The sequence below is a fragment of the Bacteroides sp. HF-4919 genome, assembly GCF_018860125.1.
In genome coordinates this window covers 57,672-115,342 of record NZ_JAHKNF010000014.1, presented here as the reverse complement: position 1 = coordinate 115,342, position 57,671 = coordinate 57,672, and the positions used below count along the sequence as shown (strand labels likewise).

At 42.6% G+C, this 57,671-nt stretch carries 59 protein-coding genes and 1 tRNA gene (2 of these 60 cut by a window edge); 11 read left to right on the top strand and 49 right to left on the bottom strand.

Annotated elements, in window-relative coordinates; all coding sequences use genetic code 11:
* The 5 genes in view from KO473_RS20225 to KO473_RS20205 are tightly spaced (at most 50 nt apart) and all read left to right on the top strand, a layout consistent with a single transcriptional unit that may run on beyond the window.
* Positions 1-1,491, top strand: the 3' portion of a protein-coding gene (locus KO473_RS20225) for a transglycosylase domain-containing protein (RefSeq protein WP_122130629.1). The gene continues 843 nt to the left of window position 1, outside the view; only the last 1,491 of its 2,334 coding nucleotides appear in the window; its start codon lies off the left edge, out of view; the stop codon is at positions 1,489-1,491.
* A gap of 11 nt (positions 1,492-1,502) precedes the next feature.
* Positions 1,503-1,871 carry a 2-amino-4-hydroxy-6-hydroxymethyldihydropteridine diphosphokinase gene (locus KO473_RS20220; protein WP_005805998.1) on the top strand — a complete coding sequence of 123 codons (369 nt, stop codon included), beginning with the start codon at positions 1,503-1,505 and terminating at the stop codon, positions 1,869-1,871.
* A 29-nt stretch (positions 1,872-1,900) separates the two neighbouring features.
* Positions 1,901-2,659, top strand: coding sequence for a 3-deoxy-manno-octulosonate cytidylyltransferase (kdsB, locus tag KO473_RS20215; RefSeq protein WP_005777647.1), 759 nt, complete (start codon positions 1,901-1,903; stop codon positions 2,657-2,659).
* Complete coding sequence (locus KO473_RS20210; RefSeq protein WP_122130628.1) at positions 2,656-3,942, top strand: pitrilysin family protein; 1,287 nt, start codon at positions 2,656-2,658, stop codon at positions 3,940-3,942. The genes kdsB and KO473_RS20210 overlap by 4 nt, the downstream gene beginning before the upstream one ends.
* A 50-nt stretch (positions 3,943-3,992) precedes the next feature.
* Positions 3,993-5,156, top strand: a complete 1,164-nt coding sequence (locus tag KO473_RS20205; protein WP_005777650.1) for a phosphatidylinositol-4-phosphate 5-kinase — start codon at positions 3,993-3,995, stop codon at positions 5,154-5,156.
* Between the two features lie 80 nt (positions 5,157-5,236).
* On the opposite strand, the gene KO473_RS20200 is transcribed toward KO473_RS20205, so the two are convergent.
* Positions 5,237-6,175, bottom strand: a complete 939-nt coding sequence (locus KO473_RS20200; protein WP_005777652.1) for a ribose-phosphate pyrophosphokinase — start codon at positions 6,173-6,175, stop codon at positions 5,237-5,239.
* Positions 6,176-6,306: 131 nt separating this feature from the next.
* On the opposite strand from KO473_RS20200, the gene KO473_RS20195 reads away from it, so the two are divergent.
* The 5 genes from KO473_RS20195 to KO473_RS20175 all read left to right on the top strand — a co-directional run bounded on the left by KO473_RS20195 (position 6,307) and on the right by KO473_RS20175 (position 14,491).
* Positions 6,307-10,782 (top strand): DUF5113 domain-containing protein, encoded by a 4,476-nt coding sequence (locus tag KO473_RS20195; protein WP_005820202.1) that lies wholly within the window; start codon positions 6,307-6,309, stop codon positions 10,780-10,782.
* Between the two features lie 26 nt (positions 10,783-10,808).
* On the top strand, positions 10,809-11,537 hold the full coding sequence (locus KO473_RS20190; RefSeq protein WP_122130627.1) for a DUF5932 domain-containing protein: 729 nt from the start codon (positions 10,809-10,811) through the stop codon (positions 11,535-11,537).
* Positions 11,527-12,981, top strand: a complete 1,455-nt coding sequence (locus KO473_RS20185) for an AbgT family transporter (protein ID WP_216035145.1) — start codon at positions 11,527-11,529, stop codon at positions 12,979-12,981. The genes KO473_RS20190 and KO473_RS20185 overlap by 11 nt, the downstream gene beginning before the upstream one ends.
* A 90-nt stretch (positions 12,982-13,071) precedes the next feature.
* Positions 13,072-13,145: transfer RNA gene (locus KO473_RS20180), tRNA-Arg, on the top strand.
* A gap of 179 nt (positions 13,146-13,324) precedes the next feature.
* Entirely contained in the window at positions 13,325-14,491 is a 1,167-nt protein-coding gene (locus KO473_RS20175; RefSeq protein ID WP_122130625.1) for a site-specific integrase, read from the top strand.
* Positions 14,492-14,586: 95 nt separating this feature from the next.
* On the opposite strand, the gene KO473_RS20170 is transcribed toward KO473_RS20175, so the two are convergent.
* The 17 genes from KO473_RS20170 to KO473_RS20095 all read right to left on the bottom strand — a co-directional run bounded on the left by KO473_RS20170 (position 14,587) and on the right by KO473_RS20095 (position 33,330).
* Positions 14,587-14,988 carry a structural protein P5 gene (locus KO473_RS20170; RefSeq protein ID WP_122130624.1) on the bottom strand — a complete coding sequence of 134 codons (402 nt, stop codon included), beginning with the start codon at positions 14,986-14,988 and terminating at the stop codon, positions 14,587-14,589.
* Positions 14,989-15,079: 91 nt separating this feature from the next.
* Complete coding sequence (locus KO473_RS20165; RefSeq protein WP_181996053.1) at positions 15,080-18,871, bottom strand: Ig domain-containing protein; 3,792 nt, start codon at positions 18,869-18,871, stop codon at positions 15,080-15,082.
* Position 18,872: 1 nt separating this feature from the next.
* The gene (locus KO473_RS20160) at positions 18,873-19,088 is read right to left on the bottom strand and encodes a hypothetical protein (protein WP_122130622.1); all 216 of its coding nucleotides are present in this window, start codon (positions 19,086-19,088) and stop codon (positions 18,873-18,875) included.
* Complete coding sequence (locus KO473_RS20155; protein WP_122130621.1) at positions 19,088-19,366, bottom strand: hypothetical protein; 279 nt, start codon at positions 19,364-19,366, stop codon at positions 19,088-19,090. The genes KO473_RS20160 and KO473_RS20155 overlap by 1 nt, the downstream gene beginning before the upstream one ends.
* A gap of 18 nt (positions 19,367-19,384) precedes the next feature.
* On the bottom strand, positions 19,385-21,901 hold the full coding sequence (locus KO473_RS20150) for a hypothetical protein (protein ID WP_122130620.1): 2,517 nt from the start codon (positions 21,899-21,901) through the stop codon (positions 19,385-19,387).
* A 1-nt stretch (position 21,902) separates the two neighbouring features.
* On the bottom strand, positions 21,903-23,033 hold the full coding sequence (locus tag KO473_RS20145) for a hypothetical protein (protein WP_122130619.1): 1,131 nt from the start codon (positions 23,031-23,033) through the stop codon (positions 21,903-21,905).
* On the bottom strand, positions 23,030-23,254 hold the full coding sequence (locus tag KO473_RS20140; RefSeq protein WP_005818996.1) for a hypothetical protein: 225 nt from the start codon (positions 23,252-23,254) through the stop codon (positions 23,030-23,032). The genes KO473_RS20145 and KO473_RS20140 overlap by 4 nt, the downstream gene beginning before the upstream one ends.
* A 41-nt stretch (positions 23,255-23,295) precedes the next feature.
* The gene (locus KO473_RS20135; protein ID WP_122130618.1) at positions 23,296-25,494 is read right to left on the bottom strand and encodes a hypothetical protein; all 2,199 of its coding nucleotides are present in this window, start codon (positions 25,492-25,494) and stop codon (positions 23,296-23,298) included.
* 3 nt (positions 25,495-25,497) lie between these two features.
* Entirely contained in the window at positions 25,498-29,220 is a 3,723-nt protein-coding gene (locus KO473_RS20130) for a phage tail tape measure protein (RefSeq protein ID WP_122130617.1), read from the bottom strand.
* A gap of 1 nt (position 29,221) precedes the next feature.
* Positions 29,222-29,842 carry a hypothetical protein gene (locus tag KO473_RS20125; RefSeq protein WP_122130616.1) on the bottom strand — a complete coding sequence of 207 codons (621 nt, stop codon included), beginning with the start codon at positions 29,840-29,842 and terminating at the stop codon, positions 29,222-29,224.
* A gap of 2 nt (positions 29,843-29,844) precedes the next feature.
* Positions 29,845-30,330 carry a hypothetical protein gene (locus KO473_RS20120; protein WP_005795469.1) on the bottom strand — a complete coding sequence of 162 codons (486 nt, stop codon included), beginning with the start codon at positions 30,328-30,330 and terminating at the stop codon, positions 29,845-29,847.
* A gap of 71 nt (positions 30,331-30,401) precedes the next feature.
* A complete protein-coding gene (locus KO473_RS23720) occupies positions 30,402-30,524 on the bottom strand; it encodes a hypothetical protein (protein ID WP_005795468.1) in 123 nt (40 codons plus the stop codon).
* 97 nt (positions 30,525-30,621) lie between these two features.
* Positions 30,622-30,870, bottom strand: a complete 249-nt coding sequence (locus KO473_RS20115) for a hypothetical protein (protein WP_122130615.1) — start codon at positions 30,868-30,870, stop codon at positions 30,622-30,624.
* A complete protein-coding gene (locus tag KO473_RS20110) occupies positions 30,867-31,112 on the bottom strand; it encodes a hypothetical protein (protein WP_122130614.1) in 246 nt (81 codons plus the stop codon). Before KO473_RS20110 ends, KO473_RS20115 begins: the two co-directional genes overlap by 4 nt.
* 333 nt (positions 31,113-31,445) lie before the next feature.
* Entirely contained in the window at positions 31,446-31,796 is a 351-nt protein-coding gene (locus KO473_RS20105) for a hypothetical protein (RefSeq protein ID WP_010992950.1), read from the bottom strand.
* 263 nt (positions 31,797-32,059) lie between these two features.
* Positions 32,060-32,626, bottom strand: a complete 567-nt coding sequence (locus KO473_RS20100; protein WP_065849872.1) for a hypothetical protein — start codon at positions 32,624-32,626, stop codon at positions 32,060-32,062.
* Positions 32,627-32,829: 203 nt separating this feature from the next.
* Complete coding sequence (locus KO473_RS20095) at positions 32,830-33,330, bottom strand: hypothetical protein (RefSeq protein ID WP_122130613.1); 501 nt, start codon at positions 33,328-33,330, stop codon at positions 32,830-32,832.
* 129 nt (positions 33,331-33,459) lie between these two features.
* Between KO473_RS20095 and KO473_RS20090 the strand changes: the two genes are divergently transcribed.
* The gene (locus tag KO473_RS20090) at positions 33,460-34,050 is read left to right on the top strand and encodes a hypothetical protein (protein ID WP_010992953.1); all 591 of its coding nucleotides are present in this window, start codon (positions 33,460-33,462) and stop codon (positions 34,048-34,050) included.
* Between the two features lie 372 nt (positions 34,051-34,422).
* On the opposite strand, the gene KO473_RS20085 is transcribed toward KO473_RS20090, so the two are convergent.
* From KO473_RS20085 to KO473_RS19940, 31 genes are all read right to left on the bottom strand, one after another.
* Positions 34,423-35,067: a hypothetical protein gene (locus KO473_RS20085; RefSeq protein ID WP_042985890.1), complete on the bottom strand. Its 645-nt coding sequence runs from the start codon at positions 35,065-35,067 to the stop codon at positions 34,423-34,425.
* Positions 35,068-35,439: 372 nt separating this feature from the next.
* On the bottom strand, positions 35,440-35,907 hold the full coding sequence (locus tag KO473_RS20080; RefSeq protein WP_005795452.1) for a hypothetical protein: 468 nt from the start codon (positions 35,905-35,907) through the stop codon (positions 35,440-35,442).
* Positions 35,908-35,987: 80 nt separating this feature from the next.
* A complete protein-coding gene (locus tag KO473_RS20075) occupies positions 35,988-36,323 on the bottom strand; it encodes a hypothetical protein (protein WP_032542659.1) in 336 nt (111 codons plus the stop codon).
* A 94-nt stretch (positions 36,324-36,417) separates the two neighbouring features.
* Entirely contained in the window at positions 36,418-37,269 is an 852-nt protein-coding gene (locus KO473_RS20070; RefSeq protein WP_122130612.1) for a hypothetical protein, read from the bottom strand.
* Positions 37,270-37,273: 4 nt separating this feature from the next.
* Positions 37,274-38,212 carry a DUF6712 family protein gene (locus tag KO473_RS20065; protein ID WP_216035144.1) on the bottom strand — a complete coding sequence of 313 codons (939 nt, stop codon included), beginning with the start codon at positions 38,210-38,212 and terminating at the stop codon, positions 37,274-37,276.
* The gene (locus KO473_RS20060) at positions 38,209-39,633 is read right to left on the bottom strand and encodes a hypothetical protein (protein WP_122130610.1); all 1,425 of its coding nucleotides are present in this window, start codon (positions 39,631-39,633) and stop codon (positions 38,209-38,211) included. Before KO473_RS20060 ends, KO473_RS20065 begins: the two co-directional genes overlap by 4 nt.
* Positions 39,633-39,845 (bottom strand): hypothetical protein, encoded by a 213-nt coding sequence (locus KO473_RS20055; RefSeq protein ID WP_005795444.1) that lies wholly within the window; start codon positions 39,843-39,845, stop codon positions 39,633-39,635. Before KO473_RS20055 ends, KO473_RS20060 begins: the two co-directional genes overlap by 1 nt.
* 13 nt (positions 39,846-39,858) lie before the next feature.
* Complete coding sequence (locus KO473_RS20050) at positions 39,859-40,392, bottom strand: hypothetical protein (RefSeq protein ID WP_032535123.1); 534 nt, start codon at positions 40,390-40,392, stop codon at positions 39,859-39,861.
* Entirely contained in the window at positions 40,389-40,733 is a 345-nt protein-coding gene (locus KO473_RS20045) for a hypothetical protein (RefSeq protein WP_005795440.1), read from the bottom strand. The genes KO473_RS20050 and KO473_RS20045 overlap by 4 nt, the downstream gene beginning before the upstream one ends.
* 321 nt (positions 40,734-41,054) lie before the next feature.
* On the bottom strand, positions 41,055-41,177 hold the full coding sequence (locus KO473_RS23715; protein WP_256444601.1) for a hypothetical protein: 123 nt from the start codon (positions 41,175-41,177) through the stop codon (positions 41,055-41,057).
* A 24-nt stretch (positions 41,178-41,201) separates the two neighbouring features.
* The gene (locus KO473_RS20040; RefSeq protein ID WP_122130609.1) at positions 41,202-41,678 is read right to left on the bottom strand and encodes a hypothetical protein; all 477 of its coding nucleotides are present in this window, start codon (positions 41,676-41,678) and stop codon (positions 41,202-41,204) included.
* A complete protein-coding gene (locus KO473_RS20035) occupies positions 41,675-41,866 on the bottom strand; it encodes a hypothetical protein (protein WP_122130608.1) in 192 nt (63 codons plus the stop codon). Before KO473_RS20035 ends, KO473_RS20040 begins: the two co-directional genes overlap by 4 nt.
* Entirely contained in the window at positions 41,854-42,108 is a 255-nt protein-coding gene (locus tag KO473_RS20030) for a hypothetical protein (protein ID WP_122130634.1), read from the bottom strand. The genes KO473_RS20035 and KO473_RS20030 overlap by 13 nt, the downstream gene beginning before the upstream one ends.
* Before the next feature lie 591 nt (positions 42,109-42,699).
* The gene (locus tag KO473_RS20025; protein WP_122130607.1) at positions 42,700-43,104 is read right to left on the bottom strand and encodes a DUF5053 domain-containing protein; all 405 of its coding nucleotides are present in this window, start codon (positions 43,102-43,104) and stop codon (positions 42,700-42,702) included.
* A gap of 58 nt (positions 43,105-43,162) precedes the next feature.
* Entirely contained in the window at positions 43,163-43,336 is a 174-nt protein-coding gene (locus KO473_RS20020; RefSeq protein WP_216035143.1) for a hypothetical protein, read from the bottom strand.
* A gap of 86 nt (positions 43,337-43,422) precedes the next feature.
* Entirely contained in the window at positions 43,423-45,144 is a 1,722-nt protein-coding gene (locus tag KO473_RS20015) for a hypothetical protein (protein ID WP_122130606.1), read from the bottom strand.
* Positions 45,141-45,746, bottom strand: coding sequence for a hypothetical protein (locus KO473_RS20010; protein WP_122130605.1), 606 nt, complete (start codon positions 45,744-45,746; stop codon positions 45,141-45,143). Before KO473_RS20010 ends, KO473_RS20015 begins: the two co-directional genes overlap by 4 nt.
* 47 nt (positions 45,747-45,793) lie before the next feature.
* Positions 45,794-46,189 carry a hypothetical protein gene (locus tag KO473_RS20005; RefSeq protein ID WP_122130604.1) on the bottom strand — a complete coding sequence of 132 codons (396 nt, stop codon included), beginning with the start codon at positions 46,187-46,189 and terminating at the stop codon, positions 45,794-45,796.
* Positions 46,190-46,542: 353 nt separating this feature from the next.
* The gene (locus KO473_RS20000) at positions 46,543-47,499 is read right to left on the bottom strand and encodes a hypothetical protein (protein WP_032542663.1); all 957 of its coding nucleotides are present in this window, start codon (positions 47,497-47,499) and stop codon (positions 46,543-46,545) included.
* Positions 47,500-47,516: 17 nt separating this feature from the next.
* Positions 47,517-48,236: a hypothetical protein gene (locus KO473_RS19995; RefSeq protein WP_005795420.1), complete on the bottom strand. Its 720-nt coding sequence runs from the start codon at positions 48,234-48,236 to the stop codon at positions 47,517-47,519.
* Positions 48,237-48,294: 58 nt separating this feature from the next.
* Complete coding sequence (locus KO473_RS19990; RefSeq protein WP_005795418.1) at positions 48,295-49,563, bottom strand: carboxypeptidase-like regulatory domain-containing protein; 1,269 nt, start codon at positions 49,561-49,563, stop codon at positions 48,295-48,297.
* Positions 49,564-49,598: 35 nt separating this feature from the next.
* On the bottom strand, positions 49,599-50,576 hold the full coding sequence (locus KO473_RS19985; protein ID WP_216035142.1) for a hypothetical protein: 978 nt from the start codon (positions 50,574-50,576) through the stop codon (positions 49,599-49,601).
* A gap of 53 nt (positions 50,577-50,629) precedes the next feature.
* Positions 50,630-51,085, bottom strand: coding sequence for a hypothetical protein (locus tag KO473_RS19980; RefSeq protein WP_216035141.1), 456 nt, complete (start codon positions 51,083-51,085; stop codon positions 50,630-50,632).
* A gap of 93 nt (positions 51,086-51,178) precedes the next feature.
* Complete coding sequence (locus KO473_RS19975) at positions 51,179-51,649, bottom strand: hypothetical protein (RefSeq protein WP_005795408.1); 471 nt, start codon at positions 51,647-51,649, stop codon at positions 51,179-51,181.
* Positions 51,650-52,196: 547 nt separating this feature from the next.
* Positions 52,197-52,526, bottom strand: a complete 330-nt coding sequence (locus tag KO473_RS19970; protein ID WP_005819043.1) for a hypothetical protein — start codon at positions 52,524-52,526, stop codon at positions 52,197-52,199.
* Positions 52,527-52,592: 66 nt separating this feature from the next.
* The gene (locus KO473_RS19965) at positions 52,593-52,922 is read right to left on the bottom strand and encodes a hypothetical protein (RefSeq protein ID WP_005819044.1); all 330 of its coding nucleotides are present in this window, start codon (positions 52,920-52,922) and stop codon (positions 52,593-52,595) included.
* Between the two features lie 11 nt (positions 52,923-52,933).
* Positions 52,934-53,323 carry a single-stranded DNA-binding protein gene (locus KO473_RS19960; RefSeq protein WP_005819045.1) on the bottom strand — a complete coding sequence of 130 codons (390 nt, stop codon included), beginning with the start codon at positions 53,321-53,323 and terminating at the stop codon, positions 52,934-52,936.
* Positions 53,324-53,339: 16 nt separating this feature from the next.
* A complete protein-coding gene (locus KO473_RS19955) occupies positions 53,340-56,393 on the bottom strand; it encodes a CHC2 zinc finger domain-containing protein (RefSeq protein WP_122130602.1) in 3,054 nt (1,017 codons plus the stop codon).
* Positions 56,394-56,480: 87 nt separating this feature from the next.
* Entirely contained in the window at positions 56,481-56,681 is a 201-nt protein-coding gene (locus KO473_RS19950) for a hypothetical protein (protein ID WP_041926226.1), read from the bottom strand.
* Positions 56,682-57,377: 696 nt separating this feature from the next.
* A complete protein-coding gene (locus tag KO473_RS19945) occupies positions 57,378-57,569 on the bottom strand; it encodes a hypothetical protein (RefSeq protein WP_122130600.1) in 192 nt (63 codons plus the stop codon).
* Between the two features lie 57 nt (positions 57,570-57,626).
* On the bottom strand, positions 57,627-57,671 hold the 3' end of the coding sequence (locus KO473_RS19940) for a hypothetical protein (RefSeq protein WP_181996052.1). It continues 108 nt past the right edge of the window; the window shows 45 of its 153 coding nt (coding positions 109-153); the start codon falls outside the window, past its right edge — the gene reads right to left on this strand; its stop codon occupies positions 57,627-57,629.

Here is a 57,671-nt window from a genome sequence, read left to right as displayed (position 1 = left end):
GTGATGACTGCTTCTAAACCGGTCCGCAGTAATTATCGTGGCTGGCAAATGCAGAAGTTTTATGAAGATTCGATCGACTGGGAAATGAATCCGTTGTATGGTTGGTGTGAGAAGAATAAGAAAAAGGACGGTTCAAACTATAACATCTATACGGACGGGCTGAAAATTTATACAACTATCAACTCACACATGCAGCGCTATGCCGAGGAAGCAGTAGAAGAACATATTGGGGAGCATTTGCAACCTCTGTTCTTTAAAGAGAAAAAAGGACGCAAAAAGGCACCATACAGTAATCAACTGACTCAAGAGGAAATTGACCGCATCCTGGACAGAGCTGTAAAACAGACCAGTCGTTATCAGAGTATGAAAGCAGCCGGAGCTTCGGAATCGGAGATCAAGAAGGCATTCGACAAACCGGAGCCGATGTCAGTCTTTACATGGCATGGTGAAAAAGATACCATTATGACTCCAATGGATTCCATCCGTTATTATAAACACTTCCTGCGTGTCGGATTTATGTCGATGGACCCGATAAACGGACAAGTGAAGGCGTATGTAGGTGGTCCGAACTATACTTATTTTCAATATGACATGGCAATGGTGGGACGTCGTCAAGTGGGATCTACCATTAAACCGTATCTGTATGCATTGGCTATGGAAAACGGATTCTCACCTTGTGATGAGACACGTAATGTAGAAATCACTCTAATTGATGAAAATGGAAAACCTTGGTCACCCAAAAACACTTCAAAAGGACATTATGGTGAAATGGTGACTTTGAAATGGGGACTTGCAAACTCAAATAACTGGATTTCGGCATATCTGATGAGTAAGCTGAATCCGTATGCTCTGGCACGTTTGATCCACACTTTCGGTGTACGCAATAAAGACATTCAACCTACAGTATCTCTCTGCCTCGGTCCGTGTGAAATTTCGGTGGGAGAGATGGTAAGTGCATATACGGCATTTGCCAATAAAGGAATCCGGGTGGCTCCATTGTTTGTGACTAAAATAGAGGATAGCGAAGGTAATATATTGGCCACCTTCTCGCCACAGATGGAAGAGGTTATCAGTGCATCGAGTGCTTATAAGATGCTGGTAATGCTGCGTGCCGTAATCAATGAAGGTACAGGAGGACGTGTCCGCAGGTATGGAATAACAGCCGATATGGGTGGTAAGACCGGAACGACTAACCGCAACTCGGACGGATGGTTTATGGGATTCACTCCTTCGCTGGTATCCGGATGCTGGGTAGGCGGTGAAGAACGTGATATCCATTTCGACTTGATGAGAGATGGGCAAGGGGCTGCGCTGGCATTACCTATTTGGACAAAATACATGCATAAGGTGTTTGCAGACCAGACATTGGGATATGATCCGAAAGAGACTTTTAAACTGCCTGACGGATTTGATCCATGCAAAGATTTCAGTATTTCGGGAGACAGCATCATAGATGAACCGGCATCGGGACTGGACGATTTATTCAATTAACGTAGTCAGTGATGCACTCCTGTCTGATTTGTATAGGAAGCAATTATAACCGGAAGGAGAATCTCCTTCTTGCCCGTAGGAGGCTGACGGCTCTGTTTCCCTCCATCCGCTTTACGGGTGAGCAGGAAACAAGGCCGTTATTCTTTCGTAATCCGGCGTTGTTCTCTAACCAAGTGGCTCGCTTCTATACTGATGCGGACGCCGAACGGGTGGTGAAAGAGTTGAAAACAATCGAAAAGGAGGCTGGAAGAGAGAAGGAAGACAAAAAGAGGGAAAAGGTTTGTCTGGATATCGACTTACTCGTTTTTGATAACCGGGTATTGAAACCGGAAGACTTGAAAAGAGACTATATTCTCAAAGGACTTGAAGAACTGAAGTAGCCTATGGCTCGCAACTAAATATAAGAAATATGAAATTTTTAGGAATAATTCCCGCACGTTATGCTTCTACCCGCTTCCCGGCAAAACCATTGGCTATGCTGGGAGGAAAAACGGTGATACAACGTGTATATGAACAAGTGGCCGGTGTGCTTGATGATGCCTATGTAGCCACGGATGACGAACGGATCGAAGCTGCTGTAAAAGCATTTGGCGGCAAGGTAATAATGACTTCTGTTAACCATAAAAGTGGAACAGACCGCTGTTATGAAGCTTGTACAAAGATAGGCGGGGACTTTGATGTAGTGGTTAACATACAGGGAGATGAACCTTTTATTCAGCCTTCGCAGCTGAAAGCTGTAAAAGCCTGCTTTGAAGATGTGTCTACACAGATTGCTACTTTAGTGAAACCCTTTCCGGCAGATGACGAGCTTGCCGTGCTGGAAAATGTGAATTCTCCGAAGGTAGTACTGAATAAAAACATGAATGCATTGTATTTCAGCCGGTCTGTGATCCCGTACCAACGTAACGCGGATAAAAAAGATTGGTTGAAAAATCACACTTATTATAAACATATCGGACTATATGCATACAGAACAGAAGTACTGAAAGAGATAACTTCACTCCCACAGTCTTCGTTGGAGCTGGCTGAATCATTGGAACAACTTCGCTGGCTGGAAAACGGGTATACCATTAAAGTCGGAATCAGTGAAGTAGAGACAATCGGGATCGATACACCTCAGGACCTGGAAGAGGCAGAGAAGTTTTTACAGAAAAATAATTTATTATGAACCGGACACTTCAACCCGAAATTCAGGAATTAGTTCAGTTCAACATCCTTCCTCCGGAACGTACGGTAATGCCGAACGGAGTACCGTTGACGGTTATCAATGCCGGCGAACAGGATGTGGTACGCGTTGACATTTTGTTTGGTGGCGGACGTTGGCAACAGTCGAAAAAACTACAGGCATTGTTTGCGAACCGTATGTTGCGTGAAGGCTCCCGGAAATATACCGCAGCAGAGATTGCTGAAAGGCTGGATTATTACGGGGCATGGCTCGAACTGTCCAGTTCGGCGGAATATGCATATGTCACACTGTACTCACTGAATAAGTATTTTGCCGAAACGCTCGATGTGCTTGAATCGATTATCAAAGAGCCGCTTTTTCCGGAAAAAGAGCTGAATACGGTAATAGATGCCAATATTCAGCAGTATTTGGTTAATACGTCAAAAGTGGATTTTCTGGCACACAGGAGTCTACTGAGGGCACTTTATGGTGAAGAACATCCATGCGGACGCTATGTGGAGGAGACAGACTATCATAACATAACTCCGGACTTATTGCGTGAGTTTTATAATACGTATTATCATTCGGGAAATTGCTATATTTACCTTTCCGGTAAAGTAACGGACGAAATTACCCGCCGTATAGAAGTTGCATTCGGTATGGTTCCGTTTGGCAATCATCAGCAAAGGCTGGTTAAGAAAGAATATCCGTTTGTTGCGGTCCCGGAGAAGCGTATTTTCACGGAAAGAGAAGATGCAATGCAGAGTGCGGTGAAATTGGGAACTACAACTATCTTGCGAACACATCCCGATTATCTGAAACTACGGGTGTTGATCACTCTGTTCGGGGGGTATTTCGGCAGTAGATTGATGTCGAATATTCGTGAAGATAAAGGATATACCTATGGAATTTCTGCCGGGATCATGTTCTATCCGGGTAGTGGCCTGCTTGGCATCAGCACGGAGACAGCGAATGAATATGTAGAACCGTTGATACAGGAAGTTTACAAGGAGATCGATAAATTGCAGAATGACCGGGTGGCACCGGAGGAGCTGGCCATGGTACGTAACTATATGCTTGGAGAGATGTGCCGGAATTATGAATCACCTTTCTCACTGGCTGACGCTTGGATGTTTATCCTTACTTCCGGTTTGGATGATGCTTATTTTGCCCGCTCGCTACAAGCTGTGAAGGAGGTTACGCCGGAAGAAATACGGGAGTTAGCAGGTCGTTATTTGTGCAAAGAGAATTTAAAAGAGGTCATTGCAGGTAAAAAGTTAGCATAAAAAAGCGTCAAAAGAAAGCAGCTTTAGTGTATAAATTGTATATTTGCCAAATGAAAACAACAAGATACATCTATACAGCACTCATTTTAGCGGCTCTTTCGCAAGGGAGTGCTGTCGCACAAAATAAAGGTGGATTCTTCAGCAAAGTGCGGGACACCTTCTCTACTGAAATTAAAATAGGAAACTACACGTTTAAGGATGGCTCCGTATATACCGGAGAAATGAAGGGACGTAAGCCAAACGGTAAAGGTAAGACTGTTTTTAAGAATGGCGACGTTTACGAAGGGGAGTACGTAAAAGGTAAGCGTGAGGGATTCGGAGTTTATACTTTCCCAGACGGTGAACGGTATGAAGGACAGTGGTACCAGGACCAGCAACATGGCAACGGGATCTACTATTTTATGAACAATAACCGTTATGACGGTATGTGGTTTCAGGATTATCAGCACGGGCCGGGAACGATGTATTACCATAATGGAGACGTATATGTGGGTGACTGGGTGAACGACAAACGTGAAGGTAAAGGAACATACACTTGGAGAGACGGTTCCAAATACGTGGGCGACTGGAAAAATGATAAAAAAGACGGTAAAGGCGTATTGGAATGGAATGACGGTTGTAGATATGACGGTGACTGGAAAAATGATGTCCGTGAAGGTAAAGGAACCTTTGAATATACAAACGGTGAAAAATATGTGGGTGACTGGAAGGACGACTTGCAACATGGAAAAGGTATCTTCTTTCTGGGAGGCGACCGCTATGAAGGTTCATATCTGCAGGGCGAACGTACCGGTTCCGGTATATATTATCATGCTAATGGTGACAAATATGTAGGTAACTTCAAAGATGGCATGCAGGATGGTGAAGGTACGTTTACCTGGGCTAACGGTGCCGTATATGAAGGTGAATGGAAAGATAACAAGCGTAACGGACATGGAACCTATAAATGGAGCAACGGGGATGTGTACGAGGGAGAATGGAAGAATAACCAGCCCAATGGTAAAGGTACTCTTACTTTGACAAACGGTACCAAATATAAAGGTGGATTTGTGAACGGATTGCAGGAAGGTAATGGAGTGGAAGAAGATAAAAACGGGAATCGTTATGAAGGCTTCTTCAAGCAAGGTAAGAAAAATGGACCGTTTGTAGAAACAGATAGTACCGGAAAAGTAATCCGTAAAGGAACTTACAAATTCGGACGACTGGAACAATAGACAGAGCAGAGATAAGCATAAATAAAAAAACGTAGAACTGAAAGTTCTACGTTTTTTTATTGTCCTTTATCCTATCTTTCTTAGATAATGTATTGTGAACTGATGGATTCGTTGTTCATTACACGTTTAATTGTTTCGGCAAACATATCGGCAATGCTCAGCTGTTTTACTTTGACACATTTTTTAGAATAAGGAATGCTGTCGGTGAAGACCATTTCAGTCAGTCCTGACTCCTGAACACGGAATGATGCGGGATCGGACATTACACAGTGACTGGCAATGGCACGTACTGAGTTGGCTCCGGCTTCAAGCATGATGTTGGCGGCTTTTGTAATAGTACCGGCTGTATCAACAATATCGTCAATCAATACTACGTTTTTACCTTTTACATCGCCGATGATCTGCATAGAGGCTACTTCATTTGCTTTCTCACGTGACTTATTGCAGAGAACCAGGGGTACACCCAAATACTTGGAGAATGTACTTGCTCTTTTTGAACCACCGACGTCGGGAGTTGCAATTACGAGTTCTTCCAGCTTCAATGACTGAATATAGGGGAGGAACACGGCCGAAGCATACAAGTGATCCACCGGAATATTGAAGAAGCCCTGAATCTGGTCTGCGTGCAAATCCATTGTGATCAGACGATCGATGCCTGCAACTGAAAGCAGGTCTGCTACCAGCTTTGCGCCGATAGAAACACGTGGTTTATCTTTTCTGTCCTGACGTGCCCATCCGAAATAGGGGACAACTGCAACGACGCTCTTTGCGGACGCTCTCTTGGCTGCATCGATCATCAGAAGAAGTTCCATCAAATTGTCGGAATTAGGGAAAGTGGACTGAACCAGGAATACGTGTGCGCCACGAATTGACTCTTCATAAGAAACTGCAAATTCACCATCAGCAAAGTGGGTGATATTCATGTTTCCCAAAGGACAATTGAGGCTTGCGCAGATTTTTTCTGCCAGGTATCTCGAATTAGTTCCCGAGAATACCATAAAGGGTGCTTTTTCGCTCATTGTGTGTAATAGTTGTTACCTATTGGTTATAATTTGCGCGCAAAGGTATGAATTATCTGGGCATTTTAAAAGACTTATTGTAGAAAAAATTGTAGTTTTGCTACCTGAACACTAATTGTATCCGAAAAGAAATGAATCCGCGTTTGCCTATAGTGCTTTTTTGTGTGTTGTTGCTGACGACATTCTTCTCTTGTGTCGATACAGCTCCAACCAAGGAGGTACAGCATATCGATTCGCTAAACCAACTGGCATATACTTATCGATATAGAAATCTGGATTCTTCTTGCCGGGCTGCGTCGCAGGCCTATAAAGAGGTTAGCATGTATCAGCAGGGAAAAGCGGAAGCCTCCAATAATCTTGCTTTCTGCGCTTTCATGCGGATGGATTTTGATAATGCGGAACGTTTGTATAAAGAGGTCTACAATCTGACGAAAAATGAACTGGAGCTTTTGATTGCTGATATCGGACTGATGAAAATTTATCAGCGGACAGCTATGAATAAAGAGTTCTATGATTACAGGAATAGTGCAATCCGGAGAATGAAGCGGATTGATGAAGAAAGTAACCTGTTTATAGATCGTCACGAAAGTGCCCGGTTGAATTATGCTTTTACAGAATTTTTTATCGTTTCAGCGGTTTATTACTACTATCTGCAACAACGTGCCGAGGCGATGGCTTCGCTGAACGAAATACGGCAAAACGAGGAGTTGGCAGCCGATACAAATCAAATTCTCTATTTTCATTATATCAAAGGTTCAGCCGGTTTATGTGAGGGGAAAACACCGGAAGACCGGAAGCTTGAAGAGTTTGATGAACTGTATACCACTTGGAAAATGGCATCGGAGCAAGGATATTTATACTTCGAAGGAAATGGCTTGCAGGGGCTTGCCAATCTGATGGCATCTCCGGGTAGTTATGAATTATTCCTGAACAGGCGTTCGCATGCTCTGACAAGATTCGGTATGCCTGTAGATTCATTGTTGCCGTTGAGATTAGGACAAATGGCACTGGAACGTTTTCGCAAATATAACGACCTTTATCAAATAGCGGGTGCCTATGTATCAATCGGCAAATATCTGAATGCTCATGGGCGCTATGCAGAAGCGCTGGACACGTTGGCAAAAGCGTTGGATTGCGTAAACCAGCACCATATAACATATTACCATTCTGTAGCAGATACACTTGATAAACTGGAGGTGTTTGTCCCAAACAAAGATGTGGCATATACTGAAGTAACCTGGCTTGGGAAAGAAAAGGTGAAAACTGTGCCGGAATGGATCTCCAGAATACGTGAACAGTTGAGTGTGTCATTTGCGTGTCTGGGTATGAAACCGGCTTCGGATTATAATAGAAATGTCTATCTGGATATCTTGCGATATACCCGTCAAGACAAGGAACTGGAGAGTCGTTACCTGTCTCTGGAACAAGAATCCAGACAGTTGAATGTGGTATTATTTTTCGTAGTTATAGGGCTCGTACTGGTTGCTGTCATGTTTTGGCTGTTCAACAAAAGATCGAAAGTACGAAACCGCATCCATATTGCCCGTTTGAAACAAACATTGGATGTCTGTCAGAAAATCACCGCTTCTATCCCGGCTGATGTGGCGGATGAAAGTGAGATTGTACGTGCCATCGCCGGATCGATATTGCCGGATATGGAACAATTGTTTAGTGCGACAGGAATCAGAATCGGGGTGAGGGATGAAGAAGCTGGAGAAATTAAGTTTGACGAAGAATGTGAAAGTGAACAAGAAACTGAAGTAAAGCCGGGTAGCGAGATTGGTATAAGAGCCGACTTTAATTTATATGTACCCGATAAAACAGATCCTATCGGTATTTTGATTCTCTTTACCCGCCATCGGCTGAATAAAGACGAACAGGCGTTGGTGAAAGTAATAACTCCTTATATTGCTTGGGCATTAGACAATGGAATGACATTTATTTCATTGGGTGATGAACGAAATAAGCTGGAAAAACAAAGGTATGTTTATGAACAGCACATCGCCGGAAACAAACGTCAGAACCTGATAAAAAAATCCTGCCTGGCTATCGTAGACGGAATCAATCCGTATATAGATCGGATTATTAACGAAGTCCACAAGCTGACGGAAAAAGGCTTTATTAATGACGACCGGATAAAAAAAGAGAAGTACCAGTACATTGACGAACTGGTCACTACTATCAATGAATACAATGATATATTGGCGTTGTGGATTAAAATGAGACAAGGTTCACTTAGCCTGAATATTGAAAATTTTGAGCTGAACGAACTGTTTGAGTTGATAGGCAAAGGGCGTAAAGCTTTTGAAATGAAGAAGCAGAGGCTTGAAATAGAACCGACAGGGGCATTGGTAAAGGCGGATAAAGCTCTGACCTTGTTTATGATTAACACACTGGCCGAGAATGCCCGCAAATATACCCCGGAGGGAGGTACCGTAAAGATATATGCTGGGACGACCGATGAATATGTGGAGATTTCTGTGGAGGATAACGGACGAGGACTTTCGTCTGAAGATATAACGAAAATTATCGGTGAGAAAGTCTATGATTCTCAATCGATAGGGATGAAAGAAAGTACGGATCAAGAAGAACTGAAACGCAGTAAAGGCAGTGGGTTCGGACTGATGAACTGTAAGGGAATTATTGAGAAATACAAAAAGACCAACGACTTGTTCAGGGTGTGTACATTTAACGTAGAGAGCACACCGGGTAAAGGAAGTCGCTTCTATTTCCGGTTGCCTCCCGGGATACGTAAGATCTTCGGGATCTGGCTATACCTGATCATATCTTGCAGTTTCTTCTCTTGTCAGGATGAACCGATGCCGGAGAAACTGAAAGATGTCCCTGTCGACTCCGTAACCTTGGTAGCTGAAGAGGAATACGAACGTTTATTAGACGAAGCTTCCCGCTTTGCTGATACAGTGTACTATTGTAATGTGATAGAAAATTTTGAACTCGCTTTGCAGTATGCCGATTCGGCACTAAACCGACTGAATGCACATTATAAAAAGTATGCTCGCCATCCTCAACGATATATGAAACTGGTGGGGAGTGGAGTACCGGCCGAACTGGAATGGTGGGTGGAACCGTTCAATACCGATTTCCATGTGATATTGGATGTGCGAAACGAAGCGTCAGTCGCTTTCTTAGGTCTCAAAAAACTGGATGCATATAATTACAATAATGTCGCTTATACGGCATTATATAAACTGACTGGAGAAGATCAGTCTCTGGAAGGTTATTGCCGTCAACTGGAACGGTCGACTACTAATAAGACAGTAGGGATTATTTTGTGTATTCTTTTGTTAGTGGTTTCTCTTTGCGGCTATTATCTTTTGTACATGCGCAAACGGCTCCTGAACCGCCTGAATCTGGAGCAAGTCCTGGAGATTAACAAAAAAGTATTTGCCTCTTCACTGACACGTACGCAAGAATCGGCAGAAGCTTTGCAACGCGAAGAAGATACGCTGAAAGAGATACCACAGAGAATTGTAAATGAAGCTTTTGACTCGGTAAACGAACTTTTGACCATAGAGAGGTTAGGCATTGCTGTATATAACGAAATGGGACATCGGCTTGAGTTTGCTTCCAGTCCTCGCATGAATGTGACTCCGGAAATTGTACAACAATGTTTTGACTGTCAGTCTTATCTTTCGGACAAAGACATGCAAGCATTACCTTTGCTGGTCGATGCGGGAGGTGAACATCAGTGTGTGGGTGTATTATATTTGGAAAGGCAGGAAGAAAGCATGCAAGAGGCAGACCGCCTGCTGTTTCAATTGATCTCCAGATATGTAGGCATTGTGGTCTTTAATGCAGTTGTTAGGCTTGCTACGAAATACCGCGATATTGAAGCAGCACATGAAGAAACAAGAAGAGCTTCATGGGAAGACAGTATGCTGCATGTACAGAACATGGTACTGGATAATTGCCTTTCGACCATTAAACATGAAACGATTTATTATCCGAATAAAATCAAACAGATCATCGGCAGGTTGAATGTGCAGTCCCTCTCAGAAGAGGAAGAGAAGGAGAGTGTAGAGACCATTAGTGAGCTGATAGAATATTATAAAGGTATTTTTACGATATTGAGTTCGTGCGCTTCACGTCAGTTGGAAGAGGTTACATTTCGGAGAACAACAATTCCGGTTGCCGATATAATGGCATATGCCGGTAAGTATTTCAAGAAAGCTGGTAAAGGGGGTGCTAATAAGATAACGATGGCTATAGAGCCTCTTGAAGCTAAAGTAATAGGAGATATCAATCAATTGCGTTTTCTTATGGAAAACCTGATTGATGAAGCCCTCTCTTTCCATCAGGATGGAGAGTTGATATTAAAAGCTGTCGCAGACGGAGAATACATTCGTTTCCTGTTTACAGACAGAAGACGTGAAAAACACGTAGAAGAACTGAACCTGTTGTTTTATCCGAATCTGGCACGTATGACTTCGGGGGAAAAAGGTGAGTTGCGGGGAACTGAATACTTGATATGCAAACAAATTATCCGTGATCATGATGAATTTGCCGGAAGACGCGGTTGTCGCATCAATGCCGAACCAGCACAGGGGGGAGGATTTACAGTCTATTTTACTGTACCTAAAAGATAAGAAAACTAATATACATAGATAATAGTATGGAAGATAAGAAATTTAAAGTAATTATTGTAGAAGACGTCAAACTGGAACTGAAAGGAACCGAAGAAATATTCCGTCATGAAATACCGAATGCCCAGGTAATTGGTACGGCAATGACGGAAAATGAATTCTGGCCTTTGATGGAGACTCAGTTACCCGATATGGTATTGCTGGATTTAGGGTTGGGAGGCTCTACGACGATCGGTGTCGATATTTGCCGGAACATATTTAAACGCTATCCAGGGGTGCGGGTGCTGATATTCACAGGAGAAATTCTAAATGAAAAGTTATGGGTAGATGTATTGAACGCCGGAGCAGATGGAATTATATTGAAAACAGGTGAATTACTGACCAAAACAGATGTGCAGGCCGTGATGGATGGCAAAAAACTGGTATTTAATTATCCTATTCTGGAGAAGATTGTCGAGCGGTTTAAAAAATCCGTTGGCAATGACGCTAAACGTCAGGAAGCTGTCATAAGCTATGATATCGATGAATATGACGAACGGTTTCTCCGCCACTTGGCCTTAGGGTATACCAAAGAGATGATAGCTAACCTGAAGGGTATGCCTTTCGGAGTGAAATCACTGGAAAAACGGCAAAACGATTTGATTGGGAGGTTGTTTCCGCAAGGTGAACGGGTGGGAGTAAACGCAACCCGGCTGGTGGTTCGTGCATTAGAACTTCGCATTATCGATCTGGACAATCTGGAAGCCGATGAAGAGTAAATGGCGCATTCCGCATCCGGCAACGATGTTCTTCCTGTTTACGCTGGCAGTCATCTTTTTATCCTGGATATTCGATATCTATGGACTAAGAGTACAGCTTCCGCAAACAGGAGCGGAAATTCGTGTGCAGAGTCTGCTGAGTCCGGAGGGGATTCGCTGGATGTTGCGGAATGCGATCACTAACTTTACTGGGTTCGCACCGCTGGGCATGGTACTGACAGCAATGTTTGGCATCGGAGTAGCCCAACATTCCGGATTTATCGATGCTTGTATCCAACAGGGAGTGAAGAACCGGAGAAACACTAAAAAAATAATTCTTTGGGTGATTATCCTGGGATTGTTATCGAATATAGTGGGGGATGCAGGTTATATCATACTACTGCCGATAGCAGCTACTCTGTTTTATTCGGTTGGATTGAATCCGGTAGCAGGAATCATCACTGCATACGTATCGGTATCTTGTGGCTACAGTGCCAATGTGATGTTGAGTACAATGGATCCGTTGATAGCCCGTACCACACAAGAGGCGGCCATCGACTCCGGAGTATATCAGGGAAACACAGGACCTTTATGCAATTATTATTTCATGTCTGCTTCTACATTTATTATTGGAGCTATTATTTATAGAATAACCTGTAAACAACTGATTCCTTCTTTGGGAGAATATGAGGGAATGCAAATATCTGAGGTCTATAAACAACTCTCGCGGAAAGAACGTCGGGCTATGACTATGGCAATCGTAGTAGGGATGATCTACGCCTCAATCATACTATGGGCTACTTTTTCATCTTGGGGTATTTTGCGGGGAGTAAATGGAGGACTGATACGTTCACCTTTCATTATGGGCATTTTATTCTTACTATCGTTGGGAGCTGCAATCATGGGAATGGTCTACGGATTTAGTTCCGGACGTTATCGTACGGACGGAGATGTAATAGAGGGACTGGCAAAACCGATGAAGTTATTGAGTGGCTATCTTGTCATTGCTTTTTTTGCTGCTCAGATGTTTGCTTGCCTTGAATATTCACATCTTGATAAATGTGTGGCTATCATAGGGGCCAATTTGCTTTCTTCGGTGCAAGTAGGTCCATTATGGACTCTCATCCTGTTTATATTGTTCACTGCTGCAATCAATCTGATTATGGTTTCTGCGACTGCCAAGTGGGCCTTTATGGCTTTTATCTTCGTACCTGTATTTGCACGGATGGGGATTGAACCGGATATGACGCAATGCGCTTTTCGGATAGGTGACAGTGCGACAAATGCCATTACCCCATTTATGTTTTATATGCCTTTAGTATTAACCTATATGCAACAATACGATAAACAGGCCACTTATGGTTCGCTTTTAAAATATACCTGGCGATATTCTGTATATATATTGATAGGCTGGACTATGTTACTTTTTATTTGGTATTTAACTGGCTTACCTTTAGGATTATAGAATAGTGTGATGAAAATGTAAGTAAAAAAAGTCATAGATTCTTTTGGAGATTTCAGAAAAAGCACTACCTTTGCACTCGCAATCAAGGATGGTTCCGTAGCTCAGCTGGATAGAGCAACGCCCTTCTAAGGCGTGGGTCAAGCGTTCGAATCGCTTCGGAATCACAACGTAAAGGCAAGTAGTCTGTAAAAAGACTGCTTGCCTTTCGTCATTTTTCTGGTTATCAAACACTTAGTACTATATCGTTTCAGATCAAAATCGTGCGAATTTCTTCAAAAAGGTAGAAAACAAATAGAAAACATGCCCAAATAGGGGCATGGTAGAAAGAATTTAGAAAACAAAAATGAGCCTAATTAGAGTAATCCAAAATACACAAAGGATCAATAAAGAAGGTAATGCTCCTCTTTATATTTCTTTTTATTTAGGAAAGGAGAAAGTAGTCATACCTTGCAAACTATCTGTCTCTACAACAAAATTTGATTCTAAAATAGGAGTAGTCAAAGGTATTACTAAGGAGGCAAAAGATATTAATCTGATTATAGAACAATTGAAAGCAAAAGTTAATGATATTCTTGTTAAACATAGGCTTAAAAATATTATCTTGAATAAAAAGTCTTTCATGCGAGAATATAACAATCCTTCAGATTTTAAGTCCTTTCATGATTTCGTTGCATCTTATATGAAGACATACAGTAGAAGACTGGAAATGGGAACATTTCAACATCATAAAAGTTGCATGGGAAAGTTCAAGAAGTATTGCGAAGGATTACAATTCCACGAGCTAACAGAAGATTTTCTCAGAGATTATCTAATTTATATGAAAAAAACTCTATGCAACGCAGATTCAACGGCCCAACGTAATTTATCAACCATAAAAATATATGTATCTGCGGCTATAAAAAAGGGGTATATGGAAAATGATCCTTTTAAGGATTTTGGTGTAAAGAGAATAAAAAGTAATATTGACTATCTCACCGAAGAGGAATTGATAAAGTTCATTAGTTTATACTATGATAGAAGGTTACCTGAACGTTTAGAACGAACATTAGGTTTCTTTTTATTTATGTGTTTCACCAGTTTGCATATTTCTGATGCTCGACACGTCTGTCTTGAACAAATTAATAATGGAATACTTACTTATTATCGGATTAAAAATAGAAATTGCAAACCGGAAGCAATAAAAATACCACTTTCAATTCCGGCGTTCAAGATCATAGAGGAACTCCAAGGAAAAAGAAAAGAAGGACACCTCTTTACTTCATTGCAATGTGATCAGGTTGTTAATAGGCAAATTAAAGAGATCGCATCCATATTAGAGATAAAGAAAAAAGTGTCAGCCAAAACAGGTAGGCATACTTTCGCTACCATATTTCTAAAAAAAACAAAGGATGTAGCGACATTGCAAAAGTTATTAGGACATAGTAATTTGAAAGAAACAATGATCTATGCACATGTACTTGATGAAAGCAAACAGGAAGGAATGCAATGCTTCAACTGCTTCGCTATTTAATTGTACTTTTGTGCAATTAAGAGTTATCCTTCTGATCAATAAAAAGATGCGGGCGCACAATATTTGTACAACTCAGTACAACGCCCGCACTATTTTTACTTCATTAACAAATTCCACCCGGCTTCAATATCTGTCATGACTGCGGGAACTCCGTTTTCTACTTGGCTGATGGCCGCGGCAAAGGCACACATTGTAGCTTTGTCGTTAATATCCGGAACGTACGTTGACGGAACTTGCATTTCGCTGCACACACGAGTGATGTATCCGGAAGTGTTGTTCTCGCAGGGAGGTGCCCAACGATTAATAAACTCAGCAATAGTCTGTCGGTTATGTAGTTCCCGATAATTTTGCAGTAACTTGATCAAAGCACGATAGCCGTATGCCATCGAACTAAATTGTTTAAAACTCTGGTCTTGGCTGGGAACGATTTCACCTTGCCATTTATCCCGATCACGTCTAATGTTACCGGGATTGTTGTTTCGTAATCCTCTACTCATTTTTTTTGTTTTTAAATTAATAACATTACCTTTGAAACGTTTTTTAAAGATTTAGTTTATCCGCCCGGCCTGTGAAGGTGGGACGGATTTCTTATTCACTCTTTATCTTGATTAAATGAATCACATTGAAACCGTATTGCCTGTCTACCGCATCATTACCATACAAATCATAACGGGCATCCATTCCTATTTGAAATTCTTGAGTCATGGCTGTCACCATGAATTCAAGCGATATCACTTTATCCTTATTGTCATAAAGCAATTGTCCGTTGAACTCTTTACTGGCAATATAGTTAGTAAGGACAGTATCCGTATTATCGCGGACGAAAGCAATGCCGGTTCCGGTCTGTTCTTTCACCAAATGTCTACCAAACAGATTTACGATATACTTTCCAGGAACAAGATTTCGAATTACAAAAGCGGACCGTCCACTAAACCCATCCTTGATTTTCCAGCCAGTTTGTACGTTCCCCGCCGTTGTTATCGTAGTTATCATATTATCAGGGTAAATAGCAGAATTATCTCCGGTTGCGGGTGAGGATATATAAAAATTACTGTTACCAATATTTTTCCAGACTAAGAACCCATACGTATCATCTACAAACGGGTTAATGTTTGCAACGATCCCTCTGCTTACTTGATTCACGTCGTACAAAGGAGTATTATTATAATTCTTTTGCTCACCACGCGGTAACTTGGTGAATCCTGTTTCAACGATGTATGGAAAGAATTGAGGACTGTTAGTCGGGCTTGCCCAGGACTCACCCCTTACAAATGAATCCATATACGCCGCAGTGGCCTTTACTTCCCATTCTGCTACAACAAGTTTTATTGTGACGGTTTGCGATACAATCTCGTTCAAATTATTGCGGGCTTCTACAACTATGCTATTATCACCGGAAATAAGGGTAATTGACAACTTATCAGAGATCGTTTCCCAGTTTGTATAACTTCCATCGTTTTGTTTATAGCGGATTTCCGATACATTGGCATAACCAATCCCCAGTTCAATGTCAGAAACGAAATAGGTTGAATTTACATTAACTGATAGGTGGGGATCATTAACTCCCGACTGACGATTCATAGTAACCGATATTGCATGGGATTCAGACACGCCGTACACATTCCTCAATCGAACATATAAATTCTGTTGCACTCCGAATAACGGTTTAATATTTATATCAAACCGATTCTTCAGACATTCAGGATCGAGTGAATCATACCATTTGTGCTGTCCTGTTGGTATAGCGTAGGATTGGATATTTTTGAAATCCGGTTCTTCTGATACATCAAGAAAATTAGCTTCTCCAAATTCCTTATTTGAGTTCACAGTTGTTACTATGGCATTAGCACTCGTCACAGATGAAGGACAGGAAACGGATGACAATACCGGAGTTTCATTAAAGGCCGGCAGTTGCGCCGCGTAAGGAGTTTGCAACTCCCCAAGCTGTTTAACGAAATACCAGGCTTTGTCCAGGTTATCCGGTGTCCGGTTGTTTAAATACTGTTGCACATGGCGGGAAGCGCGTTCGGGAATATCGGTTGAATAGCCAAAGTTGATCAACCCCGTTTTCATGTTCTTATGAAACATGGTCACACCATTCCCCCTGGTGACTACCGCAGTTTCTGGAAGGTTCCTGATGATGGCGGAATAAGTTTTATAACTGAGATAATCAGGTATGCGGATACTGATATTAAACCGGCAACCTTCCGCTGTTAATGTTTTGGTTATTTGGGCGACACGCTGATAGTACATGTACTCAATACTTTCATCAGCCGGGCAGAACCAAATCATATCCATACCATTGGCACCAACCACATCAAATACCTCTTCGAAGAAATCCAAATCCTGCTTTAACATGGCACTCGCCTCCGTATTGGTACTGCCGCTGGCTTCAAGATCATAGCCCAAACCATGCGTCAACTCTGTTGCAAGGGTAGGTATCCCCACGAGGGCCTTTTGATATTGCGTTTTCCATAACTGTACTGTATACGGATGGTTGTTGGCATAGACATACCTGGTGTTCAATGTGTTGCGTATCTCCGAAAGGGGGACGTCCGACAAGTCGGAATCCCAACTAAACGCAACCCGGTGCGTCGGTAATCCATAGTACTGCACGGCCTCAGGGAAACGCTCACCGTAATTGGTACCGGCCACGCCTGCAGCCAAATCATCCGGGGAAGTAAAAGCATATCCACCCCCGGACATAAGCAGGGTCTTAGGGTCTTTGATACACGGTTGAGTATAATAAGGGTCCCCATCCGGATTGGCGTAAGTTACAGAAGTATACCCAAACTCACGGAACAGGGTCTCCCTGTCACGCTGTAGAGGATAACTGTAATCATTGGCGTATTTAGGCTTAACAGGGTCCGAATCGAGAAAGACCATGTTATGTAACAGGAAATGCGCCCCGTAGTCACGCATCCTTAAGATGTCTTCCCGCTGCACGGCGGTGACTTTGCCCGAGTCAAAGGACAATCCTTCGTTATCCTGGACCGTACCGGCCGTGTCAAATACGAACGGCATCATCACCCCACATCCGTTTGTATAGCCAAGACGGCGGGGAGAACGCCTGCGCTCAGCCGGAAGTAAGGCGTTCATTTCTTTATCCGAACGTTCATAACGTTTAATCTGTCTTGGGAGAATTTCACGGTTACAATACCGGAAAGCCATGCGCCACAACGAAGTTAAGTTGTCATCATTACGAAGATTGTAAACAAACTTCTTGTCATACTTATAATAAGGGATTTCCATGGTCATCGCTTGTGCCTGTTCACGGGTACACCGGACATCGATATCAAAGCTGTAATGGACCAATTCGGGCTCTTTGTATAATACAGGAACGACAATCTCTTCTTGATAAGAATCATCCGCATTTTTAAAACTCCAGTTGAGGTACTTAGTACCGAACTCAGCATAAAGTTCGATGTTGACCATTCCGTCTGCGGGCATCGGAGTCCAATCTACAGACTGCAGGACTGATTCCGTACCATTCTCTTTGATGGATTCACTGTAACGGTAATGCGATGCACTGCCCTTTGAGGTAAGCCGCCACTTGGTAAAGATGGAACTTACCGAGTTATCCGTGTCATCAAGCCCTTGGCAGACAACCGTGACAGCGAAAGGAACTATCTTCATATCGATACCGGCCCTTACACCGTTTTTATTCACAGCCGTGATCCTGACCTCACCACGGCTGGAAACAGGCGTGACGATCCCATCCCGGTCTACCGTTGCCACACCGGTGTCGGAGCTTGAATAGGTCAGGTACAAACTGGCATTGCTGGGGATAGTGACAGGTATCAGCTGCGTAGTATGGCCGGCTACCAATTTATTATTCTCACCAGGAAAAGACAGCGCCACGAGGGTAACTTCTACAAGGACGGCACATTCAGCGAAAGCGCCGCTGCCGGCTTTTACCTTGATGACGCATTCGCCCTTCCCCACAGAGGTTACAAGCCCTTTGCTGACAGTGGCCACTAACCGATTGCTGGTAGTCCAGGACAGGGCTTTGTTCGTCGCGTCCGAAGGTTCATAACCCGCTGTGAGTTGCTTGTTGTCACCCAGTTCCAAAGTGATTGACTCGAAATCCAGAAACACTTGTTCGATCGGTATGCCAGATTCCCCACCGACAGCGAAAGGAAGGGTGCCCAGATAGGCCTGCGTAATTTTACCGCCTTCAACTATCACGTACATTGTTACCGGGTCAAAAGCCTCTAACGCGTTATATTCCTCAATGGATGAGAAAATCACGCAGCCCATCTTACCTTGTCGCATATCCTTTACCGCACGAACCAGAGCGTTAAATTCATCTGCGGAAAGCATTCCCGAAGAATCCCTGCCTTCATTCTCTACTTTTGTACCTATATCTGATATGTCCATGTCATTTTGATTGAAAAATAAAAGGGAACACATACGGGAATCCCTTCGTTCCCTGCTCTATCCTGCCACCGGGAGCGGAAAGGGCGTGCATGATTATATTGGTTTCCAAGACCCCCACACCGGACATGTCACTCTCAAAGCGTGAGATTACCGCACGTGTGGTATTTCCATGGTCATCAGTTTTACGAACTGACAAAACGAACTTGATATAGCCCATTACTCGTCTTTTTCCAGCAGGTTGATTAACTCACGCTTAATAGCGGCGATAAATCCGGATGATTTAACGACTTCCCGAATCGCCGCACGGTATTTATCAGGGATTTCGACAGCACCGGTAGAGAAATAAATCTCTTCCGCCAGCTTCTCGAAACCAATATCCAGAAGAACAGAACCGTTATACATCATCATATTGCCGAGATCCTGCGCAATATCAAAAACGCGTTTATCTCCCTCAAAGGAGAAAACGACTTCCAATTGTCTAAAATCGATTTCCATACCTTATCATATTTTAAATTACAATGATATTTTATTATAACTCCATGATTTTCCACCCCATATGCATATTGCAAGATGGTTATTTTCTTTCAATAAATCCGATGTGGCTCCCCCATTCAACGTGCTTCCATTAGCGTGTACGATCGGTCCTTTACCTGTGTTCGGCCATCTTTTAATCAAGTACACTTTGCCGACCGGCGGATCTTTTGGCAGATACACATTTTGATCACTTCCGGTGAAGCTGCATGATACAAAACAGTCTTCCAAGGTCAGATATCCTCCTGATGTCATTGAACGAAGTTTAACCGCAAATCCGGAGATACACCCGATTAAAGCAAGCGCGATGTTATTTTCTTTTTCGGCGGCTCCGGTAGCGGAAAAACGAGCGGCAATACATTTATCCGCTGAGCTGTTATTATTGATCCACAACGGGACATTCAACCCTAAAGCGGCAGGTGCGGTATTAATACCTAAACCGGCAGTAATGTCATCCCCGGAGAATAGGATGTTTCTATCAGAGATGGTCATTTTACCGGAACTTAGCGAGCTTCCTGAAATTCTAAAACCGGCGATTAAGCAACCATCCGTGACAGTCATGTTCCGGACCGTCATTGCGCCATCCGTACTTACTACAAAATTATCGTTGATAATAGTCTTTCCGGTGAAATTGATCTGATCGGCCTGGATAGTGGCGTTTGAAATCAAATTACCGGCCTGGTCGGAAGTGATGAACGTGCTGATGTCCGCACGTTTGACAAGCCCGTCCTCGGTGGCTTGAGAAGCGAACAAACCTGCGAAATCGGACGTCGTCACCAGTCCGGAAGTGCTGATATTGGTCACTTTGCCGTTGGCGTCGAAAGTCACCTTCTTGGATAGCAATGTATTGAAATCGGACGTAGTTACCAACCCGGAGGTATTGATATTGGTTACCTTGCCGTTTGCATCGAAAGTGATCTTGCCGGCCAATGCGGATATCGATTCTTTTGTCTGCTGTATCGCCGTGGCATGCTTGGACACGGTATCTCCCAAAGCGTCCGCATCCTTTTGGGCCTTCGAGGCCGCATCACCCGAAGCAACAGCTTTCCAGTAAGCGTCATACGCATCGTTGATACCTTGATTGGCCAACTTCTTTGCCGCTTCAATACCTTCTGCCGAATCGGTAACGGCAGCAAGTATACGGTCGCCCAAGTTTTCAAGATAGGCAGTCGTAGCAGCAGAGGAAGGTTTCCAATGTGAGATTGAAAACGCCGCGCCTTCCGTTTTTGCGGCTATGCAGACAAGGGAGTCATTTTTATAAGTGACGCCGCCACCCGAGTAAGTGGCGTTCACCCATAAATCACCAATGTCATAAGCCTGTGCGTTGGTCGGCTGAGCTACAAACACCCGGCGTTTTCCGTCCGCGGTGTCCTGGGCTTTGGCAGCATTTTCCAACGCCTTCACCGTATATTGGTCGGTAATTTCTATCCATGCCCCATCCTCGAAGCGATAGGCCAGTCCACTCGTACGATTATAAAAGAGATCCTGATCGTGCAGTTCTTTTAACTCCGGTGTGGTCCAGTCCGATGCCGGGATGTTATTCAAAGCAGGGACATGCTCAAAGAACCAGATAGTGTACTCCTTATCCGTTTGTTCTTTGATTAAGGCCATATCCACTTGAAGAGCTTTGAACATATCATCAAAGTTTTCTCCTGTAGTGGAGGATATGAATTGTCCTATAAGCTTGTTAAGCGTGGGAGACAAGACAGTTACCTCCTTGTTGTGTAGTGTATACCCGTCGATACCCTTGTACTGCTTGAAGCTGGGCGCATCATCGCCATAAGAAGACAGTATAATAGCATTCTGACGGCTACGGTCATTGCGGTTGCCCAACTGGCAGATATCATCATCGGTAGTCGGCACATCGCTATTGGCGTCACAATCCGTTTTAGACAAATCAATGTAATCATCACCGATGGCAGTAACCAAGCGCCAGTAATAGCGATTACCTATATTTTCATGCATACCGGATTCGATGTTGAACTCACGGATGGTTGCCTGGTCACCGGGGACGAACTCGTTGTGAATAGTACGGTCACCGTCCGTCTTTTTGAAATAACAGCGATAGACGTCAGCTAACTCCTCCACTTTGATACATTTCATGCTTGCCGGAGTCAGGATATAGTTGCCGCCAACATGACGTAGGGTGGCGATTATCAATTCCGTGAAATAGGCTTTCATCCGGACGAAGAGTTCGTCTACCTCTATGTAGGACTTACCCGTAATAGGATCAATCTTGACACAGGCACCGGAACCTAAGGGGCCTTCGGAGAAGTTGCCGAACAAGGCACCGGCAAACATGGTCAACAGGTAATTGGTACTTTCATCTTGATCTTTGCGGAGGAAAATCTTTGCTAATTCTTCTAACTTGATTTTCTTTAATCCTTCATTTAACCAATCAAGTACTTCCGCTACATGCCGATTGGATACACTATTTTTGAGTACCGCTTTATCAATGTAATCAATGAGTTCATCTATAAGTTGTTGCTGATCGGCCATATCAATTAAATTGAGGTGTGAACTGTTCGGTATGTATACGGGGATTTCCTATTTCGTCCTCTGAAAGTGATCCGGTGTAACGAACATCGGAGTCAACGAAATGAAGAGTCATTTTAATACTTTCCGGTACAGTGGAGCGTATGGCATGGGTGAGGTTGTCGGCTACGGCATTCACCCTGATGTTTCGTCCGGAAAGTCCGAGTATCTTTATGTCATCGGAAGCAAGCATATCCATTAAATGCACAAGCTCTTCGGTATTGCGATATCCGGATTCGACCTGAAGCTTGTCACGGGCAGACTGTCGCTCGCGGGCCTCGATATAATCATCAATGCTTTCATCGTAAATCTGATAAGTGGAGTCGGACTCAATTTCAGACTCGATGTTACCGATACCGGTGACTTCAATGCGTTCATAGGCTCCATAGGAGTTGAGAAATTCAAGTAAATAACGCTCACGGGATACTGTTCCGGGAGTGATGACAATAGTACAACTTTTGGTTGATCCGGAATAGATATCGAAAACAGAAGCTAACTTTTGATTAGTTTGAAACAGTTTTTGCCGGAGCCGATATAGGTTAAGGGCTACCGGCTGTCCGGCTGTTCCGGACAAAGAGGTTTCAATGCCGGCTGCAACTATTTTTAATGCACCATCCGGATAAAGGAAAGGAATAGGTAGGAGTTCGGTTTCTCGGATGGTGATGATCCGCCCGTTGGTACGGGTGGTTTTGAAGAAATTGACCGATGAATTGAGCAGCTTCCAAGTGAATATATTGCTATTTTCATCTAACAGACGGCGTAATAGCCGCTTGCTGATGCCTCCGATAACTGCTTTCAGAGAAAGAGTTTTAGTTTCTCCCTGGGTGTTTTGGACACTAATGGCAATATCTGTAGCTGAAGTAGAATCGGCCAGTAATATATCAGTGGATTCGTTAAGCAGATGTTTGGGACTGAGAATACCTGAAAGGATATCCTGAAGAAAAACAGAGAACTCACCTTCACCACTTCCGGAAAAGATGGTGCGGTCGGCCTGACGAATAGTGTAGCTGACTACTGAACTGGAGTTTATAGTCAGCTTGATGGGATTTCCGGCTAAAGCGATTGTAGACGGATATATGTTTGCTGTTAAACTCATAGTGCATTGTAATTAGTTTGTATAATGGTACCGGACACAGAAGAGGTCGAAGAGCAATACAATGCCAGGAACTCTTCCCGTTCCGGAGTGGGGGTGGTGATGAAACGGAAAAATTCATCGGTTGTAGCCCCGGAGGAACTTGTAAATTTCCGGTAAGCGGCAAGCAATGCAGTTACATTGCTTGTCTCAATTGCTGCTGTGATGGTCTTATCGTCATTCATGTTGCAAATATGATGTTTTGATCATGTGCGGCAAAGGACAACTAAAGCAGTTCTGCTTTAACGGAAAGCCCGTAAGTAATGGCATAGTGTACGCCTCCGTATTCTTTATCTTTCCAGATGATATCACCTTGAGATGTCTGACCATTGGGAACCCGGACCTTGTAGTAAAGGTCGAAACTGTAATTGATTTCTTTGATGAAGAACTCTTTGCCGGCTTCATAATCTTCTTGAGTCGGTACAGTAAACGGTATCTCAATATCCGAAACCTGATCACTTACCTCGTTTTTACGTAGCACTCCGAGCCATTGCGCCGGTGGGGTAATAGCCTTCTTCCACTCCTCAACTTGTGCCCGTATCTTGAGTTCTACTATGTTTTCACGATTATTGTGAAACGCCCATTTGTAGAGTTGCTCAATCGTTTGTATTCCTTGCTCTGCATCCAAGTCTAAATCGGTTTCCCCGACAGGGATCAGGAGACGAAGGGTACGAAGACGGACAGTAGCCGGACGTGAAAGAAGTTTGGGTAATGTATAGCGCATTGTATCAAGCAGTAATCGTTGGCCATCTATATTGATCGTTTGACTGAAATCAATATTGAGTAATTGAATTGGATTCAAGTGTACGGGAACTTCAACCGTATGATTGGAATGTCGGAGAATAGCGTCAAATCCCTTCCAAAAACGGGAGAACAGGCCATTATCACCAGTAAAGGTCATGGAGATATCAAATGTGTGGCCGTTGATGGCAATAGTCTCACCGCCGGGTGCGTAACATCTTGGCGATCCGTAGGGGTAGGGAGTGGATGCACGGGGCATGGAAAAGCAAAAGCATAGAGGAGTTTGGGTGTTTTGCTCCTCTGATAGTTCTACGCTGGCGCTGGAAATATTGGTATATTTGTGTACTTTTCCCAGGAGATAGGCAGGACAAACCGGTTGGTCATCGGGATAAGAACCTTTCATCGGCAGGCATTCATCAATAGATAATATTTCCATATAACTGATGTTCGCTCCTTTATCCCAGGGGAAGAAGTCAGAGCTGCGGGCTTCACGAACTCCGGTCAGATTGTTACGGACATAGTAAAAACCATCCCATAAAGAATAGGTGAGATATCCTTTTGCTGTGTTACTTGACAAGACATGGCCAAAGGGTTTGAGAAATTTGTCGAGTGAGTCGCTGGTAGGAGCAGCTACTAAATTGGTATAAGGACCAGAGATATTGGTCGATGCGGAAAGCTTGAGTTGCTGTGCAGCAGCATAGTTGATAACAGGACGGGCCGACTTGAGCAGGGACCAGTTCAGTGAGGCCGGAGCTGAGATGATATCTTTGATAAATTTGAGATTAACGGTTTTATTTTTTCCATCAACAAAATACACCATACCAAAGCGACAGTAGAGGGCTTGTAGGAACTCGTTAATCGTGCAATCGGGTAGAAGGTCAGAGTAATCAATGAAGCCTTTGACTATGCTGTCGGCCATGTTGTTCAGAACTACCAGACGGGAGAGTTGACGGTGGGTTGAGAATGGATTTTCAAGGACCGTATAACCGTACCGGACGAATATAAAATTGAGTATCCAAGATACTTTTAAAAATGGGCTGATGGCATAACCTTCAGGAACGGAAGTAAGGACGGGTTCATTATTGATAAGGAATGTTTCTTGCCTGGCAGCTCCCTGAAGGGAGTAGGTACCGGTCTCTGATTTAGCTATTTTATTGATGTATTCGGGGTAGTAAGTGGTGGTTTCCGTACCGTTCACGGTTGTTGTATGTGATGGCATGGACACACAAATGGGAAAAATGGAAAGAGCATCGTCTACGATTGTTTCATTCATAATAGAATTGAGCAAGCTGATGACTCCGGCTGTTCCCCCTTCGGGACGAATAACCGGAGCAGAGAGGGAACGGAGTGAAACAGCATTCCATTCCGAGTAGAGTTCAGACTCGTCAAAACCTATATTGGATACGATTCCTCCGGATTTGGAAGCTTGTGTGATGTTCATCTTACCTATTCGGTTGTAGACACCATCGGAGACGGTGACACGGGCATCCGGGGCAGGGGAGTAGGTACTATCCGGACGATGGACATGGGTGATCAGTGAAAGGTTGTTTCGGGAGGCAGGAAGCGTGGCAGGTACGGATTGTGAACCACGTTCGTTGTAAATAGGGGAGGTGTCTTCGATCTCGATGCTGAAATCGTTTTGAAGATCGAATATTCCTAATTGATTTTTTATCTTGAGTGACATGTGTTATTGTTTTTTGCGGGTGAATGGTTCCTTTGATTTATCTGCTAATTCTTGTGCTTCGTTGAGCTCGCGAAGCACGACGTATGCTTTGAGGTATTTAAGTTTCTCAATCAGTGCATGTAACTCTTTGATCAGTTGAGCCAAGTTTGCTTCCTTATCAGTCGGTGAAGAAGTTGTCTGAGAGATACGGGAAGTACTGTTACGGATCGGATCGTAATTGCCTTCAGCACGCTGGGGAAGTCGGCCACTGCGGGCATCCTGAATGGCCTGTACGACAATGGGGTAATTAATGTGGTGCTGAAGACGGGAAAGATCTTCGGCATTGATGATCAACTCTGCTCCGGATTCGGATATCAATGAGGTACGGCGGACGATTCCTGTCGGTGAATCACCTATGTAGGGAACACCCCGATAGGTCCGGCCATCATCTTCACCAATGACATCGTATCTGCCGGATGCCCATTGCTTGACTTGTACCTGGGCAGTTTTGGTACTGTCGGTATTGTTATCGGTTGCGGAAGAACTCCCCCCTTTAATCAGTCCTTTGAGCGTTGATTTTGCAGCGGCCAATGCTCCCATGATCAGTCCGGAGAGAACTGCGGCACGGGCTGCACCGGTTGCTCCAAAGGTTGCAACAGAGTCAGGCATGGCATAGGCTTCGGCAGCGGAACGGGCTACAGCTCCGACGGCTACACCCGTGGCCTTGGCTATTTCAATATCAATCATCTGGCTCAGTACATCGAATAGGATATCGAGCATGGTATCAGCAAAGTTCTGCAGGGCATTTTCTTGACCTGATATCATTTGTCCGAGGGTATCGCCGATCTGTTCACCGTATTGCCGGTACTGTTGTGCCTGTTCGGTGAGCCTTTGTTTCTCCTTCCTGGCCAGTTCGTCTTTTTTCTTTTGAGCTGCATCTTCAAGTTTCTTCCGCTCTTTCTCTTCATCTTGAAGACATTTTACTTTAAAGTCGAGTAGTTGTTGTTCAATAGTGCGCCGTTGATCAGCGTCGAGATTAGCAATTTTGAGAACACGTTCCAGGTGCATGATGGTGAGATGCTCCATGGCTTCATTGTACTCTTTCTCTGTTTTCAGATTTTCATCCTTACCGGAAACATAGAGACGTTTTAGGTCCTTTTGTTGGTTTTCATAAAGTGTCTTTTCTTCAGCGAGCTGTCGGTTCATCTGCTCTTTTTGCTGTTTAATTTTGATATCGTTGATTCGATTTTGAGCATCAATACCTTCTTTACTTTTTGCACCGGCTATATTAATGATACGTTGCTGATGTTCTAATTCGAGGGTTTCCATCCGGTCATTAAACTGCTGTTCGGTTTGCAAGGTCTCGTCCTGGCGTTTGAGATAGGCTTCTTTAAGTTCCGACTGGTGTTGAGAGTAGAGCTTGGCTTCTTCTTCAAGTCTCTTTTTAAGAAGGGCTTTGGCTTTCTCTTCATCAATTATGGGAGTTGTTATTTTGTTATTTGTAGTTTCTTCATTCGCTTTGTTGACCTCCTCTATGGCTAAAGCTGATTCGCCTATCTCTTTGGTTATTTCATCTATTTTCTCAGAAATTGAGGATAAATTTTTTCGCGTTTCATTAAGAGTTTCTAAAGCTTTTCCTTCTTTTTCTGTGCCAAAAAGTCTGGAAATTTTAGCTGTAAGGCTATTCCGATTATATCCTTGTAAGGTATTGGTTTGGCGAATCTTCCAATATTGATCACTTTGGGTTTCTTCATCTTTTTCCAGTGTACGTTTCTGGGCATAAAGATTTTCAAGTTCTTGCTGTGCTGCTTTTAACTTGATTTGCTTTTCAAGTTGTACCAAATAATCTTTGATTGCGTCTGTATTGTTTTTCGTTAATGTTCCTTCATCGGTTAGTTGGGCATTGTAGTCTGGAATGATTTCTTTTAGATCATTTAAAGCCTTTCGACGAACATCAAGCGCAATTCCATTATCATTGATGACAGCAGTCAAAGCACGTATCTTCGATTCTTGTTGAATAAATGATTTATTGGTCTCTTCATTTACTTTTTTTATTCCTGATACAGAATCTTTTAATTCATCGTTTTTCTTTTTTAAGTTTATGAGGTAGGCTATAGCTGTGGCCGCGACTACGGCTATTATACCATAGGGGTTTGTCATCAGCTCTTTCTTAATGGCTTTTAAAGACTTTGCAATATTATTATTCCAAAATGTAACGACTTTACTGATTATTACATCAGAGTTCTTAGCAGCTGTGTAAGCTATAAGGGCAATGGTCAATAATGTAATGGCCCTTTTGTTTTCATTGATGAAGTTTAATAGTTTAATGAGTTTTCCAGTCCAACTGACAGCACCATTTGCTGCTGATATGAGGGCGGGATTGAGTTTTTCTAATAATTCAATACCAAGTTCCTGCATGCGGTTTTTAGCTTGCGATAGTTTAGCTGCCGCTGTTTCTGATTTTGTGGCAGCCTGTTCCATGGCTACAGATGTACCCGTAACTACTTGAGTGTAGTATTTTACCTTATCGGCTTCATTGATAAGTACGGAGGCCACATTGTATCCTTCTTCTCCAAATTGCTTCTTAATCTGGGCTGCTGAGAGTTGTTTTTTCTGAAGGTTATCCAAAGCCTTCTCTAAACCGACGATTTTGGGATTTGTATCATCTGCTCCGGTTTGTAGGGTAAGGAAGAATTTCTTTAAGCCGGTACCGGCTATTTCGTCTTTGATACCTTTTTCGGCCAGTGTTTCAATAGTACCTACAAGCTGTTCGATAGGAATTTCGGCAGAGGCAGCAGCTACCCCGGATTTGGTAACGGCTGTGGTGACGGACTCTACGGCTGCTGCTCCATATTTAGAGCCGGCGGCCATGACGTTTGCATAGCGTGAAGCTTGTTCGGCACCATCACCATATTGGTTAAGAGAAAGGGTGACGGCATCGACTGCATCCTTCAGGGTCATACCTGATGCAGAAGCTAATATAAGGGTCTGTTTTGTCACCTCGGCCAAAGCTTCTTTGTTGTCAAGAAGTTCGGGCTTGGCAGAGCCTACCAATTTGTAGGCATCAAGAATTTCCGTTGCGGACTGTCGAATGCGAATGCCGGATTCGGTCATTGTCGTTGACAACTGGACAGCTTGCTGTTCCAACCAGTTTATATCGTCTTTGGAAAGTCCGGTAAGAGCTTCAACATCGGCTTTTGCTTCTTCACGTTTGTTTCGCTGTTCTCGGAGTTGGTTGAGCTTCATAGAAACTCCGGTGATAGCTGCTATGACAGTACCGATCAGACCAATATATTTGTTAATGAATCCGGAGGCACGTGACCAGACATTACCTTGTGCACCTACCTCGACACGCATGGCGGCTTGTGCTCTGGAAAGGGCTTCAGTGACACGCCGATTCTGCTCAAGAGCAGCAGTATATTGTTTCGTTCCGGGCACTGCATTACGAAGCTCTTTTCGGACACGGGATTGGACAGCAAGGAGTTCGTTATAAGTTGCTCCGGAGAGGTTTTTGAGAACTCGTTCTGTTTCGGCTAACTGTTTTTCGTAATTCTGAAGAGTTCGGTTTTTTGCATCCAGTTCTTTCTTGAGGTCTTGGGAACGCTTTGCATAGTCTGCTTCTCTTCCGGTAAGTGACTTGAGTTTGTCTTCAAGACGAGAAATACTTTCTTTTACCAGGTCTATCTTATTAGTGGCTTCTGAGCCATCAATATAAAGTTTGATACTGCGGTTTAGGTCGTTTGCCATATTAGAGACTGTTTCGTTTATCTATGTATATTCGGGTAGCATCAATCAGCATGGTGTCGAAATAACCGGTGACGATATCGGCTAATTCATTGATCCGGTTACGAATTACAGGATCAAACCATTCGTAGGCCCGGCGGTTGCCTTCATTCTGTCGTCCGAGTGATTTGAGATTTGTATGACGGACAATACCGGTATCGATCTCGACCCCATTAATTTTTTTGAGGTAATTCCATTTAGAACCGATGAAACCTCCCTGACCTTCACCGGCACCCTTGTGAATGTAGATTCCATGTCGAGGGAAGGAGAAACCAAGACGGTTGATAATACCGTATTTGTCGGTGTAGGCCCGTGGCTCAAGTTCGCGGGCTATTCGCATACTGCGGCCGGCTATTCCGGCTCGTAATTGTCGGAACACACTATCTTGCCACTTTTCGACGGCCTTGTTATATGCAGTCAGTCTATCAGCATCCTGAGCCATTGAAAAGCGTTCGGTTTCTGAGACGGTTTCAAGGCGGATCAGTCCGGATGCCGGGGCATTAGTCAACTGTGTGGCTTTTCGGCGGGAGGCGTTATAGCGTTTGACTTCAGCACGATAGGTACTTAATCTTTTATAATATCCCATCGTTAATCCTCCCAGTATGTTTGATCAATGAAATAGGTTTCAGGTTGAGCCAAAGAGAATGTCAGTACTACACCATAGAAATTATCACCAATCGGACCAATACCATTAAATTGAATGGTATCGTCAATGAATTCTGAAATGTCGGGGTCTTGCAGGATACAGTTCCGAATTTGTTTTGCGACAGCTTTGCATTCTTTTGCTGCCTGGTTGACTGTTTCCGGACGATCAGAAACAGTGTTCTGTACAACAATGAAAGAGAACATATCATTGTTATTAAGCGCATCCGCTTCGTTTCGTTTTGATTCAGACTCACAGCCATCAACTGCAATCAGGATCATGCCGGATACGGATGATAGTTTCTCATTAAAATTATATAAGTCCTCAAGTCCGAAAGCGGTGAAGAATCTGGGCTTTTCGGGTGTGTGGGCAATAGGCTTTAAGCGGATGGCAAGTGTTTTGCCATATTCAAAGTGGTTGTATATCTCCATAAAAGTCAGGGGTTAGGTTATGGAGACAAAAATAGCCCGCAGAGAGCGGGCTATAAAGGACAGGTAGAAAGCTACTGAGATAACAGGATGTGAATCAATTCACGAAGTTGTGCGGCTGCACGTTGCTTCTCTATTGGTGATGTACTTTCGGATAATAGTATATCAATGAGGGCTAATGCTTTTTCTTTATTCATTGTGATTTGATTTTAAAATGATTAAATGTATAACGAACACTAACTAAAAGCCAAACGGCTCGTATTTCTGCGAGTTTGGCACGGCGAGTATTACGGGTCATAGCTGATTTCCTTTCTTGTTATTGGTATCGGCAATGGCATCAATGTATTTCCTAATGGTACGAAGTCCCATAATCAAATTAAGTCTCTCTTTGTCCGTTATATTACAGGAATCAATTACAAGGAGGATATCGATAGCCTCTTCTAAAGAACGTTTCATCCAATCATGTTCGCAGTCTTGAATACGGTGGATGACTTCGATAGCGTTCTCCGTCAGGGTGATACCGTTAATTTGAGTAGTGATCATTGTTTACCTCCTTTCTTAGCTTTGATAACACAATAAATGGCTGCAAGAATACATGGAGGAAAGATGAACGTAGCACAAAGGCAAGCAATGGCACTGACATAGTAAGTGTCAGAGGAGGTTTTAACTTTGCAATCGGATGGGATAAAATCATCAATTGCGGAATTGGACTGATGGGGGATTGTGGTGGGTTCCGGTGTGCGGAATTGAGGCACGAAAAGGGTGCCAGAATCTTTTTGTTTCATACGATAGGTTTTTAGCATTTTAGTTGAGAACCGCCCAACCAACGGAAGTGCAAAAACGGCTGCACTTTCCCGTTTCGCTAAAAACCTACCGTAGTTCACTCCGAAGAGACTAAAGTAATGGGAAAGGCAGCCGCCAATATTTAAACGACATTTTACTGATACCAATAAAATGATGAATATGGGCATAAAAAAAGCCCATCTATTTATGAGCATTATCCGTTGCTCTTCGTTCGTGATACCTCACGATAGGTTTTTAGCTTTTGCAAAGATGGGAATAATATTTGAAAGTGCAAAAATATGATATAAATATTATCTTATCAGTCCGGCATTTATTCACTTTTCTCTTTCTTGGATGAACTTATTTACCAATTCAAAATCTAACTCAAGTCCAAGGGTTTCCAAGTATGGTTTATATTTTCTTTTCAATGTAGATTGCTGTGCTGAATTATTCCCATTGTAGCAGAATGCTGCGATAAATTCAGGTTCTTTACTAATCGCCTTATACAATATTTTTTTTGCCTTGTCCGTTTCTCCCAAGGATATATACATGGCAAACATACCAGGTAAATTGTCATTGGTAACAATCTCTTTTTTGATTCTGGAAACATTTCGACATAAAACGAAGAAAAAAATCAGTGTAATAATCTCAACTACAGCTGAAGCAATTGCTATATCTAAGCCCATAATTAAATAATTTAAAGTATTAAAATGATTTTAATTTGTTACGATAACAAAGATAAGCTTTTTTTGCATATAAGCAACTGGGTATTATGAAATAGAAATAAATTCTATTTCATTGTTTGTTCTTAGTATTTCAATAGCGTTTTGCAGTAAGTTTATAATGATAGATTTCACTTGAACAGGATATATACCAACAAGCCTTAAGATATGGACTATTTAAAGATACCTATTATGAGTGTAAAGAACGTATAAATTTATTAGTTACGTTAAAATTTTTTAGTTAGTTCATCTAATAAAGTATGGTCTATCTTAGGACATATATTTAGTAATATCTCTTTGTTGATAAAAGAAATGTCAGGTTCTATTATTCTTGCTTTTTTAATCAACTCAGAATCATAGTTTAGTAATTTAGAACAAAATTCATAAGGCTTTTGATACTGAAGATTATCAATATTGTAATAAATTTTACGTTTACGTGTATAATACATAGAAAAATAGGTAGCCAGTCCTTCTTCTAAAATAGTAGTCTTTTTCTTTGGATTGGGACATAAGCAATGTATCGCTTCATGAGCTACCTGAAATATTGCCCTTTCCATATTGTTGCTGCAATCTTCGGTGACCTGTATTATGACATGATTACAATCGTTTGGATACCATATTTGTGGTTGTTTTATATTAGCTAACTCAATACCAAGTATTGTATATCTTTTATCTCGTTCACCAAATAGGGCTTCAGCTTCGTTAAGCATATCGCCTAAACGAGAAACAATTGTCCATGTATATCCATCATTTGATGGTAAAGGACCACAAGAGAAAATATTATTATCTATCATATGAAAAGAGATTCATATTTATAATTAATTTAGTTTCTGCTAAATTACAAAATAATTTAAAGGCGGCAAAAGAAAATAATAATTTTGTATATTAGCATGAAAATGAAAGAATATGAATCAGGAACAGGAAATAAAAGATATACAACGACGTTTAAAATCACTTGAGATAAGGTGGTGGCTGTTAATTATTTCTATATTACTGATTAGCATAGGATTGATACTAATGCGATTAAAGTACCTATAATGCCGGCAATGGCTCCTGCTATCTCTAATTTTTCTTTTGTAGTGTATCTTTTTAAATGGCCTTTAGTAGTATAAAATTTCTCTCCTTTATCTGTCATTTGTATCCAATATTGATCATTTCCTAAATAACAGATATAACCTGCTTGATTTAGGATAGGGATTATTTGTTCTATTTCGATCTCTGAATACCCCAGACTTTGGAGGTGATAGTAATAATCATCGGTGAAAGTACTAACAGATTTTTTTGATTTTAAGTAGGATAGTAAAGATTGAGTTATCTCTTTTTGCGATATGGTCATATTATAAATAATCAATTCCTTATGTCGTGTGCCAACCGGAACCACCCGGCCATCCGGTTTTACGGATGCACGACATAAGGAATTGACAGCTTTTGGTTTATTTTGGCAGGGGCTAAAGTACAAAATAATCTGAAATATGAAAGAGAAATCTATGGAATACATACCATGTTTATGGTATTTTTAATGTGAATCTTAAAAAAAATAATGAAATATGTTCTTTTTTTATGGGAAAGCAATAGTTTTGCGAAACAGTGATTTTTTATTTTATTTTTTAATTAAACCTTTTAGATTATGAAAAAGAATTTATTACTCGTTTCGCTTTGGGGAATCTTATCCTGTTTTATGTTATCATCTTGCAATAATGAGAATGAAGAAAGTATGAGTTTACCTGATTCTCAAGCGTACATCACAAAGATGAATGTCACAAATGCAGCAAATACACGCAGTACTTATAATTGTAATGAGGTACAGAATGTAAGTTTTGAGGATTTTATATCTGGAAAATCCTATGACTTTAATTTTCTGGTCTATTCTGACAATACGTATGGAATAGATATCGACAAAGACGGAACCGTTGATGTGACGGTAACTGTGAAAGGTAATGAAATTACCGCTACTTCGAAAAATAACGAGTCTGAGACGGTGGTTGTTGGGCAAGAAGACAGCGAACGCTACACAACGTATACGTTAAACGCTCCACAAACCAGAGTTACATATAGGCATATATCATGGTTTTCATGTGTGAAACGCCTGACTCTTAATGAAGACGTAGCAATGGGATCAGGTCTTGCAAGTATGTTCCGTAAGTATGCGTTTGGTTATGTCGCTGGAGCTGCTGCCGTTATATGCTTGAACGATAGCAACAGATGGGACGTTAGTTAAGGTCTAAGAAGGAATTTGATATGACGAAAGATAGAAAAATATTAATTCTCAAAATATGCTTAATACCAATCGTCTACTTTGTAATCAGGGGGTTGTTCAAATTAGGCATTGTGCAGAAATACGATGATTTCTTTTTGTTATTGTGTGTAGCTTTGCCGTTCATCTACGACATATGGGCTAAACGGAAAAAATATTTTAAATAATATGTAAGAGAGTAGGGGTATCAATGCTGATACCCCTACTTGTTTATTAAAAGCCGGCTACTTCATAATACTTGAAAAAGTAGTATAGACAGTTTTTTTCAGTCTGCTTTTGAAATTACAGTATAAGTTAAACTTTCTTTAGCATAATGACTGTTTTTATTATTGCATCTTAGTCGTAAATGTATTTTCCTGAGGCTATTTGGGTGCAAATTATAGTAAACTCCCGTAAATCGCGGATTAATCTACCATTTATTCTCACTTCTATACAATCTTTGTTTGCTGGTACTCTGAAAGTACGGAATAGTATATCTATAGTTTTCCTTAATGGACCATTTATATTAAAGTCTTTATCTGTAATAGTACAAGGAATGGTCATAGTTGCGTTTAATGGTACGTATTGTACAAAACCATCATCATCTGTTACAACACCACGTATGACTCTATATTGAGAAGCCTGTGCAAGCATCTTGGCTAAACGCTGTCTTTTTTGAGCATCAGTTTTTTCAGGTGCAAGTCTTGAGCCTATCTGTATTTTAAGAGATAGTTCTATACCGTTTTTGTTCCCTACATATATATCAGAGGACCTCGTGGCACTTTTAACAATACTATTACTTTCATCATCACATAGGGTGATAATACTGTCAGCACTTAGTGTGATATTACCAACTTCAATTTGGCCAGTTCTGAGTTCGACTCTCGATTTAGTAGGCTGTGGGAAATCAGGGAGTTCATTTTCTACTATTTCTTCTTGGTTACAAGAATATAAAATAGCACAAAATAGAAGCATAATGCTCCATAAACATTTCTTTTTCATAATAAGTCTAATTTAGAGTTTTACAATTAGGGTAATTAAATCACTCATTCTTTTGTGTAGCAAAAATATGAAATTAGACTATAACTATGTTGTTTATTAAGAGGGAATTAACTTGATAGATAGGAAAATACCTATTTGTTGGTATTGATGTTCTATGATAAGAAAATGATTGCAAAACTATTTTGATTGATATCGGCAGAGAGAGGGAGCATTTCTAAATTCTTCATAATGCATCAATTTACGTTTTGATAATCGGTATTGGAAATAAAAAAAGAGAGGGAGTATCGGCTTCCCTCTCTCGGTTGTGTTAATGTCATTTGATGTTTAATATGGTTTCCGATAACTTATTTTTTATATCATTAAATGCACCTTCTAAAAATTAGCTACTTCATAATATTTGAAAAAGTAGTATAGAGCCACTTTGTGCCATTTGGTCAACTCCTTGTCTCCGGAAAGAATAGAAGAAACGGTACATTTGTCAATTCCGGTGTAGTTGCTCAAATGTTTATTCTTTAATCCAAGCCGTTCCATCCGTTTCTTGATCCAGTCGAGAGTGATGCCATCAATGTCTTTACGGTCGAAGTTTACGGCGGAAACAGTAAGTTTCCAGTCTTCCGGAATTTCATCTTTGAACATGTCCCGGACACGTTCTGTCAGTTCTTTCTTTGAAAGGAACTTATCATTAACTAAGTCCTTTTGCTCGGCACGGACAATCAGCCGGCCTTCTGAGTAGGACACAATCTCAATAGCGATATGGGCATATCGCTGATACTGCCTTGCGAACTCTTCAATACGCTTTTTACTCTCGGCAGAGAGAGGGAGGATTTCTAAATTCTTCATAATGCATCAATTTACGTTTTGATAATCGGTATTAAAAAAAATGTTATTCGTTGTAAAGGAGGGGCTTTCGCCCCTCCGGATCACAATTTGATGAGTCTCATATGAGAGATGTCGAAAATAGCGATCTGTTTATTTTCACGCCCGAATCGCTTGGCTTCTTCAAGGTTGGTGAAAATCCGGACGGAATCAAAATAGAACTCTTGGTTCTCTTCATTCAGCCATCCGCCGACCTTCTTTTCGTGCATCTCAGCATGGTTAAGAACTCTTTTCAGTCCTTCTTCTCCGAAACTGTCTTGAGTCTCGAGATAGGCGACTGAAATACCCTTTGTGACCTTTTTTAAGGTTGTGAGGTCAACCGTGAACCCATCGGGGTTCTGCTTTGCTATCGCGAGGATAGCTTCGAACAATTGTTCCATAATATAAAGAACTTATGCGGACGTCACCCGCGTTTGTTATGACAATGCAAATATACAATAAAGTTTGCTACTAACAAACTTTATTGGAAAATATTTATTTGTTCTGCATATTTTCATTCAGCTCTTGTTGTTTTCTCAGAGATTCATCCATCGTATACAGGGCATCGATCAGGAACCCTTTTTTTATTTCGGGCTTTTTGGTCATGTCTGACTGTGCGAGGGAGTCTAAAAGACGCATTTGCGAATCAAAGACGCGACCATTACTCTTTCCGTTTCCGGAAAAGATACGGGGAAAGCCATTGGCAAGATAGGCCAGGCTCCCTATAATGTACCAGTACATAATCATTTTCACTCTGTGGGGAAGATGGCTGAGAATGGAAGCATCTTTCTCCAGACGATTGATATTGAATGTTTTGCTTGTGTACCATAAACAGGCCAGAGCATGGTTAATTTGTTCCGGGTCCTGATTCATGGCGTCAAGATAGTGTTGCAGGTGCATGAACTGTTCGAAGCGAATATCGAGCAGGCCATCTTCCGGACCACGGAATTTACGGAACCGGCAAAAGAATGCCCGATAGGGATTGACAGTGAGTTCCGGGTGTACATGGTATTTCATTTCGGTATCCTTTTCGCATATCAACAGGAAGTCGAAGAGTTCGGCCAGCCGATTGACTTCTTCAGGAAGAAGCAAATATTTCTTCTTGAGTGTCCGGAAAGGGATTTTATTGCCGGGAGTCCCAATGCTGATCTTTACTTGATGGCGATAGATATCCCGATACCGGCAAACATGTGCATTGAGACAATATAGCATCATGTGTACCTTCAGTTCTTCGATGGGAATATCGCTTTGTGTAAGATTAACCAGGTAGCTCAGTTGCTTTTCGGTGAGTTCATCCCAGCTTTCCGGAACTCGGTAACAATCATCATTTATCTGAATGGTGTGCATATTGTTATGATATAGAGGTGAATATTCGCTTTTCTTTGGAGTTAAAGTTTATAGCGGTAACGGTTGGTGTGATTCCTAACTCCTCAGCATTTTCGGAAATGAAGTTTTGTATCTTTCCGGCGTAGTAAGTCGCTTGATCGGCGAAGAAATTACCGGTTGCTGCCTGATCCTGGTAGATGGGCCGGATAATGGGAGTAAACTCCGGTGTGTCGTTGATGGTACGCTGTTCACGTGAGGTCTGTGATGTATAGAGTTCAGCGGTTTTGTTAGCGAGGTAACGGAGTATGTGCCCCAGCAGTACCTTTTCTTTAGGTGTCAGTTCTTTCCCTGCGGTATGGGCATCAAGCAGACGTTGGTATAGGTCTTCTTTGAGCATTTCACGCACATTGCGTTCTTGTAACTGCCGGACAGTAGGTAGCATCATGCGGAACGATACGGTAGAATACTCGATATTGACTAAACCGGTATCTTGAAATTCTCTGGCATCACGTATGAAGCATGGAGAAGAATCCGTGACTTGTTTGCAGTGCTCGGCGTATTCGGGGTAAGTTTCCGGATGATCGGTCAGAAAAGTGAGCAGCCGATCAAGGGCCTGCATGCCACGAAAGTAGAAGCTTTCTTTAGCGGCGGCAATTTTTGCTTCATTGGCCGGTGAGTAGGTACCTTGCTTGTTTTCGACCGTAATTCCACTGTCTCCGATACGTATGCCAAGTTCCGGAGTGGCAAGCATTAGGGTGAGAGGCCCCAGGGTGCGGAGAATTTTATCATTCAGCCTTTTATCAGTTCCGGTCAGTGCCTTTTCTACGGTTTTAATACCGATGTATGGCGTCAGATAGATATCCATAGCATCATCAATATACGGATTGATGGCTTCGTCAGGCAGTGTAGCATTGATTTTGACTACTTTCTTGAGTGTGTCGATGTCAGGGATGATAGCATTCATTTTTCTTCTGTTTCTGAGGTTAAACCTGTATTTTTAGTAGCTCCTGTCCCTTTGTCAAGTGTGGTAAGCTGACAGTTGGTGACGGAAAAGTAGATATCTTTCGGCCATCCGTTTACGGCTTTGGCAAAATAAAGGGGAGTGAGCGTGGCTTCCTGAAACATTTTCATTAAGGCTTGTTCGATGATGAACAGCTCACGGGCTTCAGTACCGTTAATACTCTTACCTTTGCCGGGAGCGGCACCAATGATGGAGGGATGTACATTCATGCCGTAGCAGATGGTGTTGCTTACTTCCTCGCTGTCTTCAATGTATTCGCCACCCTTGAAGAAGGAATCTAAAGTATTTATGATGATATCCTTATCCTCAAATCCTTTTACTCGGTCATAACGAAAATGGGACACGAAGCCTTTACCTGCATTCTCTTCTCCGGCAAGAAAGTCATTCATGTCCTGAAGGAAGGTCTGTCGCCGTACAGCCTGGTCTGCTTCGTTCGTAATCTTTTCATCCGCGTATAATTTTCCCCAGAAATCCTCTTTGATGTAGACGATATAGCGCAATGCCATTTGATTCTTGATCAAAGCCTTCTTAAAGATAGGAATGGCATTCCTAAAGTCGTACCATCCGGAAACGAATACACTCCACCAATATGGTTTACTGTAATAGAATCGTCCGGGAGTCGCTATGCGAATGTTATGGATGAAGCGGCGGTCTTTGACGATCTCTTTTGTTCCCTTTTCATTGGGAAGCAAACCCATTCGTGTCTTTAAATCCCGCAAAGGTGCCTGGCGGTCCAGTAGTGGTGTCGCAATTACATCATCCGGCATACCTTCATGCCATTTGGCTGAGTAACCATGATATTCACTCTTGCCGGTCCTCTCATCGATTACGCTAATACGTGAACAGGTTGCTTCCTTTGCCTTTACTTGTACCAGTCTGGGCTGAGTGTCCTGATTAAAAATATATTCGACGTATGCATCGTAGAAGATCACTAAATCATTCGCTATCTCCATCCGGATAAATGGTATGTCGTTGTTTTCTATAAAATCGAATATATCCGGGTATTCTTCGGGCAAGACTTCTTCTTTGATGATTTTTCGGGTTTCCTTATCCCGGTATTTACGATATACGAGAACACTATCTCCATATACTACCTTATTTTTAAATTCCACATTGCTGCCGACAGTTACATTTGCCCCGATCTTCTTCATAATGTCATACATCATGTTATTGTTCCGCCCTCTGGGAACAAACTTAATTGGAGCCGCTTTCCCTTTGGGAACTACTTCAACGGTAGAGGTCTCCCGGTCAGTTGTGATATCGCTATTATCACTGAACTTTATGATTCCTTTTCCGCCTTTGGTGACTGCATAAGTTTCATATCCTTTTTGAAATAATTGGGGCTCAGGTTGTTTCTTCTTCATTAGAAATAAACTTTGATGTTATTAAATCGTGTAATCAGACATCTCCGGATTTTCCTGGGAGCATACTCACCTATTTGAAGTATGTTGACAGTGCTTCCGCTACTATGAAATGAACTAAGTACCGCACGCTCGTAGGTAATGAGTTCACCGGTACTTTTTTTGCAGAATTCAATGGAGAACTCAATGGGTTTACCCTCTTTCCGTTGCTCCATAAGTTCCCAGACTTTACTTTGATGTATTCTGTCGCTTGGCATAATACGATAGTGCTATGATGATAAAAAGCAAAGGTATCCCGATACTGAGGCCGTTTCTTATGCCATCATCCGTACCGGTTGCTACTTTGCTATCTTTCCTGGTCTCTGTCCCGGATTCTCTTTGTATGGTTTGACCGGATACCTCTCTCTTTGAAGAGCTGTTCGAAGAGTGTACAGTGTCATTACTTTCCTGCGCGGTTTTACTCTGTTTTTCGCTCCCTTCAATCTCGATACCCGATAGCGGGGGTAGGCCGGTTGTGGGATCGGGTGTTTGTGTCGTGTCAAAATGGTACGTGATCTTCCAGGATGAACCGTGTTCGTCTTTAGTGGTTTTGACTTGTGAGGCAATGGTCCCGGTACCGGTATTGAGTTCATTGTAATTATGCTGAAAAGTTCCATTCTCTTTGAATTGATTAGAATGTAGAGAAGAAGAACGACAAGCACACAGCAGTATACCAACTGAAATGCAAGCAAAATAAATGATAAGGTGTACATGATGTTTCATTGTTTACGGTTTTGGCAAATTAAATCGGTACATTTCATGGTTTTTAGCTCTGTTATCAAACGATTGTTTTCGTTGATTTTCAAATCCATAGTCTCAATACGTTTGGATAATGTTTCAACTTTATTTTCCCAGCGTGCCTCACTATCTTCTTTATCCTGTTTGAGTGAGTTGATGTAACTTCTTTGATCGGTGATCATTTCCTGGTAGACATCCTGCATCGCTTTCATTGCATCAGCTTCTGCACGTTTCTTGGTGTATTTGATAGTGACAAATGCTGTGGCGGTTCCGACTAAACCGCCGCCGAAAAGAAAGACCATGATATAATTTAGAATCTCATTCATCGCTTTTTTATTGCAAATGTATTGTGTACAAGCGCTTACGTAAAGGACAGAAAAACGGCACAATGTGCCGGAGCGGTATCGCATGTGCGATGATTTTTGAGGAGGGGGCAGCATATAAGAGAGAAAAAAAAGTTTGAGGCGAAACTTTTTCCGAGGGCGGTGCGTGGAGGATCGACGTGTAAAGGGGAAAATTTTCCCCTTTAAAACACTCTTTTCTTTGTGAATCAGTGATTTGTCTTTTTTACCGTGGGAATTGGCTGAGAATGGAAAAGGCATAGAGGTCGTTTAAGATTCTATGCCTTGAAAAAGGTCGATGAAATACTATTCCGGTAATAATAGTCTTATTAATTCTTGAAGTTGTGCGGCTGCACGTTGCTTCTCTATTGGTGATGCGCCTTCAGCTAACAGTATATCAACGAGGGCTAATGCTTTTTCTTTATTCATTGTTTTTCACTTTTGGGTTAATTATTATAGTTGATTTATGGCATACTCAAAGTTGTATCCATAGAGTTCAGTGATAAATCCACAAGAGAATAGCCAAACGTAGGATTGATCTTGATACCCTGCATTAAAGTCAAAACTGTTAAATGTGGTTTCGGGATGAATACCACTTATTACTTTGGTTATTTTCGTGATCACTGTTAGGAGATGCTGAACGTGTCGGTCATAAGCCGGTTCGTCCGGATTGATGACTTGAATTTTGTAGTCGGGATCAAACATAGTTGAATCACAACTCAAATAAAAAGAGTGTTCTAATCCATTCTCGATATATGCTGCGTATAGCCCAAAGCGTCCTTGTTGAGAAATTCGGTGCTTGAGGGTAATTCCGGATGTAGGATGCTTAATATGACTATCACATGTGTAGACGAGAATGTTACGGAAATGATCCAAGCTTTGAGTTACATTGTCAATATGAGCTTTCAGTAAGGCTGCCGGTACTTTCATTTCTGCCCTCCTTCCTTAACCATTTCAATCTGATTAATAAGATTACGTATAGCGATTAATCTATCATAGGAGATTTCGCAGAGCTGCTCACCATCGGCAAAAACGTTATAATAGATATTGGGCGTGCCTTTTCCTTCATGATGTACAGTGCATTTTTCGATCCAGGCTTCTTCCTTTATTCGTCCCATTTCATACCTCCTTTCTTAGCTTTGATAACACAATAAATGGCTGCAAGAATGCAGGGAGGAAAGATGAGCGTAGCACAAAGGCAAGCAATGGCACTGACATAGTAAGCGTCAGAGGAGGTTTTAACTTTGCAATCGGATGGGATAAAATCATCAATTGCGGAGTTGGACTGATGGGGGATTGTGGTTGGTTCCGGTGTGCGGAACTGAGGCACGAAAAGGGTGCCGGTAGATTTCTTTTTCATACGAATCATTGTTTTAGCATTTTAGGCAATTAAAAACGGCTGCCATTTCCCCGTTCGCTAAAACAATGATTCGTAATCCCGAAGGCTTAAGAATTAGGGAAAGGCAACCGCCTATATCATGTAAACCATTCTGATAAGATCAACAAAATGGTGAAATGTCTGAGCATAAAAGAAGCCCACCAAACTTAATGAGCAATTAACCGAAGCTCACCGGGATAAATATTATCATTGTTTTAGCTTCTGCAAAGATGGGGATAATATTTCGTTGTACCAAATGATTCGTACAAATTCTTTGCTATAATAGGATTAAAGTTATCTGCCTTTAAACTTTAATGGCTAAAACATGGGGGTGTTTTGTGGTGAAACATCCGGGTGTTGTGTATGGAAACATGGGGATGTTATTCAATAAAACATCCCCATGTTTTCGGCAATGACAATTAGAGAGATTGATTAAGTATTGCTTCCCCTGTAAGTTGAGTAATTAGAATCAGCCATAGTAAAAGGTAGGCATGCAACAGGTGTAAAGTAGAGGTTATGCATAAAAAAGGCTTCCAACCCGTGGAAGCCTTTTAACTTGTCAAAGTGATAGCCTCATGTCAATGAAGCTGAAGTATCTAAAAATCTGTTTCCAATACTTTTCAACGCCATAGATAAGATTTTTATCTCATCTTCTGTAAATGGAATTGTTCCATTTATCTTTTTATACAACCAAGTCCTATCTTTGCCGAAATATTCTTTGGCAATATACGATAAAGAAACAACATTCTCTATATCTTCGAGTTCCTTTTTAAAATTCTTATTTATTTTTTGCGATTTCAGAGTCCTTCTTTCTGCCATCACTTCACGAAGGTATTGTCCTGCCAACTTGCGTTGCTCCACAGGGACAGATTTCATTAATGTAGCGAACTTCTTATCATGCTCTTGGCGCTCCGCTTCTGTCTTGAGAGTACAGAATTCTTCAAAACATGCTCTAATTCTTTCTTTTAACTCTTCCATGGCTCTTTATATTAGTGTTATGATGATGATTTGAAGTAGCCCCGAAGGGCTACCCAAATCATTCATCTGTCAAAGCGTCAACTATCCCTTTACAGTCTTCGTTGATTAACTTATCCAGATCCTCCCGCGTGTACCACTCTTCTTCCAAGAATTCGTCTTCATGCCGGAGGAGGAATCGTAAATCTTCAAGATACTCTTCCCGACCATTTAGGTCTTCTTCAATTATTGGCATTGCCATCACTTTTGACACTGCAAAGATAATCATCATTTGATGAATTACAAACTATTATCTATGTTTTTTCATCAAATGATGATTTTTTATTTCCGATTGAGGAAGAATATTCCTCCGGTGCCGGTTCCCGGACGTGTGAAGTAGAAATTCATGCCGAGCCATAATGTGTCGAAGGCATCCGTAACATGGGTTTTGTATTGATCCGGATTGTCCGGAGTATCGTCAGTACCTTCCGGAGCTTTGTCCTTCTCAAAACCGTTTTTACCCTGCTTAATACCGGTTTGCTCCATGGCGATCTTGAGGAACTCGTTTTGATAGAGATTGAAACGAATCCACAGGAATTGCGGATCACCTTTCAATGCGAGATCGATATTGAGGTGTTTCCATTCATGTTTGGGTGCCTGTCCGACATATACCATTGCAGGAGTGTACCGGTTCTCTTTGAATACACGTTCAATGATATCCGCATAGGTTTCTGTTGTGGAGCCCGACTCCCAGGTAAAGGTATGATCATAGTAGACGACTACATCGTGATTGAGCTTGGGACGGTAATAGTCAGCTATCTGTTGTGCCAGGTCTCCGAGTTTGGATGGGGTTTTGACATAGAACGATTTGATGATTTTCATCGTATTCCCGTCCAGTTGTGCCACTACCGCTGTCGAGATTGACGCATTGGAATCGAATGCAATATGCAGTTCTTTGTCAAAATCAAGGTCACCATCTCCCAGGCAGCCGCAGGAACTCAGTTGCTTCCAATTACTTCCAAGATTCTTCAGCCTTCCGTTATCAGCCGGCTGATAGAAATGTATGCGGTCGTCCAGGGCACTATAAAAGCCATTGGGAACTTTCATCAGCCGTTCGTTCAGGAAGGCGGTACGCCATACCAACGGGGGAGAATCACGCTGCATCTGCCAAATGAAGTCTTCTCCCAGGACCTCAAGGTTATCAAAGACATCATATTCACCATAAAATACAGTGTATTCCCGTTTTTTCTTATCATTGGGTTTGAGTGCAGGCTGAAACTTCCGGGCTATGTCAAGATCACGTTGAAGTTCCCGGATCATCCGCATGGTGTGTTCGGTCAGCGGTTTACGTTTGTAATCCTGAAGTTCTTTATACAGGTTGCGAATGAGTTGGATATGTGGGGGCTGCATCTCTTCCTGTTTGTCGAGAATCCAACGTCCCATGGATGATCCGGGCATGTCCGTTGAGTAACATACGCTGTGATGGTGAGGACAGTGCCCGAAATATTGCCGGTTTCCCCGGTTGGCCGGATTGACCTCGTTCTTTATCTTGTCATAGGAAAGGAACTTTGCCTCCGGCCCTATCACCCAGTCAAGCGACATGGAGTTTGCGGACATCCCTTGATTAAAGGAAAGAATGACCATGACCGTGCCATTCCAGAAATGGAAAGCATTACTCCATCCGTCTCCGAGTACCGGACGGACAGGTTTGGCAAAGCCCATGGAAGGTGGTGCTTTATGGCCAACGACATAATGGATATTTTGAATGTATCCCCATTCGGCGAGTGCTTTACAGATAGCCGGAAGGGTATTCCCCCAGGCTTTAGCATAGCTGGGAGAGATCATTCCACCCAATGAACCGGGCATTTCCCAGACGTTTCTGAGAATGAAGCGGGCGTCGATACCTTCTGACTTACCGGTACCACGCGATGCAACGATGTATTCGTCATGTGCGGCAATAGCCATTGCCTGGCGTTGCATTTTGTTGAAGAACTTCCGTATCACATTGGCCTGTTTCATCCGGAGTTCGTATGCCGATGGTATGGGAGAGGCTTGGGCTGTCATTCTTCAATATCCTCCTCTTCAATGGTTTGAATATCTGTCGCCTGTTTGGTCAACATATCTTTGCATAAGTTGCGGAGTTCCTGGCGGCGTTGCTCCAGATTGTCTATCACTTCAATGCCCTCAAGTGTCGTCACATCGTCAGAAGGTTCAAAAGATGGGGGAATAAGCTGACTGAAGTCGAATGCGTCATCGTCTTTGTCGGAACGGGTGTATTTACCTATCTTGTCGAGAGCGGCGGCAGCTCCTTTGGCATCTCCGTTGTCGATAGCGAGTTGAAATGCCTTCTTTCCTCCTTCTACGATCATGTAGCGATACCAGGATTTGGCCGCTAACTGGATGTTACCGACCAGCCGGTTGATCATACCGATATCGCGATAGGCCTGTGATTGGGAAACAGGTTCCGCTTGCCCTCCACATCCGTGCATGAGAAAAGTAACGAGCTCCTGGTCTTCAATTAATGGGCTTTCCATTTTCTTACTAACACAAAGCATCATCCGATTCTTTATTTCCATCTCCTTTGGTGATAACCGGAGAGCGGATTCACCCCGATCTTTGAACAGGGAGCGTTCGATGCGGTCGTAGGTTGTGTCTTTTTTAGGCATGGCTGATCGGAATTAAGTGATCGGCCACGCCTTTAGACTTCAAATCACTACATGAAAGTAACGTTGCAATTATGGAATGTGAACTCCGGATGACGCGATAACCAAGATGCAAAATTGCGCCGACGTTTGCGTGCATGGCATTCCGCCACATAGCGGATACGTTCTTTTCGCTTCTCGGCCAGGAAGAGGATGAGAGCTTCGTAGCTGATAGCTCCGGCAGTCTCTTCACGCCCGGAGATGTTGAAACGTCCGGTAACGGTGTTTCCTGACCGGTTTGGAGTACGCAGGTAGCGGATGGTGCATCCGTGGAGGTCGATGCCGTAAGCGGCAAGGTCAGTGTAAGGATTGCCGGTGAGGACAATTGGTGAATTGTTGCCCGTTTCGTGGGTGGACGTTCCGAGGCTGTTAGTAGCAGCGTTGAAAATTTCAGAGTTGTTAAGCATAAACAAACTGTTTTTAAAATGAAAGTATCCGTGCCTTTCCCGCTGCTTAACAACTCATTTCTGATGTCTGTGGTTCTATTACAGTTCCACACGGGGGTACACGGATACCAAATATGGTACACTATATGTCTGGACATAAAAAATGCCCGCACAATAAATGCAAGCGTCCAACTCACATCAGAAATATATAAATTGTTAAGCACTGCAAACATAGTGATTAATTTTGAATGTGGAGCGATTTTTCCAAATTATTTTTTATTTCAGATAAAAGAGAGGGCAACACTTCATGTATTGCCCAGTCTCCTTTGTGCATGAACGGTTCGATAGAACCGGGACACAAAGCCAAAGGAAAGTTATCCTGAAACCTTTTCACCTTGTTCTGCCGATAATTCTGCCGTTAAAGCGGCTAATTCAGTTTCGTATTTAGCAATCCGGTCGAGTGCGTTTTGCAGAACAGCCTGCTTTCCCTCTTTCCCGGCCCTCTCTGCGGCTGTTTTGCTGTTCGTAATGTTCTGCTTCAGACGTTTGATCTGACGGGCTATTTCGAAGCCTCTGACCACTGCATTTTCACTATACTCAGGACGTTTAGCATCAAGCTCTAAGGTTGCCTGTTTGCCTTCTGCGTAATCGTCAATCTGTTTCCAAAGTTTGCGACGTTCGTCGTCCAGCTTGCAGAGTTCTTCTGCGAGGGGGTGACGTTCCTCTGCCGGGATATCCGGATTCGCAATATCATTATGGAGACTGGCGTACAGGGGAGCGATCTCTTTGATACGGGCGTATGCTTTACGTAAGGCAGGAGTGAGGGATTCTTCTGTTACGATCTTGACGCCCGGAGTGTTCAAGGCATCCAGTTCGCCCCGGATAGCGGAGAGCTCTTTCATTTTCTCCTCGAACTCTTCATTTAAAGCTGAGAGTTCGTCAGCATGATTTTCCGTGTCACTCTCAAGTTCGCTGATACGGTTATGCAGTCCGTCGATCTCCTCTTGGAGTCGGTCGATTGCCTCTTTCCGGATATCGGTTTCTTGAGTCCGTTGTTCATCATTCAGTGTTTGAACGATCAGGATCTCTTCGAATGCAGCCGGGTAAACAGAAGGAGCATCTTTTATTTCCCTGGCTATTTTAGTCAGTATATTGACTAATTGTGTAAAGTGGGGATCGAAAATGTGAGGATTCTCCGGTGCCTGGGAAAGATAGTTCCCATAGCTGCTCTTGGTGTTTGCCTTTGCTAAAGCGTTAAAGAGTTCCATACCGTCAGCGTACCTGCGCTGACGGTTTGACAACCATTTTTCTAACTGTTCGTTTCTTGTCATAAAATATATGTATTATGTTAACCTCCGGGACTTGGAGCCGGTTTCAGGCCTGCAATGACTTCCATGTCGATTGGTGTCCCTAAAACAACAGCCGATTCATTTGCGTCACAAGTGGCTGTATAGGCAGTTCCCCGCTGATCGGCGGCGAGCTTACCACCATCAAAGGAGGGTGATACATCGGCATACATGCCCGGTTTACCCATCAGGAATTGTTGGCCGTCGGAATCTTCGAAGACGAAGTACCCCGGAGTGTTCTTGACAAGTGTACTGAAAGCATGCATTCCCGGAGTATTGCCGGGAAAGAAAAACTCTAAAGTCTGCTTAAAAGATTTTCCGTCCGTTTCGCCTTGAATTTCCGCTTTATAACCTACTTTCCCTTTTGTGGAATACAAGTAAATCGGCTGAGTGTAGGTTCCGCCGCTTGGAAAAGTGAATGATCCCGAAGCGGTAATCAGGTCCTCATTCGTAGTAGGCTTTGCCGGAATCATTGGTACGGTTGAAGGAGCGTCATACGGAATAAAGAGCAGCCGTCCTTTATAACCTCCCATGTTGTTTTGCCCGATATTCCATTTTAACGGGGCAAATGCCGGACCGGCAGCCAGAACGGTTAAACCGTCTGATGTCAGAAGATGATGGCTGATCCAGTTTCCGGTATCCGGAATGGCCGCTTGTACTTCCGGAAGCAAGAACAGGCAGCAGATAAGCAGGCATGAAATGCAAAGAATAAATCGTTTCATAATCAGGTAATTGTTTAGTTTATGTAGGGGAAGGTAAGAGTCCCTTCCCCCGGATTAGTTAAGTATAGGCTCCGGTAGCGGTGGCTACTTCACCGGCAACAACTGTAACCTGTGTATTTGCCGGTTTGGTCTTGCCATCGGCATCAGTGAACTCGATGGTGTATTTTCCCGGAGGAAGTCCAATGATGCATTGGCCGTTACCGCGTTTGGCAACTTTTCCCTGGATACTCCATTGACCTTTGTCGGTGCCGGTGATGGCTACCTGCACTCCGCCGGTTTTACAATAGTCACCGGCCAGGTCAAGGGATTCGTTCTTCTGCTCGTTACAGCGGAAGACTTTCTCATGCCAGTCATTGATACGTGTATCGTATCCTGCCTGCAACCAGAACTGCCATTCGTTGGGGTCCTCGTAAATATCACGTATCTGGCAGAATTTAGAAGCCGCCTGAGTATTGAACGCCACGTCTATGTTACCAACTTTCTGAAGGGTCAGCCGGGAACCTTGGCCCAAAGCTTCGTGGGAGGAGACAATCAGGTTCGGACACATGGCGTCTTCCCGCAAGAGTTCAAGCATGCGTTGCATGGAAGGATATTCCTGCATGCGTAACTTATTGCGTAATGCTGAACGGGCAGCTTTCAAAACGGTTTCAGCACACAAAAGCTGTGGTACACCGCCTATTGAAGAACGAAGGTAGGTGTTTGCGCCTCCGATCCATTCCACCAGATTCTCGTAAGCTGTATAATCTGTATCTGACGTTGGCGCGGCAAACTCTCCGGAAATAGCGAAATTACCACGGGCCGCATTTACATCGCCACGAGTGATCAGCATGTCCATCTTGGTATAAATACCATCGAAAGCCCCGCCGGGTGAGTTGGAATCTTCATCCCGTTCGGCAGAGAACAGGCTATATACGATATCTTCCAGATGCGAACGTACCAGGGTAAATGCAACCTTGGTTTCCATCGGATGTTTTTTCGTAGTGTTGCTTACCGGAGTGCCACCGATGATCAGCAGTTCGTTGTCATCGTACTTCTGGGAATTTTCTTTGGTGATGCAGACAACATCTTTCGGCTCGATGACTGAGGGTTCGTAACCTAAGAGTTTATCGACCAGTCCGAAGTTCTTTCCGATTTTATACGATTGCGTACCACCGGCACGACGCCGCTCGTTGATACGTGCGTGTTTGCCTTGCAGGTCCATAACATTCAGCTTCAGTAGGTTTGCCACTTCGGTGAGGGTGGCAAACGGCAGCGCACGAAGTGCCTGGTCATAAATGACCAGTGCTTCGTTCAGTTTAGAGACATCAATTAGTTTATTTGCAGCCATTTGAATAGACTTTTTAATAGTTAAAGTTTAGGTTATTAATACAGGCCCTCAGCTTTTAATTTCTCGGTGATGGCTTGATAGTTTCCTGCGTTTTGGTCACAAAAAGCAGATAACTCTTCCTGGGTTCCGCTACCTTCAGGCTCTTGTTCAGGAGTCAGACCGGCATGCCCCGGTGTAGGACCGTTCTTCAGATTCTTCACTTGCTCTTCAAGTTGGGTGATTTTAGAATCCTTCTCAGTGATAGAGTTCTTGAGAGTACTGATCTCGTTATCCTTGCCGGATATAGAACCGTTCAGCTCTGTAATCTTCGCGTTGGCAGAGTTAAGTTTCTCTTCAATATCGGTCTTAGCCTGTACAAGAGTAGCGTTCTCTGTCTTTAATCGTTCCATTTCAGCATGGATAGAGTCCAGGTTTTCAGCAGACAGTTCGGTGGTTTCCGCTTTATCTTTTGAAATTCCCAGGAAAGAGAGGAAGCCGGTCCATGATGGTTTGTAATTCATTGCCTTTTCTTTTGGGATTGTTAATGCTGGCACAATATTCGTGTCCATACCCGCTGCCAGTAAAACGGAGGAGGAACGGTCGTATAAGCACACGGCATGGGAGTTGGCCGGGATATCCACGATGGAAGCCTCCATGATTTCTGCTTTGGTAACAGTTTCGCGTGTTTGTCCCGGAAGCAGATATGCTTTTTCGGAGGATGTGGCCAGGATACGTATACCAATACTTGCGGCCCGTAAGGTCCCTGCTTCGTATTTTGCGGCAATGGTCTTCGATAAATCGTCTACCTTGTCGAAAACAGGAATAGCAGAAAGCACGTCGTCCTCTATCTTGATATCGTCCCAATATCCGATTGCTTTGTAATCACACCATAGGGGTGATCCTTCATCACGGAAATGCCCATACAGCATCACCGGATTGTCAATGAAAGCTTCAAGAAGAAGTCCCGCAGTAAGAACCCGGTAGCCGTACCGGTTGAGTGATGAATCTGATAAGATGATGCGTTTTTGGCTCATTGCACTTATTTTGTTGCAATGATACGGCTATATATAATGATGCCGAAGGACGGTTATAACTCTGTAACAGGTAGTGGAGGATAGGCGCCTTTTCCGGAAAAAGTGGCTTCAATTCCGGAGAGGTCGGAGGCCTTGGTTCCTGTTTTCTCTATCACGGTTCCCAGAAGCGGGTACTCTTTGCTTCCATACAATCGGATATTGCCATTCGCATCCTTGCATCTTACTACGCAACCACGTACATTGATAGTCCGCAGGATGTGAAGTTCTGAATCTGTCAGTCCTGTGCGTTTCAGACGGATGGTAAGGGTCTGTTTGTATAGCGTACCGGCTTGAGTGTCGTCCGCTTCCACATCTGGAGAAACTCCCATATAGGTGATAGGCAGGTTTCTCCAGGTATTGGACCGGTGAAGGCTGATAACGGCTGAGTGATTGATGACTGAAAATAAACTTATTTCATCCGTGAACAGGAAATCTGCCTGAATGACTCCTCCGATATTGTTTGTATTCATATTCTGTTGATTTACAATATACTATCTGTGATTCTCTTTTTTCGAACATTTTTCACTCAAAAAAAGGACATTTAACTACGCTTACTCGATGAATTATTCTCGCTTTTTATAGCTCCTTTTTTCTTTTCTCCTCACTTTTGCCCTCCAACGCTGGTAGTGTTTGAGAAAAGCTTCTTCCGTAAGAGAATCAATTCCATATCTGCGCATGAAGAATTGCACTCCATCAATGTATTTGATTCCGTACCGGTGCTTCTGTTCGTCCAGGTATTCATGCAACTCCGCCCACATCATCAATTCTATTTTCCGGGAAATGATTACCTGGGAGCGAAGCCCTAAATAGTTGTAGGTCACTGGGGATTTGCCTATACTTCGTTCAGGCAGACAGATTTCTAAATTACCACGATCAACCGGAGCTTCCGACGGTCTCTTCTGAAGAAGGTCGAATATCACGTGATAGATATTCAGGTTATCGGGAAAACGGACCGGATCAGAGGTCAGGTTACAGTATTTGCCGCGGATATACTCACATAGATGCGGAGGAACTTCGATTTTGGTAGTTATCATTTAGGTCATAGAATGGTTTACGCTAATATACAAAGTTTTACGGACATAAACAAGACTTACCGGAACAAACTAATCCCCCTTGCAAAAACGGTACTCCTTTTTTGTGCAACTGTGTAAATCGTGCGGTCTTATCATATAATATGTTGATTATAATTGGTTTACATCCGTACTAAACATGGTACGTTTTTGTACGATTGATACATTGTGCGTACAAAATACAATTTTGTGCAATTTAGTACGAGGCGTACGTTTTTGTACGAAATTTGTGCTCTGTTTAAATATTTGATTTATAGTGTAATAAATACCGAATTGCACCTGTCTGCACGAAAGCACAAAAATATTCTATATTTTTAAGGTAGTCTCTTTTACAGAAGAAAGAAAAAATAAAAATAATATATATACACCTCGTTGCCGGCTTTACTCCGTCTCAGGCACAGTTGTTCAAAACGTTCTTCTAAGCAAGAGGGGGTAAAGGGGGAACGCCCCGAAAAAACAAAGCCGCGATACGCTGATGCGTACCGCGGCCGGATAAATGTTCCGACTTGTGCTATCGCAAATCATTCGGATAAAACACCTGAGATACCAACTCGTACTCACGGGGCAGTGACTTCACACCTACACAAACACAGATACCTCTTGCTGCAAGCTCATACAACCGTTGTGTTGTGACGATAGAACCCCGGAAATGATAGTTACTGCAAAGCACAAAATATGCAGTTGCCAGGTCAAAGGAATAAATGTCCTTGCTTATGATCTTGAGTGCATCGGACGGAATCTTGGCAAAACCTAAACGAACGGCCAGGCGTGCGATCAACTGCTCACGCTCGACGGGATCAGGAGATATGACTACGAATATTTTATTCTCTTTTTTTATCATTATAATGTTGTGTATATCAAATAAAAGACGTATCTTTACAGGGTAATAAATTGGGATAATATACTCCTATCGTCGTGAGTAGAAATGAACCCAGGATTTGGATTTTACGAACTTCGCGCACCGGCGAATAATTGTATAATCATCCGAAAACTCAAGTAATGCATCCGTCAACTCTTTCTGTTCCGTCTCTTCCTGAATAATCCAACATGCACACTTTATAAACAAGTCATAGGATGACGCCTCACAGTGATCCATTACACGAATACTTCCGCATTCCGGAATGCTATCCAGCAGCAGATACACTGCGTTATAAAAGCGATTAAAGCGCTCCGGATTCTCTTTGTATACGGATATCAATTCGTTAATATTGGTCAGTTTAAAAGAAGATAGGTTCATGGCATGTCATTTTATGGATTATAACTCAATTTCTGCTCAGGTTCCGGAGGGAGTGGGGGAACATCCCGCTTGGGATCGAGCATTTCAATACTTTCGGCTACGATTTCAGAAACGGTTCTTTTCTGGCCGTCATTTGTTTCATACTTCCGGGTTGTGAATCTGCCTTCAATATACAGTTTGCTCCCTTTGTGGGTGTACTTCTCAATGGTTTCCGCCAATCCCCTCCAGGCTACGACGGGTATCCATTCGGTTCTCTCCGGAATCGTTTGACCGGCTTTGTTTGTATAAGCGCGCTCTGTACATGCAATGGAAAATTGGGCTACTTTGATACCGGTTTCAGTGGTACGGACCTCGGCATCACGTCCCATGTTGCCGATAAAAATACATTTGTTTACACTCATTGTTTTTATGTTTAAGTTAGAAAACGAGTTTACCTGTCGGTTGTGGTAACCGGCTATTATCTTCTTCCGGGATAGGTTGGGCTCCGGTTCCTACCGTAAAGTACTCTACACCTCCGGATTTATCATCTACAACTGCCTTCCCGTCCTTATCGACTTGAAAAGGTTTCCCGGTTATACTGTCATATTTGTGAGGATTGAATACATAACCTTTCCAAGAACAATACATTATAAATTTCTTCTTAAATGCGGTTGGTGATACAAACTTTCGTTGCTGATTGTCGTATTGGCAAAATGCGTCATATAAATCTTTCCGGGGTAAACGGACATTGAGATGCTCTTCTCCGGAGAAGTATTCATCAGCCCAGGAGATGAGGGTTTCACCCATTTCCTGACGCAGCTTTCTTTGCTCTAACCTTTCGCCGGGAGCCTGGACAACGCCATAAGTCAAATACAATTGGACGCAATTGGCCAGCAGGTTCCAGGTAAGATTCCATTGTTCAAAATCCCACTCCGAGAAGAAGAGGACCCCGAAGTCGTCAACCGGCTTATGGGTATCGTTATAGAAATCGGAGAATGCAAGCAGCCACTGGCGGTCCGTGTAACTTGAACCACTGCCACGGATGGCATGGTTGGTAGCAATATACATTTTGGGTGATCGCGCAAATGGTAAAGTGATCCTTCTACCTCCTTTATAATTTACTGACCAATCCCCGGTAATGTTGGGGAACAGAAATTCAAAGTTGAAGTTTTGTAACACGTCGTCAATAAAAACGAGTTTAGTGTTTTCCTGAATGTCATTCCATACAAATTGATCATTAAAAAGATCAGAGCGTTTTCCGGGAATATAGGCTGTAGGAATGATATTACGCATCAATTCCCCTACAAGTGATTTTCCGGAACGGCCGTTACTTTCTCCTACTTCAGATTGTTTGCCATCCATGCCGATGACAGCTCTGGCCACATTATTGTCTTTCGCTTCCATAACCATGTATCCGATTGCACACAGTTTACTAAGGAGATGGATACGATTTTCATTCTCTTCTTCCGGCTCTATTTCTTCAGCAGATTTTCTCCAGGTAAAGTTACTGGTGTTGATCAGGAACTGGAGGTAATGGGATTTCTTACCGGCCTCTGAAAGTTCGTAAGTAAATGTGTTGTCTTGCCGGCTAAAAGTAACCAACGGTTTACCCAGATATTTGGCCGGTGTCATTTTACGTTGCTCTTCCGAGATGTGGTGTGTGATATTCTCGTAACCGAGTTCGCTTACAGAATCTTTTGTGACCAGCCAGCAATTTTTATCAAAATAGAAATACTGGGATTCCCGGTTGGGCTTAACGAAATTGGGCTGAATAAACTCAAGCAGGGATAACTTGTCCGGACCCACATATTGAGACACGCCTTTAATCAACATTTCATTTACCTCAGTCTTGCAATTATGCTTGGCAAACTGAAACAGGTAGTCACGGGCATCAGAGGCGTCGATAGCACGAACGACAGGCGGTTCAAGGTGAATGAACTGATAACTCTTATCAATTCTCCGAAGACGTCCGAATCCTCTGTTTTGCAAGAAGTTTTGTGAGTTGACATAGCAGAACTCATATTCAATACGTTCATTTTGGCTACGATCATATTTAGTGACTTCTCTCCAGAACTTTTCATCATCGTCAAAAGGTTGTGCCAAGATTACTTTTCCATGTTCGTCGAATTTCCATCGATATCGGCCGAATAGGAACTCCGGCAGGTTACGCAGGAGGTCGGCATGACGTTCGGCAAAGACTTCATGAGAGTGGAGTCCCCATAATTCTTGCAATTTATGATCTGTCCAGGTAGTTACCTTGAACATCTCAATGTATTTTCCCAAACCTTTCTTTTCATTGCAGGCAAACTCAATATCGGCGGCCAGTTCTTCTTCCTTTCCGCGCAGAGAATTTGCGAGCAGATCATCAAGGCCTTTGTCTCCTGCTTCGTTCTTATTAATGTGTCCGACGAATATTTCAACGAAGATGTTCCGGTTCTTGAGAGAACGCATATATTCTTTGAAATTTTTTGCTGCATAGAAAAAACAGCGGGGACGCTTTTCGACCTGATCATTGATCCGGATATTGGAGCTGATATCGTCCCAGTCCGAATCAAAGATAAAAGCAACCTCCTGTACCTCACAGGTAGAGATGATCTTCACCAGGTCTTCCGGAAGGGCACCGTAAAGACCGAGATTCTGTATACCGCTGACTGCGATTGAGGGGATACCGTGCTTACATGCTTTCTCCGCTTTCTTTTCACCTTCCTGAATATAGAGACGGGGTATCTTTGTCTTTGACTTATAGAGACTGCGTATGCGCTCCGGAATATAGATCGGAGTACCGCTGCCACGCGGGGATTTGTATTTGTAAGGTTTACCCTCTTTATCAAGGTGGGCATCCGGAAACTGCCATCTGATACGATAATATTCTTGAGGAGTACCAACGTCCCTTCTTTTATTATCTTTCCGGGTGAAGACAACCGGCATTCCTTCCAGATCATAATATTCAATGATGACATCATCTCCCTTAGTGGTTAACATTCCTCGTTCATCAATGGTACCAGGACGGAAAGTACGTTGTTCGAATATACTTTGTGTATCTCCTGTCTTATAGACCTTTGCTGTGACATCCTCAAAGGTAAGACCTGATTCTGCCAGCATCCTGGCACAATAACTGTCGACATCGATACCTTTGGCAGCCTTGCTGCCTTTTTTCATCTTTTTTGCCGGCTGTTTCTTGATGGCCGGACGTTGATCGGGAATGACATTGAATTTTTTGGCAAGGTAGTCAAGAGCATCATTGAAGGTCATTCCTTCAGCGGACATTAAGAAAGAAACCGAATCTCCACCTTTCAATTCATTGCATCCAAAGCATTTAAAGATTTGTTTGGCCGGACTAATTGAGAGTTTCTTTGCGGCTTTGCACCGGGGACAATCGCAATTGTAATTCACTCCGGAGCGTTTGAGTTCATGGAAGTCTTGCGCAACATCAAGCAAATGTCCTGTGGCAGCATCTTTGATACGTCTTATCTCATCATCATTAAAATACATAGTTCAAGGGATTAGTTACATGATCAGTTCTGTTTCATTGATTCGGGGTCAAATGAAACCATTTACAATGGATTGGCAGAGGACTGTTTATGGGAGATCGTACTCTTCAGTAACGGATTCGTTTATCACGCTTTGCAGAAGCTCCGGATCTTCATAGAGGAAGAGGACTTTAACCATACCGTCCTTTACAACTCCCATTTCCATCTCAATTTCCAAATTGTTTTCGTGGACCTTATCTACGATCCGGTCTACGACTTGTTTGTCTAATTCGATTATATCTTTAAACATAGTTTTTCCTTACTTATTGTTTCATTATACGCTAAGTTTATTTTTTCTACGAGTGTTCCATTCTTGTTCTACATTCGATATAGCTTCCATGATCTTACTAAAAAGGAGGGCTGAAATTTCATCGCAGCAAGGATCTATAAAAGATACACACCCTTTTTCATCTATTCTATACCGTATTAAAAGCTGTTTACGGTCATCTACGGTTCTCTTTTTACTCATTTCTGTATAGTTTTGAATTTATTATTTCTGAATACTGTCTAAGACCCACATTGTTAATGTCACTCTTTGGGATGTAATAAAAAAGACCTCTTTCCGAAAAATAAATCGAAAAATAGTATTAGGGCTATAGGCAATATATCTGTCAGCCTCTACTTTTGCTGGTGACGGTAGTCTTTTTACTACTTCGTCAAAATCTTGTTGGTGCATTTCTGTATGGTTTTACTTTATTTCTCTGGCTCAACTCTAACTCCGGCAACCCACAATAGCCAACCGCATTCAACTGAAAAATCAACCCAGTCAGTCCTTAGTGGATTCCTCCTGATTACAAGGTATGGGAGAATGTTTATACATCCTTGCCAACCCGCATATCTTGTATAAATTTTCCTTTTTAGGAAATGTAAATGTTTAGACTCTTTATATTCCATACTTTATTAATTTGAGGGAAGGCAGCCACAAAAGACCGCCTTACTGCTGATGTTACAATCTCGCTAATCTTTCTTTTAGACACTCGTTATAAGTGTACATAGCACCTGCCTGAATGATTAACAGTGATTTTTGTACAGGATCAATTTCATTGACTTTTTCACTTTGATTAAAGCCATTCAACTTGTTAAGCTTTTCTTCCAGTTGTGCCTGCTCTTCAACCAGGCGTGATTTAAAATCGTCCATAATGAATTGTGGATTTTACAAAGCCCGTCCAAGGCTATCTAATTCGTTTCTATACTGTTATACGTTAATACCTTGCTTCTTATAGTACTGGGAAATCTTCTC

What these genes read in the sequence shown, in the direction of transcription:
- KO473_RS20185 (WP_216035145.1), top strand. Translation starts at nt 11,527, where the DNA reads ATGAAGAGTAAATGGCGCATTCCGCATCCGGCAACGATGTTCTTCCTG.
- KO473_RS20085 (WP_042985890.1), bottom strand. Translation starts at nt 35,067, where the DNA reads ATGAAAAAGAAATGTTTATGGAGCATTATGCTTCTATTTTGTGCTATT.
- KO473_RS23720 (WP_005795468.1), bottom strand. Translation starts at nt 30,524, where the DNA reads ATGAATAAAGAAAAAGCATTAGCCCTCATTGATATACTATTATCCGAA.
- KO473_RS20150 (WP_122130620.1), bottom strand. Translation starts at nt 21,901, where the DNA reads ATGGCCGATCAGCAACAACTTATAGATGAACTCATTGATTACATTGAT.
- KO473_RS20020 (WP_216035143.1), bottom strand. Translation starts at nt 43,336, where the DNA reads ATGCCAATAATTGAAGAAGACCTAAATGGTCGGGAAGAGTATCTTGAA.
- KO473_RS20160 (WP_122130622.1), bottom strand. Translation starts at nt 19,088, where the DNA reads ATGGGCTATATCAAGTTCGTTTTGTCAGTTCGTAAAACTGATGACCAT.
- KO473_RS23715 (WP_256444601.1), bottom strand. Translation starts at nt 41,177, where the DNA reads ATGAATAAAGAAAAAGCATTAGCCCTCGTTGATATACTGTTAGCTGAA.
- KO473_RS20015 (WP_122130606.1), bottom strand. Translation starts at nt 45,144, where the DNA reads ATGACAGCCCAAGCCTCTCCCATACCATCGGCATACGAACTCCGGATG.
- KO473_RS19975 (WP_005795408.1), bottom strand. Translation starts at nt 51,649, where the DNA reads ATGATAACTACCAAAATCGAAGTTCCTCCGCATCTATGTGAGTATATC.
- KO473_RS19985 (WP_216035142.1), bottom strand. Translation starts at nt 50,576, where the DNA reads ATGAGCCAAAAACGCATCATCTTATCAGATTCATCACTCAACCGGTAC.
- KO473_RS19990 (WP_005795418.1), bottom strand. Translation starts at nt 49,563, where the DNA reads ATGGCTGCAAATAAACTAATTGATGTCTCTAAACTGAACGAAGCACTG.
- KO473_RS20080 (WP_005795452.1), bottom strand. Translation starts at nt 35,907, where the DNA reads ATGAAGAATTTAGAAATCCTCCCTCTCTCTGCCGAGAGTAAAAAGCGT.
- KO473_RS20030 (WP_122130634.1), bottom strand. Translation starts at nt 42,108, where the DNA reads ATGAAAAAGAAATCTACCGGCACCCTTTTCGTGCCTCAGTTCCGCACA.
- KO473_RS20175 (WP_122130625.1), top strand. Translation starts at nt 13,325, where the DNA reads ATGAGCCTAATTAGAGTAATCCAAAATACACAAAGGATCAATAAAGAA.
- KO473_RS20120 (WP_005795469.1), bottom strand. Translation starts at nt 30,330, where the DNA reads ATGGAGATATACAACCACTTTGAATATGGCAAAACACTTGCCATCCGC.
- KO473_RS20115 (WP_122130615.1), bottom strand. Translation starts at nt 30,870, where the DNA reads ATGATCACTACTCAAATTAACGGTATCACCCTGACGGAGAACGCTATC.
- KO473_RS20165 (WP_181996053.1), bottom strand. Translation starts at nt 18,871, where the DNA reads ATGGACATATCAGATATAGGTACAAAAGTAGAGAATGAAGGCAGGGAT.
- KO473_RS19960 (WP_005819045.1), bottom strand. Translation starts at nt 53,323, where the DNA reads ATGAGTGTAAACAAATGTATTTTTATCGGCAACATGGGACGTGATGCC.
- KO473_RS20040 (WP_122130609.1), bottom strand. Translation starts at nt 41,678, where the DNA reads ATGAAAGTACCGGCAGCCTTACTGAAAGCTCATATTGACAATGTAACT.
- KO473_RS20170 (WP_122130624.1), bottom strand. Translation starts at nt 14,988, where the DNA reads ATGAGTAGAGGATTACGAAACAACAATCCCGGTAACATTAGACGTGAT.
- KO473_RS20190 (WP_122130627.1), top strand. Translation starts at nt 10,809, where the DNA reads ATGGAAGATAAGAAATTTAAAGTAATTATTGTAGAAGACGTCAAACTG.
- KO473_RS20010 (WP_122130605.1), bottom strand. Translation starts at nt 45,746, where the DNA reads ATGCCTAAAAAAGACACAACCTACGACCGCATCGAACGCTCCCTGTTC.
- KO473_RS20125 (WP_122130616.1), bottom strand. Translation starts at nt 29,842, where the DNA reads ATGGGATATTATAAAAGATTAAGTACCTATCGTGCTGAAGTCAAACGC.
- KO473_RS19945 (WP_122130600.1), bottom strand. Translation starts at nt 57,569, where the DNA reads ATGGACGATTTTAAATCACGCCTGGTTGAAGAGCAGGCACAACTGGAA.
- KO473_RS19950 (WP_041926226.1), bottom strand. Translation starts at nt 56,681, where the DNA reads ATGTTTAAAGATATAATCGAATTAGACAAACAAGTCGTAGACCGGATC.
- KO473_RS20065 (WP_216035144.1), bottom strand. Translation starts at nt 38,212, where the DNA reads ATGAATGCTATCATCCCTGACATCGACACACTCAAGAAAGTAGTCAAA.
- KO473_RS20070 (WP_122130612.1), bottom strand. Translation starts at nt 37,269, where the DNA reads ATGCACACCATTCAGATAAATGATGATTGTTACCGAGTTCCGGAAAGC.
- KO473_RS20035 (WP_122130608.1), bottom strand. Translation starts at nt 41,866, where the DNA reads ATGGGACGAATAAAGGAAGAAGCCTGGATCGAAAAATGCACTGTACAT.
- KO473_RS20135 (WP_122130618.1), bottom strand. Translation starts at nt 25,494, where the DNA reads ATGTCACTCAAGATAAAAAATCAATTAGGAATATTCGATCTTCAAAAC.
- KO473_RS20220 (WP_005805998.1), top strand. Translation starts at nt 1,503, where the DNA reads ATGCACTCCTGTCTGATTTGTATAGGAAGCAATTATAACCGGAAGGAG.
- KO473_RS20155 (WP_122130621.1), bottom strand. Translation starts at nt 19,366, where the DNA reads ATGGAAATCGATTTTAGACAATTGGAAGTCGTTTTCTCCTTTGAGGGA.
- KO473_RS20005 (WP_122130604.1), bottom strand. Translation starts at nt 46,189, where the DNA reads ATGCTTAACAACTCTGAAATTTTCAACGCTGCTACTAACAGCCTCGGA.
- KO473_RS20090 (WP_010992953.1), top strand. Translation starts at nt 33,460, where the DNA reads ATGAAAAAGAATTTATTACTCGTTTCGCTTTGGGGAATCTTATCCTGT.
- KO473_RS20105 (WP_010992950.1), bottom strand. Translation starts at nt 31,796, where the DNA reads ATGGGCTTAGATATAGCAATTGCTTCAGCTGTAGTTGAGATTATTACA.
- KO473_RS20140 (WP_005818996.1), bottom strand. Translation starts at nt 23,254, where the DNA reads ATGAATGACGATAAGACCATCACAGCAGCAATTGAGACAAGCAATGTA.
- KO473_RS20200 (WP_005777652.1), bottom strand. Translation starts at nt 6,175, where the DNA reads ATGAGCGAAAAAGCACCCTTTATGGTATTCTCGGGAACTAATTCGAGA.
- KO473_RS20100 (WP_065849872.1), bottom strand. Translation starts at nt 32,626, where the DNA reads ATGATAGATAATAATATTTTCTCTTGTGGTCCTTTACCATCAAATGAT.
- KO473_RS20060 (WP_122130610.1), bottom strand. Translation starts at nt 39,633, where the DNA reads ATGAAGAAGAAACAACCTGAGCCCCAATTATTTCAAAAAGGATATGAA.
- KO473_RS19965 (WP_005819044.1), bottom strand. Translation starts at nt 52,922, where the DNA reads ATGAACCTATCTTCTTTTAAACTGACCAATATTAACGAATTGATATCC.
- KO473_RS20195 (WP_005820202.1), top strand. Translation starts at nt 6,307, where the DNA reads ATGAATCCGCGTTTGCCTATAGTGCTTTTTTGTGTGTTGTTGCTGACG.
- KO473_RS19970 (WP_005819043.1), bottom strand. Translation starts at nt 52,526, where the DNA reads ATGATAAAAAAAGAGAATAAAATATTCGTAGTCATATCTCCTGATCCC.
- KO473_RS19995 (WP_005795420.1), bottom strand. Translation starts at nt 48,236, where the DNA reads ATGAAACGATTTATTCTTTGCATTTCATGCCTGCTTATCTGCTGCCTG.
- KO473_RS20145 (WP_122130619.1), bottom strand. Translation starts at nt 23,033, where the DNA reads ATGAGTTTAACAGCAAACATATATCCGTCTACAATCGCTTTAGCCGGA.
- KO473_RS20045 (WP_005795440.1), bottom strand. Translation starts at nt 40,733, where the DNA reads ATGAATGAGATTCTAAATTATATCATGGTCTTTCTTTTCGGCGGCGGT.
- KO473_RS20055 (WP_005795444.1), bottom strand. Translation starts at nt 39,845, where the DNA reads ATGGAGCAACGGAAAGAGGGTAAACCCATTGAGTTCTCCATTGAATTC.
- KO473_RS20050 (WP_032535123.1), bottom strand. Translation starts at nt 40,392, where the DNA reads ATGAAACATCATGTACACCTTATCATTTATTTTGCTTGCATTTCAGTT.
- KO473_RS20205 (WP_005777650.1), top strand. Translation starts at nt 3,993, where the DNA reads ATGAAAACAACAAGATACATCTATACAGCACTCATTTTAGCGGCTCTT.
- kdsB (WP_005777647.1), top strand. Translation starts at nt 1,901, where the DNA reads ATGAAATTTTTAGGAATAATTCCCGCACGTTATGCTTCTACCCGCTTC.
- KO473_RS20210 (WP_122130628.1), top strand. Translation starts at nt 2,656, where the DNA reads ATGAACCGGACACTTCAACCCGAAATTCAGGAATTAGTTCAGTTCAAC.
- KO473_RS19980 (WP_216035141.1), bottom strand. Translation starts at nt 51,085, where the DNA reads ATGAATACAAACAATATCGGAGGAGTCATTCAGGCAGATTTCCTGTTC.
- KO473_RS20025 (WP_122130607.1), bottom strand. Translation starts at nt 43,104, where the DNA reads ATGGAAGAGTTAAAAGAAAGAATTAGAGCATGTTTTGAAGAATTCTGT.
- KO473_RS20075 (WP_032542659.1), bottom strand. Translation starts at nt 36,323, where the DNA reads ATGGAACAATTGTTCGAAGCTATCCTCGCGATAGCAAAGCAGAACCCC.
- KO473_RS20110 (WP_122130614.1), bottom strand. Translation starts at nt 31,112, where the DNA reads ATGAAACAAAAAGATTCTGGCACCCTTTTCGTGCCTCAATTCCGCACA.
- KO473_RS20130 (WP_122130617.1), bottom strand. Translation starts at nt 29,220, where the DNA reads ATGGCAAACGACCTAAACCGCAGTATCAAACTTTATATTGATGGCTCA.
- KO473_RS19955 (WP_122130602.1), bottom strand. Translation starts at nt 56,393, where the DNA reads ATGTATTTTAATGATGATGAGATAAGACGTATCAAAGATGCTGCCACA.
- KO473_RS20000 (WP_032542663.1), bottom strand. Translation starts at nt 47,499, where the DNA reads ATGACAAGAAACGAACAGTTAGAAAAATGGTTGTCAAACCGTCAGCGC.
- KO473_RS20095 (WP_122130613.1), bottom strand. Translation starts at nt 33,330, where the DNA reads ATGTATTCCATAGATTTCTCTTTCATATTTCAGATTATTTTGTACTTT.